The organism is Chryseobacterium vietnamense (genome assembly GCF_031454475.1).
Taxonomy (GTDB): domain Bacteria; phylum Bacteroidota; class Bacteroidia; order Flavobacteriales; family Weeksellaceae; genus Chryseobacterium; species Chryseobacterium vietnamense.
Genome location: NZ_JAVDQX010000007.1, coordinates 57,672 through 115,342, shown reverse-complemented (window position 1 = coordinate 115,342; position 57,671 = coordinate 57,672). Strand labels below are relative to the sequence as shown.

At 35.6% G+C, this 57,671-nt stretch carries 60 protein-coding genes and 1 tRNA gene (1 of these 61 only partly in view); 15 read left to right on the top strand and 46 right to left on the bottom strand.

Annotated elements, in window-relative coordinates:
• Positions 1–60: 60 nt before the first annotated feature.
• The 4 genes from J2786_RS21470 to J2786_RS21455 all read left to right on the top strand — a co-directional run bounded on the left by J2786_RS21470 (position 61) and on the right by J2786_RS21455 (position 7,151).
• Positions 61–1,017, top strand: coding sequence for a DUF3810 domain-containing protein (locus tag J2786_RS21470; RefSeq protein WP_310026713.1), 957 nt, complete (start codon positions 61–63; stop codon positions 1,015–1,017).
• A gap of 764 nt (positions 1,018–1,781) precedes the next feature.
• On the top strand, positions 1,782–3,296 hold the full coding sequence (locus tag J2786_RS21465) for a vitamin K epoxide reductase family protein (protein ID WP_310026711.1): 1,515 nt from the start codon (positions 1,782–1,784) through the stop codon (positions 3,294–3,296).
• A gap of 190 nt (positions 3,297–3,486) precedes the next feature.
• Positions 3,487–5,682 (top strand): peptidase domain-containing ABC transporter, encoded by a 2,196-nt coding sequence (locus J2786_RS21460; RefSeq protein ID WP_047429236.1) that lies wholly within the window; start codon positions 3,487–3,489, stop codon positions 5,680–5,682.
• Positions 5,683–5,852: 170 nt separating this feature from the next.
• Positions 5,853–7,151 carry an HlyD family secretion protein gene (locus tag J2786_RS21455; RefSeq protein WP_185097532.1) on the top strand — a complete coding sequence of 433 codons (1,299 nt, stop codon included), beginning with the start codon at positions 5,853–5,855 and terminating at the stop codon, positions 7,149–7,151.
• 358 nt (positions 7,152–7,509) lie between these two features.
• On the opposite strand, the gene J2786_RS21450 is transcribed toward J2786_RS21455, so the two are convergent.
• Positions 7,510–7,944: a hypothetical protein gene (locus J2786_RS21450; RefSeq protein ID WP_047429235.1), complete on the bottom strand. Its 435-nt coding sequence runs from the start codon at positions 7,942–7,944 to the stop codon at positions 7,510–7,512.
• A gap of 233 nt (positions 7,945–8,177) precedes the next feature.
• Between J2786_RS21450 and J2786_RS21445 the strand changes: the two genes are divergently transcribed.
• Positions 8,178–8,393, top strand: coding sequence for a hypothetical protein (locus J2786_RS21445; protein ID WP_047429233.1), 216 nt, complete (start codon positions 8,178–8,180; stop codon positions 8,391–8,393).
• A gap of 67 nt (positions 8,394–8,460) precedes the next feature.
• Complete coding sequence (locus tag J2786_RS21440) at positions 8,461–9,240, top strand: GLPGLI family protein (RefSeq protein WP_052186904.1); 780 nt, start codon at positions 8,461–8,463, stop codon at positions 9,238–9,240.
• 97 nt (positions 9,241–9,337) lie between these two features.
• Here J2786_RS21440 and J2786_RS21435 read toward each other — a convergent pair.
• The 7 genes from J2786_RS21435 to greA form a co-directional block, all read right to left on the bottom strand.
• Positions 9,338–9,411 (bottom strand) — tRNA-Met (locus tag J2786_RS21435).
• A 44-nt stretch (positions 9,412–9,455) separates the two neighbouring features.
• Positions 9,456–10,748 (bottom strand): TlpA family protein disulfide reductase, encoded by a 1,293-nt coding sequence (locus J2786_RS21430; RefSeq protein WP_047429231.1) that lies wholly within the window; start codon positions 10,746–10,748, stop codon positions 9,456–9,458.
• Positions 10,749–10,809: 61 nt separating this feature from the next.
• Positions 10,810–11,031 (bottom strand): Fjoh_0651 family PID-CTERM protein, encoded by a 222-nt coding sequence (locus tag J2786_RS21425; protein ID WP_082001925.1) that lies wholly within the window; start codon positions 11,029–11,031, stop codon positions 10,810–10,812.
• Positions 11,032–11,036: 5 nt separating this feature from the next.
• Entirely contained in the window at positions 11,037–13,016 is a 1,980-nt protein-coding gene (locus tag J2786_RS21420) for a T9SS type A sorting domain-containing protein (protein ID WP_047429229.1), read from the bottom strand.
• 74 nt (positions 13,017–13,090) lie between these two features.
• Positions 13,091–14,278: an ATP-dependent Clp protease ATP-binding subunit ClpX gene (gene clpX / locus J2786_RS21415; RefSeq protein ID WP_047429227.1), complete on the bottom strand. Its 1,188-nt coding sequence runs from the start codon at positions 14,276–14,278 to the stop codon at positions 13,091–13,093.
• Between the two features lie 66 nt (positions 14,279–14,344).
• Positions 14,345–14,734, bottom strand: a complete 390-nt coding sequence (locus tag J2786_RS21410) for an HIT family protein (protein WP_047429226.1) — start codon at positions 14,732–14,734, stop codon at positions 14,345–14,347.
• Between the two features lie 56 nt (positions 14,735–14,790).
• Complete coding sequence (gene greA, locus J2786_RS21405) at positions 14,791–15,261, bottom strand: transcription elongation factor GreA (protein WP_047429224.1); 471 nt, start codon at positions 15,259–15,261, stop codon at positions 14,791–14,793.
• Positions 15,262–15,370: 109 nt separating this feature from the next.
• Here greA and J2786_RS21400 point away from each other — a divergent pair, with 109 nt between their 5' ends.
• Positions 15,371–15,826, top strand: a complete 456-nt coding sequence (locus J2786_RS21400) for a hypothetical protein (RefSeq protein WP_047429222.1) — start codon at positions 15,371–15,373, stop codon at positions 15,824–15,826.
• A 186-nt stretch (positions 15,827–16,012) separates the two neighbouring features.
• Here J2786_RS21400 and J2786_RS21395 read toward each other — a convergent pair whose 3' ends face one another.
• From J2786_RS21395 to J2786_RS21385, 3 genes are read right to left on the bottom strand one after another with little or no spacing between them, the layout of a single operon-like run.
• Complete coding sequence (locus J2786_RS21395) at positions 16,013–16,408, bottom strand: hypothetical protein (RefSeq protein ID WP_047429220.1); 396 nt, start codon at positions 16,406–16,408, stop codon at positions 16,013–16,015.
• A complete protein-coding gene (locus J2786_RS21390; RefSeq protein WP_047429218.1) occupies positions 16,396–16,593 on the bottom strand; it encodes a hypothetical protein in 198 nt (65 codons plus the stop codon). Before J2786_RS21390 ends, J2786_RS21395 begins: the two co-directional genes overlap by 13 nt.
• Positions 16,594–16,652: 59 nt before the next feature.
• Positions 16,653–18,071 (bottom strand): hypothetical protein, encoded by a 1,419-nt coding sequence (locus J2786_RS21385; protein ID WP_156121386.1) that lies wholly within the window; start codon positions 18,069–18,071, stop codon positions 16,653–16,655.
• A 251-nt stretch (positions 18,072–18,322) separates the two neighbouring features.
• Between J2786_RS21385 and dtd the strand changes: the two genes are divergently transcribed.
• Together dtd and J2786_RS21375 are read left to right on the top strand one after the other, a co-directional pair.
• Entirely contained in the window at positions 18,323–18,772 is a 450-nt protein-coding gene (dtd, locus tag J2786_RS21380) for a D-aminoacyl-tRNA deacylase (protein ID WP_047429215.1), read from the top strand.
• A gap of 268 nt (positions 18,773–19,040) precedes the next feature.
• The gene (locus tag J2786_RS21375) at positions 19,041–20,699 is read left to right on the top strand and encodes a S8 family peptidase (RefSeq protein ID WP_052186902.1); all 1,659 of its coding nucleotides are present in this window, start codon (positions 19,041–19,043) and stop codon (positions 20,697–20,699) included.
• An 87-nt stretch (positions 20,700–20,786) separates the two neighbouring features.
• Here the strand turns inward: J2786_RS21375 and J2786_RS21370 are convergent, their stop codons facing one another.
• The 14 genes from J2786_RS21370 to J2786_RS21305 all read right to left on the bottom strand — a co-directional run bounded on the left by J2786_RS21370 (position 20,787) and on the right by J2786_RS21305 (position 32,953).
• Positions 20,787–21,299: a hypothetical protein gene (locus J2786_RS21370; RefSeq protein WP_142018992.1), complete on the bottom strand. Its 513-nt coding sequence runs from the start codon at positions 21,297–21,299 to the stop codon at positions 20,787–20,789.
• A 60-nt stretch (positions 21,300–21,359) separates the two neighbouring features.
• Complete coding sequence (locus J2786_RS21365; RefSeq protein WP_047429211.1) at positions 21,360–21,899, bottom strand: hypothetical protein; 540 nt, start codon at positions 21,897–21,899, stop codon at positions 21,360–21,362.
• A 54-nt stretch (positions 21,900–21,953) separates the two neighbouring features.
• Positions 21,954–22,658 (bottom strand): DUF1361 domain-containing protein, encoded by a 705-nt coding sequence (locus J2786_RS21360; RefSeq protein WP_047429275.1) that lies wholly within the window; start codon positions 22,656–22,658, stop codon positions 21,954–21,956.
• A 6-nt stretch (positions 22,659–22,664) separates the two neighbouring features.
• Positions 22,665–24,035 (bottom strand): DUF4153 domain-containing protein, encoded by a 1,371-nt coding sequence (locus J2786_RS21355; RefSeq protein ID WP_047429209.1) that lies wholly within the window; start codon positions 24,033–24,035, stop codon positions 22,665–22,667.
• A 42-nt stretch (positions 24,036–24,077) separates the two neighbouring features.
• Positions 24,078–24,374, bottom strand: a complete 297-nt coding sequence (locus tag J2786_RS21350) for a hypothetical protein (RefSeq protein WP_156121384.1) — start codon at positions 24,372–24,374, stop codon at positions 24,078–24,080.
• Positions 24,375–24,383: 9 nt separating this feature from the next.
• Positions 24,384–24,869: a Coq4 family protein gene (locus tag J2786_RS21345; protein WP_047429206.1), complete on the bottom strand. Its 486-nt coding sequence runs from the start codon at positions 24,867–24,869 to the stop codon at positions 24,384–24,386.
• A gap of 50 nt (positions 24,870–24,919) precedes the next feature.
• Entirely contained in the window at positions 24,920–25,192 is a 273-nt protein-coding gene (locus J2786_RS21340) for a hypothetical protein (protein ID WP_052186900.1), read from the bottom strand.
• A 30-nt stretch (positions 25,193–25,222) separates the two neighbouring features.
• Positions 25,223–25,513, bottom strand: a complete 291-nt coding sequence (locus tag J2786_RS21335; RefSeq protein ID WP_082001924.1) for a hypothetical protein — start codon at positions 25,511–25,513, stop codon at positions 25,223–25,225.
• Positions 25,514–25,577: 64 nt separating this feature from the next.
• Complete coding sequence (locus J2786_RS21330; RefSeq protein ID WP_047429204.1) at positions 25,578–25,868, bottom strand: winged helix-turn-helix domain-containing protein; 291 nt, start codon at positions 25,866–25,868, stop codon at positions 25,578–25,580.
• A gap of 6 nt (positions 25,869–25,874) precedes the next feature.
• Positions 25,875–26,489, bottom strand: coding sequence for a hypothetical protein (locus J2786_RS21325; RefSeq protein ID WP_047429201.1), 615 nt, complete (start codon positions 26,487–26,489; stop codon positions 25,875–25,877).
• A gap of 4 nt (positions 26,490–26,493) precedes the next feature.
• Positions 26,494–27,111: a hypothetical protein gene (locus J2786_RS21320; RefSeq protein ID WP_047429199.1), complete on the bottom strand. Its 618-nt coding sequence runs from the start codon at positions 27,109–27,111 to the stop codon at positions 26,494–26,496.
• A 172-nt stretch (positions 27,112–27,283) separates the two neighbouring features.
• Complete coding sequence (locus tag J2786_RS21315; protein ID WP_047429197.1) at positions 27,284–28,789, bottom strand: RagB/SusD family nutrient uptake outer membrane protein; 1,506 nt, start codon at positions 28,787–28,789, stop codon at positions 27,284–27,286.
• Between the two features lie 13 nt (positions 28,790–28,802).
• Positions 28,803–31,748 carry a SusC/RagA family TonB-linked outer membrane protein gene (locus tag J2786_RS21310; RefSeq protein ID WP_310026700.1) on the bottom strand — a complete coding sequence of 982 codons (2,946 nt, stop codon included), beginning with the start codon at positions 31,746–31,748 and terminating at the stop codon, positions 28,803–28,805.
• Between the two features lie 440 nt (positions 31,749–32,188).
• Positions 32,189–32,953 (bottom strand): enoyl-CoA hydratase/isomerase family protein, encoded by a 765-nt coding sequence (locus tag J2786_RS21305; protein WP_047429191.1) that lies wholly within the window; start codon positions 32,951–32,953, stop codon positions 32,189–32,191.
• 257 nt (positions 32,954–33,210) lie between these two features.
• Between J2786_RS21305 and J2786_RS21300 the strand changes: the two genes are divergently transcribed.
• Positions 33,211–33,762 carry a phage tail protein gene (locus tag J2786_RS21300; RefSeq protein ID WP_047429188.1) on the top strand — a complete coding sequence of 184 codons (552 nt, stop codon included), beginning with the start codon at positions 33,211–33,213 and terminating at the stop codon, positions 33,760–33,762.
• 36 nt (positions 33,763–33,798) lie between these two features.
• Entirely contained in the window at positions 33,799–34,620 is an 822-nt protein-coding gene (locus tag J2786_RS21295) for a T9SS type A sorting domain-containing protein (RefSeq protein WP_052186898.1), read from the top strand.
• A gap of 81 nt (positions 34,621–34,701) precedes the next feature.
• Here the strand turns inward: J2786_RS21295 and J2786_RS21290 are convergent, their stop codons facing one another.
• Positions 34,702–35,388 carry an SMUG2 DNA glycosylase family protein gene (locus tag J2786_RS21290; protein WP_047429186.1) on the bottom strand — a complete coding sequence of 229 codons (687 nt, stop codon included), beginning with the start codon at positions 35,386–35,388 and terminating at the stop codon, positions 34,702–34,704.
• Positions 35,389–35,390: 2 nt separating this feature from the next.
• On the bottom strand, positions 35,391–36,161 hold the full coding sequence (locus J2786_RS21285; RefSeq protein ID WP_052186896.1) for a DUF4241 domain-containing protein: 771 nt from the start codon (positions 36,159–36,161) through the stop codon (positions 35,391–35,393).
• A gap of 233 nt (positions 36,162–36,394) precedes the next feature.
• Here J2786_RS21285 and J2786_RS21280 point away from each other — a divergent pair, with 233 nt between their 5' ends.
• Complete coding sequence (locus tag J2786_RS21280) at positions 36,395–37,072, top strand: CPBP family intramembrane glutamic endopeptidase (RefSeq protein WP_047429184.1); 678 nt, start codon at positions 36,395–36,397, stop codon at positions 37,070–37,072.
• A gap of 59 nt (positions 37,073–37,131) precedes the next feature.
• On the opposite strand, the gene J2786_RS21275 is transcribed toward J2786_RS21280, so the two are convergent.
• The 19 genes from J2786_RS21275 to J2786_RS21185 form a co-directional block, all read right to left on the bottom strand.
• Entirely contained in the window at positions 37,132–37,293 is a 162-nt protein-coding gene (locus J2786_RS21275) for a bacteriocin-like protein (RefSeq protein ID WP_310026691.1), read from the bottom strand.
• Between the two features lie 134 nt (positions 37,294–37,427).
• Positions 37,428–39,923, bottom strand: a complete 2,496-nt coding sequence (paaZ, locus tag J2786_RS21270; protein WP_047429182.1) for a phenylacetic acid degradation bifunctional protein PaaZ — start codon at positions 39,921–39,923, stop codon at positions 37,428–37,430.
• Positions 39,924–40,217: 294 nt separating this feature from the next.
• The gene (locus J2786_RS21265; RefSeq protein WP_047429180.1) at positions 40,218–41,045 is read right to left on the bottom strand and encodes an alpha/beta hydrolase; all 828 of its coding nucleotides are present in this window, start codon (positions 41,043–41,045) and stop codon (positions 40,218–40,220) included.
• A gap of 58 nt (positions 41,046–41,103) precedes the next feature.
• Positions 41,104–41,682 (bottom strand): hypothetical protein, encoded by a 579-nt coding sequence (locus J2786_RS21260; protein WP_047429177.1) that lies wholly within the window; start codon positions 41,680–41,682, stop codon positions 41,104–41,106.
• Between the two features lie 96 nt (positions 41,683–41,778).
• Positions 41,779–42,372, bottom strand: a complete 594-nt coding sequence (locus J2786_RS21255) for an acyltransferase (protein WP_047429267.1) — start codon at positions 42,370–42,372, stop codon at positions 41,779–41,781.
• Between the two features lie 95 nt (positions 42,373–42,467).
• The gene (gene pcaF, locus J2786_RS21250) at positions 42,468–43,673 is read right to left on the bottom strand and encodes a 3-oxoadipyl-CoA thiolase (protein WP_047429175.1); all 1,206 of its coding nucleotides are present in this window, start codon (positions 43,671–43,673) and stop codon (positions 42,468–42,470) included.
• A gap of 45 nt (positions 43,674–43,718) precedes the next feature.
• Positions 43,719–44,132 (bottom strand): PaaI family thioesterase, encoded by a 414-nt coding sequence (locus J2786_RS21245; RefSeq protein ID WP_047429174.1) that lies wholly within the window; start codon positions 44,130–44,132, stop codon positions 43,719–43,721.
• Between the two features lie 9 nt (positions 44,133–44,141).
• Positions 44,142–44,450, bottom strand: a complete 309-nt coding sequence (locus J2786_RS21240) for a hypothetical protein (protein WP_047429172.1) — start codon at positions 44,448–44,450, stop codon at positions 44,142–44,144.
• 12 nt (positions 44,451–44,462) lie between these two features.
• Entirely contained in the window at positions 44,463–44,930 is a 468-nt protein-coding gene (locus J2786_RS21235; protein WP_047429170.1) for a hypothetical protein, read from the bottom strand.
• A 1-nt stretch (position 44,931) separates the two neighbouring features.
• The gene (locus tag J2786_RS21230) at positions 44,932–46,062 is read right to left on the bottom strand and encodes a 3-hydroxyacyl-CoA dehydrogenase NAD-binding domain-containing protein (protein WP_047429168.1); all 1,131 of its coding nucleotides are present in this window, start codon (positions 46,060–46,062) and stop codon (positions 44,932–44,934) included.
• Positions 46,063–46,155: 93 nt separating this feature from the next.
• The gene (locus tag J2786_RS21225; RefSeq protein WP_047429165.1) at positions 46,156–46,956 is read right to left on the bottom strand and encodes an enoyl-CoA hydratase/isomerase family protein; all 801 of its coding nucleotides are present in this window, start codon (positions 46,954–46,956) and stop codon (positions 46,156–46,158) included.
• Between the two features lie 142 nt (positions 46,957–47,098).
• Positions 47,099–47,563, bottom strand: coding sequence for a 1,2-phenylacetyl-CoA epoxidase subunit PaaD (paaD, locus tag J2786_RS21220; protein WP_047429163.1), 465 nt, complete (start codon positions 47,561–47,563; stop codon positions 47,099–47,101).
• Positions 47,564–47,566: 3 nt separating this feature from the next.
• Complete coding sequence (locus J2786_RS21215; protein WP_047429160.1) at positions 47,567–48,376, bottom strand: alpha/beta hydrolase; 810 nt, start codon at positions 48,374–48,376, stop codon at positions 47,567–47,569.
• A gap of 6 nt (positions 48,377–48,382) precedes the next feature.
• Positions 48,383–49,132, bottom strand: coding sequence for a 1,2-phenylacetyl-CoA epoxidase subunit PaaC (paaC, locus tag J2786_RS21210; RefSeq protein ID WP_047429158.1), 750 nt, complete (start codon positions 49,130–49,132; stop codon positions 48,383–48,385).
• A gap of 101 nt (positions 49,133–49,233) precedes the next feature.
• Positions 49,234–49,515: a 1,2-phenylacetyl-CoA epoxidase subunit PaaB gene (gene paaB / locus J2786_RS21205; RefSeq protein WP_034695796.1), complete on the bottom strand. Its 282-nt coding sequence runs from the start codon at positions 49,513–49,515 to the stop codon at positions 49,234–49,236.
• Positions 49,516–49,626: 111 nt separating this feature from the next.
• Positions 49,627–50,565 (bottom strand): 1,2-phenylacetyl-CoA epoxidase subunit PaaA, encoded by a 939-nt coding sequence (paaA, locus tag J2786_RS21200; protein WP_034695794.1) that lies wholly within the window; start codon positions 50,563–50,565, stop codon positions 49,627–49,629.
• A gap of 113 nt (positions 50,566–50,678) precedes the next feature.
• Positions 50,679–51,764, bottom strand: a complete 1,086-nt coding sequence (locus J2786_RS21195) for a 2Fe-2S iron-sulfur cluster-binding protein (RefSeq protein WP_047429156.1) — start codon at positions 51,762–51,764, stop codon at positions 50,679–50,681.
• Complete coding sequence (locus J2786_RS21190; RefSeq protein ID WP_047429154.1) at positions 51,764–53,080, bottom strand: phenylacetate--CoA ligase family protein; 1,317 nt, start codon at positions 53,078–53,080, stop codon at positions 51,764–51,766. Before J2786_RS21190 ends, J2786_RS21195 begins: the two co-directional genes overlap by 1 nt.
• Positions 53,081–53,316: 236 nt before the next feature.
• The gene (locus tag J2786_RS21185; RefSeq protein ID WP_047429151.1) at positions 53,317–53,895 is read right to left on the bottom strand and encodes a TetR/AcrR family transcriptional regulator; all 579 of its coding nucleotides are present in this window, start codon (positions 53,893–53,895) and stop codon (positions 53,317–53,319) included.
• 372 nt (positions 53,896–54,267) lie between these two features.
• Between J2786_RS21185 and clpB the strand changes: the two genes are divergently transcribed.
• The 3 genes from clpB to J2786_RS21170 form a co-directional block, all read left to right on the top strand.
• Complete coding sequence (gene clpB / locus J2786_RS21180) at positions 54,268–56,862, top strand: ATP-dependent chaperone ClpB (protein ID WP_047429150.1); 2,595 nt, start codon at positions 54,268–54,270, stop codon at positions 56,860–56,862.
• A 138-nt stretch (positions 56,863–57,000) separates the two neighbouring features.
• Positions 57,001–57,153, top strand: coding sequence for a hypothetical protein (locus J2786_RS21175; RefSeq protein ID WP_156121378.1), 153 nt, complete (start codon positions 57,001–57,003; stop codon positions 57,151–57,153).
• A gap of 200 nt (positions 57,154–57,353) precedes the next feature.
• Positions 57,354–57,671, top strand: partial view of a hypothetical protein gene (locus J2786_RS21170; RefSeq protein WP_047429148.1) — the 5' portion only. The gene runs 225 nt beyond the window's last position; 318 of the gene's 543 nt are visible here — the first part of the coding sequence; it begins with the start codon at positions 57,354–57,356; the stop codon falls past the right edge of the window.

Sequence of the window (57,671 nt, the reverse complement as noted above, 5' to 3'; positions counted from 1 at the left end):
TGGGCAGGTGTTTTACTTGCCCAATTTCTTTTGTTTTATGGATTCTCAAAATCCAAAGGGATGATTTCTTTTTTTGAAAGCTTTTTTGAAATTCAGAAAGAGGCTCATCAGATACTGTTCAGCTGGATTCCCTTTTCTGTTGGGGATTTGATTTATATTATTTCAGGTGGCTTCCTTTTATATTATTTTATTACTCTATTCAGGAAAGAAAGAAGAAATACCGCCTTGGTAAGAATTCTGATGATCGTGAATATCTTTTATCTCATTTATCAGATCTTTTGGGGTATGCTTTATTTCCAGACTCCTATTATTAAAAAACTTTCAAGGCAGGAAGAACCTAATCTGGACAAGGCAAAAAAACTTGCTATTATCTATCTTGAAAAATGTAAGACAACACGGCAGGCTGTACAGGAAGATGGTAACGGAGTTTTTATCATTACAAATCTCTCCTCAATACAAAAGGAGATTCTGTATCAGCAGACCCAACTCCCTTCTTATATTTCGGATAAAAGAGCTCCTCAGATCCTGGACATTAAACCAAGTTTATTCAAAAATGTGATGAGTTTTACAGGAATCCTGGGATATTATAATCCTTTTACAGCTGAAGCTCAGTATAATTCTGAACTGCCTCATAGTTTCATTCCTTTCACGACCGCCCATGAAAGCTCTCATCAATTGGGTTTTGCCAGAGAGCAGGAGGCTAATTTTGTAGGATATTTATTAGGTATTCATTCCAGTAATATGGAGTTGAGATACAGTACTGAATTTTTTACTTTAAAAAGTCTTTTAAGATTTATTGTGGAGGAAGATCCTCAGTTTGTAAGGAATATTCTTAATCAATATTCTCCTGCTATGAAAAGAGACCGTGCTTATGAAAAAAGTTTTGTTCTTCAGCATCAGGGGTGGTTGGATGAATTCTTTGGATTTACTAACAACCTGTTTCTGAAAAGCAACCAGCAGGAAGGTTCCGTTACCTATTCTTACTTTATTGATCTGCTCTTAAATTACGAATCATAAATAAAAAAAGAATCGTATCAGGCGATACGATTCTAAAAACACAAATGATGAAAAAAAATTTATTACCTTGACTTGTTCCCTCATTCAAGGCGATGTAAAAGTACGACATATTTTATAAATACAAAAACATTTCTATCCTTTTTTAAAACTTTATGAAAACTTTATGATTTTTTAAGTTTTTTTGAGTTCATTTTCTTTTGTCACAAATCATACAGAATAGCGACAACACTCATCCAAAACATGGGTAAAAGCCTTATAAGCTATAAAAAATTAAAAAAATAAGACATTTGCTTAGGCAAAAAATATTTCGATTTTATCTTGTTTTTACTATTTTAAAAATTAGAGTTATCTCTTTTATTATATAAGATATTTCTAACATTTTATATTCAAAAAATTAAAATATCTTCCTCATTCTTTTAGCTATTATTACATCTCTCTTCTATTCAAAAATAAGGGTATTTTATCCACACAAGAAAGCTAAATCCACACTTCATCCGGAAACTTTTAAAAACAGACTCTTGAAATCAAGCTTCTTTCTTTAAAATTGTTCAGATCGTAATAATACAAATAAACTCATACCTGAGAGATGAAATAACAGTGCTTTATTAATATCAATACATACGACACCATAAAACTCCAAATCCTATGTAATAAAATACTGAGGATCAAATAAAATCTACCAACACCCGTTTATATCTCACTAATAAAGGAAAATTTTTTTTGTATATTTAAAACATCTGTGTATTTTAGATAAAAATATTAATATGATTTTTGACAAACTAATTAACCACCTAAAACTCGATAAACAGGAATTTATTTTCCAGTTCAATTCCCATCCCAATTACCCATCTGCACTGGCATTTAGTGACACTCTGAACTTTATGGGCGTAAAAAATGACGCTTACGAGCTTGACAAAGAATATTGGGACGAACTTCCGGAAGAATTTATTGCCATTGTTGAGAACTCATTCTCCCTCGTAAAAAAGTCAGGAAGCAATTATTCAGTATATTCGGAAAAAGCAAAGACTTTCGGTAAAGAAGAACTTTATAATAAGTCAACAGATTTTGTACTTCTGTTTGAGAAAACAGAAAATGCAGAAAGCAAGCTCGCTTTCAATTTCAAACCGGTTCTTTATATCATTTTTGCAGCTGTTCTTGCTTATTCTTTTATTAGCCAAACCATTTACGAAGCTATATTCAATATTCTTTCATTAGCAGGAGTTTATATTTCCCTGGAAATTTTCAACCAGAAATTCGGAAATACCTCTACTGTCATTGGAAGTATTTGTGGCGGTGGAGGTGCCGCTGCAAGCCAGACCGTCAATTCATGTGATAAGATTATAAAACAGGATAAAACCAGTATTCTAGGATTAAAATTTGCAGACTTTTCTCTGATCTATTTTGCAGGACTAGCGGTATTGGGTCTTTTCTTACCTGCGACAGCGTATATCGTAAAAGGCTTTACATTTGTTTCTGTACTTGCCATCGGGTATTCTCTATACATTCAGGCATTTGTAGAAAAAACATTTTGCAGGGTATGTCTTTTAATTATTTCAATCCTTGCGGGACAAATTGTAATAAGCAGTTTATTTTTTGAGAATCTGTCTTTCAGTGCGGGAACTCTTTTATTGACTGTCATTCTATGGGTTCTTGTATTTTCTGCAGTTATTTATTTCAACACTCTTCTTGAACAAAAAGAAGCGCTTCAAAAGTCGAATGCAAAAAACCTCAGATTCAAGAGAAACTATGAACTTTTCAAAAACCAGATGGAGCAAAACCCAAAAATAGAATTCCAGGATACAGAAACTTTTGCAGTTGGAAAAAGAGATGCCAAGCTGCGTATTTCTATCGTTTCCAATCCATATTGCGGTTTCTGTAAAGATGCCCATAAACTGGTAGAAGGTCTTTTGGAGAAATACCCTGACGATATTTCACTTCAGATGAGATTCAATTACAGCCCGAACAGAGCTCCCGAAAAATACACACAGCTTATTTCAGATTTAACTCATATTTACCATCACAAGCCTGAAAAAGAATTTTTACATGCTGTAGAAGAGTGGTTTGAAACTAAGGATGAAAGCAAAATCAATGCACTTTCAGGAGGAAACGTAACGTCGGAAAATCTGAATCCGTTAGTAGAGATGTCCATAGAAAACAGCAATGCGGGATTAAGCTTTACCCCAATCTTTATTATCAATGGATATCAGTTTCCTGACAAATATGATCGTGAAGATATTTTATTCTTTATTGATGAATTAATAGAAGATGATGAGATTTAGTAAATAAATCTTCTTCATTTGAAAATTTCACTATCTTAGGAAAAACAAAATAACCATCTGAAAAGATGTAAAAGCGTAGAAAAACGGTGACCAATGGGACTATTTCCAGTTTACCATTTCATTGAATTATAATTGAATTAAAGCAAAAATGTCGTCATTTATTGACGGCATTTTATAATGAGTAGTAGTTTTGAAAAAAAAGTTTCCTTTTTATAAGCAACCAGATACCAAAGACTGTGGCCCTACATGCCTTAGAATTGTCAGTAAGTATTATGGTAAAAGTATATCCCTGCAACAGATTCGTAACCTTTCCGAAACAACACGTGAAGGAAGCAGCCTTCTGGGGCTGAGTGATGCCGCAGAAAATCTTGGCTTCCGGTCAATGGGAGTTCAAATCGATTTCAATACCCTCACGGAAGAAGTTCCTTTCCCATGTGTAGCACACTGGAATAAAAATCATTTTGTTGTTGTATACAAAATCGACAAAAACAACAAAGTATATATTTCAGATCCCAGCTATGGACTGATCACTTATACCCGAGAGGAATTCATCAAGTCCTGGATCGGGGAAAATGCCAACGAGAATACAGAAGAAGGAATTGTCCTGATTCTTGAAACAACTCCCGCATTTTTCCAGACAGAGTTTGATGCTGAAGAAAGTAAGGCAAGCTTTACATTTTTATCCAAATATCTTCTGAAGTATAAAACACTTGTTATCCAATTGGCCATCGGGCTTTTAGGAGGAAGCTTACTTTCCCTGATATTCCCGTTCCTTACCCAAAGTATTGTAGACGTCGGGATTCAGAATCAGGATATTAATTTTATCTATGTCGTTTTACTTGCACAAATCATGTTATTTCTGGGAAGAATGGGAATTGAGACGATTCGAAGCTGGATTCTTCTTCACCTTTCGGCAAGAATCAATATTTCGATTATCTCCGATTTCTTTATCAAATTGATGAAACTTCCGATAAGTTTCTTTGATACCAGGATGACAGGGGATATTATGCAAAGAATTAATGACCACCACAGAATTGAACAGCTTCTCACAAGCTCTTCACTGAATACATTATTCTCGCTGGTCAATCTTATTATTTTCAGTATTGTATTATTATTCTATGATTACAGACTTTTCATTGTTTATCTTGTAGGAGCCGTATTATATATCGGCTGGATCAGTTTTTTCCTGAAAAAGAGAAAAGAGCTTGATTATAAAAGATTTTCTCAGGTATCTCAGGAACAGAGTAAAGTAATTGAGCTGATCAACGGTATGCAGGAAATTAAAATGCATAACGCCGAAAAACAAAAACGATGGGACTGGGAATTTCTACAGGTAAAACTTTTTAAAATCCGGATAAAATCTCTTTCATTAGAACAATGGCAATCTGTCGGAGGAAACTTTATCAATCAGATGAAAGATATTCTGGTAAGTTTCCTTTCCGCAAAACTTGTTTTAAGTGGAAACCTTACTTTGGGGATGATGCTTTCTGTTCAGTACATTATTGGGCAGCTGAACAGTCCGCTTCTTCAGCTTATCGATTTTATCAAGCAGACACAGGATGCCAAAATTTCCCTTGAAAGATTAGGAGAAATCCATGATAAGGATGATGAGGAAGATAAAAATGAGCAGTACGTAGCAGATGTTCCCAAACAAGATATCGAAATCAAAGATATGTCGTTCAGATATATTGGTTCTGATGTTCCGGTTTTTGAAAACTTAAGCCTTACGATTCCTTATCAGCAGACCACAGCCATTGTTGGAGCCAGCGGAAGTGGAAAAACAACTTTATTGAAACTGTTGATGAAATTTTATGATCCTGACCAGGGTGAAATCAGAATCGGAAATACCAATATGAAAAATATTTCACCGAGATACTGGAGAGATCATTGCGGGGTGGTAATGCAGGAAGGATATGTATTTAATGATACCATTGCCAATAATATTGCTGTAGGCGAAGATCATATTGACAAACAAAAACTGAGACGTGCTGTAGAGATAGCCAATATCAAGGATTTTATTGAAAGTCTTCCATTAAGTTACAATACGAAGATCGGAAATGAAGGAGTTGGAGTAAGTGGAGGTCAGAAGCAAAGACTTTTTATTGCAAGAGCTGTTTACAAATCTCCTGAATATATTTTATTTGATGAAGCCACTTCCGCACTGGATGCCAATAATGAGAAAGTAATTATGGAAAATCTTGAACAGTTCTTTAAAGGCAAAACAGCAGTGGTCATAGCCCACAGACTTTCAACAGTAAGACATGCCGATAAGATCATTGTACTGGATCAGGGAAAAGTGGTAGAAGAAGGAAGCCATGCGGACCTGGTAGATTTAAGGGGAGAATATTACAGACTTGTAAGAAATCAGCTTGAATTAGGCAGCTAAAGGTATAGGCAAAATTCGAAAGTTTAGATTAAAAATTAATATTAATAATGAGAAATCCAAAATACCTCCTGATGCAAATACTCCAGCACCGGAATTGGTATGATGGCCACTTTTCAATTATTTAAATGATGTTCTCTCTGAAATACGGGAGGAAATTTTACTACATAACAATGAAAGAAGACGTTTTAGACAATATTGAACTCCGCTCAGAGAGTGTACAGGATATTCTTACCCAGCCACCCCATTGGATGATCCGCTGGGGAAATACAGTGATATTTATTATCCTCCTGCTGATTCTTGTCATGAGCTACATTATAAAATATCCGGAATTTGTACCGGCTCCTATTATTGTGACCTCCCAGAATCCTCCTGAGAAAATAGAAGCACGAACCAGCTCTAAAATTGAAAAAATATTCATAAAAGACCACCAGGAAGTTAAAAAAAATGATGTTCTGATGGTGATGCAGTCTGCAGCTAATTATAAGGATATTTTAGAGCTTAAAAAAATGGTAGACTCCATCACTCCTGATAAATTATACGCCTTCCCTATTGCTCAGGCTTCAAGATTTAAACTGGGTGAATTGCAGGGTGAATATAACAGTTTTGCAAAAGCATTTCAGGATGAAGCTCTTTTTACAAGACTGCAGCCTTATGCTCCTGAAAATCTTGCCGCCAACCAGAGTATTTCAGAATACAGAATACGAATTGCTACTTTGAAACAGCAAAAAAACCTGGAATCTATAAAATATGACCTGACAAAGAAAAACTTCAACAGATCTCAGGAACTATTCAACCAGGGGGTTATTTCAGCTATGGAACTTGAAAACGAAAAGATCAAGTACCTTCAGGCCCAACAAAATCTAGAAAATATTAAAATCTCCATATCACAAATGGATGAAGGAATTTCCAACCTGAATAAAACCAAAAGCGGAACTGCCATTAATACAGAAAAAGACAGAATTACCTACTCTTCACAAACCTTACAACTTCTTGAACAGCTGCGAAAATCTCTAAAACAGTGGGAACTGAACTATCTCGTTATCTCATCCACTGATGGTGTTGCCAGCTTCCAGCAGTTCTTTGGTGAGAATCAGTTTGTAAAGGTAGGTGAACCCATCCTTTCCATTCTTCCTAAAAATAAAGAACAATTAGTGGGCAGAATGTCTGTTCCTACAACAAATTCAGGAAAAATAACACCAGGTGAAAAAGTATTGATTAAATTGGACAACTACCGATTCCAGGAATACGGTATCATCGAAGGAAAAGTGCAGAACATCTCTCTCATTCCTGATGAAAAAGGAAATTACTATGTAGATGTAATTTTACCAAAAGGATTAAAAACCAGCTATAACAAAACGCTGACATTCGATAAAGAACTTAGAGGGAGCGCAGAAATTGTAACACAGGATCTGCGACTGATTGAAAGATTCTTCTATCAGATCAGAAAGCTGCTTGGATATCAGGTTTAATCAATTTTTATGAAAAACCAAAACCGTTTTACAGATTTGTAAGACGGTTTTTTTTATTGTTTATTTTTAAGATGATAACTGCCGCTAATAATCCGATTGTTTAAAAAGCTTATTTAAGCTGAAACTAGTTCCACAAAGGTTTTTTTCATCATTTATCGAGTACCATAGTGACCTAAAACGGTTTGTTTTTATTCATTCAAAATCATGGTAAATCATTATTTTCGGGGTACTTCATTTAACGGACTGTAATTTTTTTCTCATTTGTTATTTTTTACAAGTTGCATAAAAGCCATTATCCAAATTACGAGTTTCCATAATTATAGGTAATCACCAGACATTCAATATTAAAATACAATATTTATCTTTGAGATTGTCTCCAATGAATAAACTTACTTGTTGATTGAGGATCGCTTTTAAACCATAAGTCCATATCTTTTAAAAGTTCTGCATTTTGTTTAGACATGATCACACTATTTTTAGATAGTTGATTTTTATATTCCTTTATGGACTTTGTTTTTGTTTCTTCTAATTTGGAAAAGACAAAGAAGAAAACCACAAAACTAAAAATAAGCATTGCAAAAGAGGATATCCATATATAAAGGCTCAACTTTGGTATTTTAATGCGAGAATTAAGCCGATTAATATTTTCTTCTGTTCTTTCCTTGTAAAAAGAATTTAGATAGCTTAAATCAGGTTCTATTTGCATTGTTTTGAGTTCTACAATTCTATATTCAAGTTGTGTGATAGCCTTCTCAATTTCTACAGATAGTTTCTTATTTATAAAATCTTCCATACTAATTTCATTTATACAATCAAATTTATAATTTATTACTTTACATTAATTTTTTTTATATTTATTTAACCATTATAGATTCCCATAATTGTCATACAATTATTTTAGCACCTATGTAATTGTAAGAAACAAAGCTATTTAACATAAAAAAATAATTCTCCTATAGTTAGATTTATTTTCTATATTTGGATTGGATTGAATTAAATATATATTAATCATCAAAACAAAAAATTATGAAAAAAACATTATTAGTAGCTGGTTTATTAGTTGCAGGTGTAGTTAGTGCCTTTCCATTCAGAACATCTTGCGGAAAGGTTCTTCAGGTTAGCCAAACAATAGCAAATAACATGTCAGACAATCAATTATCTAATTATCTTACTGATCTTAATGGTGAAACATGTCCACAGCATGCAGGGTCTACAGTTGTAACTGTAATTTATAGCCACTAAAAAAGTTAAAAAATTCACTATTATGACCGTCATAACTTTGACGGTCTTTTTTTTAATAAGGAACTATATGAAAAAAATTATCCTTCTAATCAATTTATTAATAGTCACATCTTTTTTTAGTCAGAAAAAGTTTGATGTAGTTTATGAAGCTGATTATAAGTTAAACTATAAACTATCAAAATCAAGCACTTACAAGAAAACAACGACTTTTGCTTTACTTATCAATCAGGATGCTTCTTTTTTCAAGAACATGAATAAATATATTGCGGATTCATTAGAATTTGAAAAGGTACATTTGCCTCTTAATGAATCGATGAAATACGTGACTGATTTTAGAGAAACCATTGGAACAACATCTGCAAAACTTTATGTGACTACTGAAGTGAATTATGCAGATTATTCATACGATGAGCCCAATAGTATTGTTTGGAAAACTAAAAACGAATTTAAAACTGTTCTTGGTTTTAAATGCCAAAAAGCAGAAACAACCAAATATGGAAGAACTTGGACCGCTTGGTTTACAACTGATATTCCTTTTCAATATGGACCATATAAATTCAATGGATTACCAGGACTAATTACAGAAATATATGATTCTAAAGATGAGTATCATTATACTTTGTACTCCTTCAGAAAAAGGAAATACACCTGTAAATCTGCGAATGTTGCTACAAATGCCAAGCACACCACAAAAGAGAAGATCTGGGAACTTTTAAAAAATAAGGTTGCTGGAAGAATGCAGGTTCATGAACAGTTTATCGAAAACAAGGAAGATCTTGAAATGATAAGAAGAAATGCAGAAACTGCTGCAAAAGATTACAATCCTATAGAATTAAGTATTTACTAAGAATACCTTTTATTAGGTGTTTTTCATTCTTAAAAATATTATGGGGGATGTTTTCGGGGATTAAATAAAGAAACCGCCCTTTATAAGGGGCGGTTTGTAGCGAAGACGGGAATTGAACCCGTGACCTCAGGGTTATGAATCCTGCGCTCTAACCAACTGAGCTACCTCGCCGTTTTGGTGGTGCAAATATAGAAAATATTTCTTTACCTCCAAAATTATTTTACCTTAAAATATTCTAAAACATCACCAACATGATCTGGTTTGCTGATTATCTTATTGTTAGCGTCTAAAATAAAATACGTTGGTGTTGCATGAATATTATACAAATCTGTGTAACTACTGTTCCATCCTCTTAATTCGGAATCATTCACCCAAGGAAATGCGGCAATTTTTTGGGTATATGAATTCTTATCCACATCTAAAGACAGCCCTACAATCTGAATATTTTTTGATTTCAGATCGTTATATTTTTCCAGAAGTTTTGGAAGTTCACTTTCGCAGTGCGAGCATGTAGATGACCAGAATACAACTACCTTTTTATCTGCTTTAATATCGTGTAATGATTTTGCAGTAGTATTAACAGGTGACTGGAACTTATAATTAGGGAAAACAGCCCCCATTTCAATGTTCGCATTGGATTTCAATGTGGAAGCGAGCCTATCAGTAATGGTACATTTAAGATTTTTGGCAAGAGACAGATATTTGCTCTTATATTCATCCATCTGATAAACATCAAAAATATCAATCAATTCAGACAATACCGTCTGTCCTCTTGGAGTCTCAACTTTTAAACGATCCAGTAACTTATCAACAGAAGCCGTAACATTTGTATTCCCTCCGGAATTCAGATAAGCTACCAGTACAGGCCTCAATAATGATGAGCTTTCAAGCATATCATTTGATTTGTCCAGAAAGTTGATTATTTCTTCCTGATCTGCTTTCTTTGTTGAATCGGGTGAGTTGGAAAGAAACTTGCTGTAATTCGTATTATAATAAGCTATAAACGGATGCTGCGCCGCATCAATAGAACTTGAAGCACCAGAAAGTCTGTCAATTTCTGTTTTCAGAGCTTTTCCAAAATCCGTATTGTCTTTGTAATATTCTTTGATCTGGGCTAAAGCCGGTAAAATAAGCTCTTTTTTCTGTGAGCCTTCCTGTTGTTTACTCATCAGATTATTGGCTTCATCCAGATAAGTAACATCCTTTACTTTACTATTCTGGATATCCAGTTTAAAGCTGACATTTTTATTTTCAGAAATGAAACTTACGGTATTATTAGAACCAGGAAAATAAACTTTCATCATCCCCATATAATGGCTGGGATATTTAAAAGTCCATGTACTATTCTTACTCTGTTCTTTAGTAACAATAATATCTTTTGATCCGTTTAATGTATATAGAATAGCATCCTGATCTTTAAAGTCTGCCGGAGCCTGAATGGTAACTGTAAATTGAGCCTGCAAAGCAAATGCAGCCAAAACCGCTGATAGCGTATAAATCTTTTTCATAAAGTAAAAATAAAAAAACTCCCTGACTAATCAGAGAGTTTAATATTATTTTAATAAAATTTTATGCTTTTACGCTCTTGTACTTTTTTGTAAAGTACACAATAAATCCTATTGCTACGATACCAAGTACATATACATACATATCAATGGGTGAGGCAGGTGACCCGGTACCATTTCCTCCATTTCCTCCTCCTCCTGGGATCGCTGGTTGTGGTGGAGCAGCATTTGCTAGAGATATAGCAAATAGGAAAAATGCCAAGACTAGTTTATTAATAGTTTTCATGTGGTTTATTTTAAGATTTTAGTGTTAACAGTTTCTCCCTTATCAGAAACGATTTTTACAACATATGAATTTTTAACTGAGCCATCAAGCTCGATTACAAAATCTCTGGATGTTTCAACCGCTTTTTTAGAGATTACCAGTTTACCGCTCATATCATAAACTTGAATGTCCGCTTTTTTCCATTTTGGATCGAATCTAACAATGTAATTTGTAATAGATGGATCATAAACAACAAGTGTTCTGGAAATACCAGGAGCTGTTTTATCCACACCTAAAGTAATATTACTTGGTTCACCATAATACAAGTTAGCCTCTTCATTTGTAACAGCTACAACATCTCCCTGTTTAGCCTGTACTAAATTTCCATTTTCTGCTTTATAATAGAAACCAATTCCTGAAGATAACTGGTGTGTCCCAGCAGGAATAAGTTCTGCATTTTCTCTGATCTCGAATTTATAAGATTTAACCTGATCAAGCTTGTAGTTAACTAACTTAACATTTTTACCTTGGAAGTTACTCTCATTAGCTTCGTTAATATATAACCAATAGTTAGTATAATTATTATCATACCCACCATTCAATGCTTCTTCGTAAGTACCAATGATTCTTGTACCTGCTGAACTTTGAACTGTTGTGGCTGTAGAAACCTGGTGTCCCGTTGTAAATGATGGAGAAACCACGTAATACGTTCTGGAAATCTCATTACCATTAGCATCAAGACCAATTACCCCAAGCTGTTTCACTGTATTGGCTGTATTCTTACCAGCCATTCTAGCTGCATTTACACCATTAGGAGTACCTGCTGTTCTTGCTGTTGATTTGAATCTTCTCAGTGGATTAAAGTCTAAAGTCTGAGCTGTATTGTCTCTTAACTTTATTTTAAATGACTGCATAGGTTTGATAACCATTTTATCCAGGTTCACATCTCCAACTGCCGGAGCAACTCCGTCACCTGTATTTACATAAGTAACTACCTGAGCTCCTGTAGCGTAAGTAGAACCTCCAGGAAGTGTAACAACAGTACCCGGATTATATTCAATACCCCAGATATTTTTCACTGCATTTCCGTCTGATCCTGTAACGCTTTCAGTATATCCAATATTAGATAGATCTATATTGGTAAGGAAAGGGTTTCCGAATTGATAGAAGTTTTGACCAAATGTTCCAGCCCAAGGGCTTAGAGTAAATTCAAAGGAATCATCAAGATAAGTATTGTACTTTTCATTGTAAGAATTCACAGCGTTACCACCATTTCCGAATACTACATTGGAAGCTCCCACATTAGATTTCCCTGCATTCTGCAATGATATAGCTCCAGCTAACGGAGCATATGGTTTTCCATTAACATTGTAAACCGTTGCTGCCCCTGCAGGAGCACTCGGATTCCAGTCATTATTGGAAACCTTCAGCATATAATACCCTGAACCATCAGCTGTAGTAGATGCTAAATTGGTAAAATGTGCAGAAACTGCATTAGCGTTATCCCACTTTAGGATTGGGTTACTATATCTACCTGTATTGAAAGTCTTACCAACTTCAGTAGATAATGAACTTAATGCTTTACCAAAGAAAGGTAAAGCGACTTGCTGGAAATAATTACCACTACCATTACTTGTAGTTCGGTATTCTTTGGTTACAATACCTGTAATGTTGGACTGGGATAGTCCATCGATGTACAGCTGGCCATACGTGGAAGTAGCAAAAGAAGCAGGGGTATTAAGTCTTAAGATGATATTTCCGCCGTCAGTCTTATCAGCACCACCGGCATCAATTGTTTTTAAGAGATCCGTACCAGATCCTACAACCATGATATTTCCATGCACGTCCAAAAGGCCATTACCTTTTGTTTGTACACCTCCACCGCTATAAACTAGGGTGCCTTCGCTCACATACATATTAGCATTAGTGTCAACATGACATAGTATCTGCGCCTGAACAGAGTAACTAATTGCTAAAAGACCTATAGCAAATAAACTTTTTCTCATTGTATAAATTATTTGTGTGTTAATACAATCTTCACCCGCAAAGGTATTATTATTTTTCTTAAAAAAAAAATATTTTATCTATTAATCAAAACATTATCTTCAGTTAAGATGATATCTTTCTCCTCTCCTATTGAAAACATATAGTCTTCTAGAACTTTTTCGGTAGTACCTCTGAGGCCTCTTGCACCTAGTCCTTTTTCAATAGTTTCCTCTACGATTTTTTCAATTGCTCCGTCTGTAATAACCAAATTTGTGCCATCCATTTTAAAAAGTTCCACAAATTGATTTACGATAGAGTTTTTAGGTTCTTTCATGATTCTTACCAACGTCTCTTTTGTGAGTTTATCGAGATAAGTAATGATTGGAAATCTCCCTAAAAGTTCCGGAATTAATCCGAAAGTACGAAGATCGATTGCATTAATATTTGTTAATATATATTCGTCTTCGTCGGTTTTATTGATTTTTTCAGAGCTGAAACCAATTGCCTGTTTGTTCATTCTTCTTTCGATGATTTCTTTGATCCCATCAAAAGCTCCTCCTGCAATAAATAAAATATTCTGAGTATTTACCTGGATATATTTCTGATCCGGGTGTTTTCTTCCTCCTTGTGGCGGAACATTCACAATACTTCCTTCCAGCAGTTTTAGTAATCCCTGCTGTACTCCTTCTCCTGAAACATCTCTTGTAATGCTTGGATTGTCTGATTTTCTGGCAATCTTATCAATCTCGTCAATGAAAACAATTCCTTTTTCAGCTTTTTCCACATCATAATCGGCTACCATCAGAAGTCTTGAAAGGATACTTTCAACATCTTCTCCTACATATCCTGCTTCAGTTAAAATGGTGGCATCTACAATACAGAAAGGAACATTAAGTTCTCTTGCGATCGTTTTTGCCAGAAGCGTTTTACCGGTTCCTGTCTCACCAATCATGATAATGTTCGACTTTTCCAGCTCTACTTCTCTGTTTTCGTCCTGGGCGTGCAGCAATCTTTTATAATGATTATATACAGCAATTGAAAGTTGCTTTTTTGCCTGATCCTGTCCGATCACGTACTGATCGAGGAATTCTTTGATCTCTTTCGGCTTTTTAAGGTCTTCCATGCTGTCTGCAGGTGAATATCCTGTTTTTGATGCACCATCTTTTACAATTGCATGGGCCTGCTCTATACAATTTTCACAAATAAAACCATTCTGGCCAGAAATCAGCATCTGTACTTCATTTCTTTTTCTGCCACAGAAAGAACATTGGTTGGAATTCATATGATATAATATATGTATATGTTAAAGAAAATCGTAAAAAATTACTTTTTTACGATTTTCTGGTTGTTAAGAATTAATAATTGAGTGTTGAATCTCTGTATATTCTTCGTTCGTTAATTTTAATCTTTCATTTCTGAAATTCATATCTTCCATCTTATTTAAAGGAATCAGATGGATGTGTGCATGAGGAACTTCAAGTCCTACCACTGCTACTCCTACTCTTACACATGGAACTGCAGTTTTGATCTTCTTGGCTACCTCTTGGGCAAATCCCCAAAGGTTTTTATATTCTTCACTTTCAAGATCAAAAATCAAATCCACTTCTTTTTTAGGTACTACTAAAGTATGACCCTTCACTAAAGGCATTGCGTCTAAGAATGCAATAAAGTTTTCATTTTCTGCAATCTTATAAGAGGGAATTTCGCCATTAATGATTTTTGTGAATATTGTGCTCATTTATCAGAAGTTTGGGTTAGATGTATAGAAATTTAGAAATAGAAATGAATATCAGACTATAAAGAGATGTCTAATACTTCAAAAGACAGTTTGTTTCCGTTGGGTAAAGTAATTTCAGCAATTTCGCCAATAGCTTTTCCTAACAGACCTTTTGCGATAGGTGTGTTCACAGAAATCCTTCCTGTCTTCAGGTCGCTTTCGTTATCCGGTACCAATGTAAATACCTGCTCTTGCTTGGTAGCATTATTTTTAAGTTTCACTGTTGTTAAGATTGAAACTTTTGAAGTATCTAATTGGCTTTCATCTATAATTTTAGAAGTAGAGATAACGTCTTTCAGCTTGGAAATTCTCATTTCAAGCATCCCCTGAGCCTCTTTAGCCGCATCGTATTCTGCATTTTCCGATAAATCTCCTTTATCTCTTGCTTCTGCGATCTGCTGAGTAATTTTTGGTCTCTCCACAGTTTCCAACTGTTCCAGCTCAGCTTTCATTTTCTCTAGGCCCTCCTTAGTTACATAGCTTGCCATAATTTTCAAAATTTAGTTTTAGTATAAAAAAATAATCCGACATTTGCCGGACAATGTTTTCGTGTTGTAATCGTTTAATTTTTACAAATATATAAAAATTTAAATTGAAATGAAAAAAACTTTTTCAATCTTATCCATTTTCATTCTGTTGATTTTCAGCAATTTAACCATAAACTCTTGTGGAAGCAGAGAAGATACTGTGAACTGCTTCCCGAATGTCCCTATCAATGTATCGCTTAACCTAAACCTTCCTGCTTATTACGTTTTGAACAATATTAATGGCTGGATTTATGTAAATGAACAACAGTCCGGAACCAGAGGATTGATTATTGTACGAACAGCAAACGGATTTAAAGTCTACGACAGGAATGCCCCACATATATGTCCTGATAACAATACAACACTTGAGGTAAAAGACAATATTGCCATTATATGTCCACAGGATAATACAAGATGGATCTTAAGTACGGGACAGCCGGAGTCCGGAGCTAAAACTTCTCTGCCGCCTAAAACTTATCCTTACAGTTATGATGCTGCAAGTAAAACTTTAAATGTTTATTATTAGAAAATAGAAACCGCAGAGATTTTCTGCGGTTTATTTTATTTTTCTTTCTTATAAATTGTATACAAAAAAGCAAACTATGACAAGAAAACTAATGCTATAATCTGTAAGAAAAATAAATCAAAACTGAAATCAGTTATTGTTTTCATATTTTCTAATTCCCACAATTAATATTGTGTTTTTAAGTGTTTATTCAAATGTTTTTATATGCTTGTAAAATTTATTGTCAATTTGAAATAATATTTCTTTTGACAAACATTTTTTTTCAAAACTTTTTTCGATACTGTAAATACTATCTTTTCTAGTTATCTTTTTTTTTATTGGTTGCAGTAAAAAATAAGCAACTTCCTCTTTACAAACATCACAAAATCTCACACCATGAACAAAATTATTATAATTTAAGCCTTTCGATTTATTATATTCTATATTTTTTTTATTAAAAAAAGAAAGCCTGTATTCATTTCTTTGCAGTTTTTCTAAATTGATAGAATCTTGTTCATTAATTTTAATAATACATGCTTGAGAAAAAACTAGTTTTATTTGCAATATAAATATTAAAAATATTAATTTAATTAAAGTTCCCATAACCAATAATTTGTATTAAAAGTGTTCATATATAAGTCCTTTTCAGATTGAGGTAACAAGTTCCATGCCTTTGTTCCCTTAAGACTACTCATCCAAACTACTGTTTTATATTCAACATCTGTATACTTATTTCCATAAACTTGTTTTAAAAACGCTGCAATTGTTGTAACATATTTCTGAGCCATATATTGATGTTGAAAGTCTGAATCATTTGTTTTAGCTTTTACATAAGCATTGAAAAGTTCTATATGTTTACATAGTCTAGTAGAGTTGCTTCATTAATACTACCATTAGTGTTAGCAACGACTAATAGTTGTCTTAAAATTTCCGCATGTATTAATTCATGCATAAATGTTCCTGAAATTACAACTTTTGGAATATTCGCCCAATCTTTATTTTTATTAAATGTAATTTTTATCCAATAATTAACCGGTTCTGAAGTCTCTGCTTGCGAATCAGGCTTTACAACTGAATCAATATCAAAGATTAAATGAGTCACAGCCCCTTCTGGCATAAAATTTTTTAAAATCTGATTAAAATTTGATGCAGTTTTAATTTTATTATAAATGCCATTAAGTTTTGAATGGTTTTTAAATTTAGTTGTTGGTTTTACTCTTGTAGGATCTGCCCAATCTTCAAAAAGCTCATTCTGTAAACTCCCACTTATTGGTTCTTCTAAAAACCAATTCTGAAATTGCTTATAAGCTGCATTAGGTGATATATTGGGATCAGCATAATTTTTAAAATAATTAATGCTCCAATGTAAAAACTGTGAATTATTTTGATTTAAATTATTATAAAAATACGAGAGCAGTTGTCCTCCAATATATTGATTATTCTGGATATATGTATATTCATCAGCTGTAAGTTCTGGAAGACCTGCTTCACTTAACATATAATTGAAACTGTCCTGAATTGACATTTCATTGGTAGTGCCACCTCCTGTACTACTTCCTCCCCCGTCATATGTTCCCATATTGGGAAATCCTTTAGGAGGCTGCCCTCCTCCTGAGCATACTTCTGTAATTTCTACAATATAATAAGGTTTCTGACTTGCTGTACATTGGGCTATTTGGCTGGGACTGTGATGTTCACCATTACATTCTACCTCAATAAGTCTGATGCTAAAGGAGCAGCCCGCTTTATTCATAGAATTCTTTGACATTGCAACCTTATCAGCAAGCGGTGCCCCATTAGAGAATTCTTTAACTCCCATAGGCCTCCCATCCATTGATGTAAATTCTACTGTTCCTGTAAAATTATCAATCTGATAGTTTTTAGTTCTGTCTTCAGGAGTATATTTTGCAGTAAATCCTATACTTTTATTTTCATTATCAATACTATACACCAAAACATCTGAAGATCGGTCCAAATGTTTGATTACAGTACTGTAAGAGGTGACATTATTCTGTACAATAACAGTTACTGTACTTTCATCAGATAAGGCAGAAAAGGAATCTACATTTTTACTGTAAACCTGTGAGGGATTGCTTTTAGCTTCTGTAAGATAGTTTTTGAAAGCTAAAGCTTCTTTAAGCTTGACTGTTTTTCTGTAATCAGATTGGGAAATATTGGTTTCAGAATTATCTGAGAGTTCTGTTCTACACCCAAACAGAAAGAGTGCTAATGCCATGAGCATTAATAATTTAATTTTTTTCATCATGTGTTGATTTAATTTAACGTTTCAAATATAAAATTTATTCCAGTACTTTACTGCTCTATTTTCGGGAATCTGCTCCCTTTTTTCGGGAGAAAGAATTTTTGTGAATTGGAAAGAGAGTTTTTGTTACTTTTGTTATAAATAAATATAATCAACCGACTCTCTGAAAAAGTAATTGAATTATATGAAGAACGCATCAGAGAGCTAAAAGGACAGTTAGAATTCTGGAAAACCAAAAACAGCTAAAATTTGTAATGAAGGTAGTTATACAAAGAGTCTCCGAAGCCAGTGTAAAAGTAGATGGAAAAACGGTTGGCGAAATCGGGAAAGGATTAATGTTGCTGGTAGGCATAGATGAAAATGATGAAAAGACAGATGCTGACTGGCTTGTAAAAAAGGTTTTAAACCTGAGAATCTTTGGTGATGAAGATGACAAGCTTAATCTTTCCGTGAAAGACATTTCGGGAGAAATCCTTTGTATTAGTCAGTTTACATTGATTGCAGATTACAAAAAAGGAAACAGACCTTCTTTCATAAAGGCAGCAAAACCGGATAAAGCAGTACCCCTTTTTGATTATTTTAAGGAAGAAATAGCCCAATCTGGATTAAGAACCGAAAGTGGAATCTTCGGAGCTGACATGAAGGTTTCTCTGGTCAATGACGGACCAGTTACCATTGTCATGGATTCTATTACCAAAAGCTAAACAGAGAAAGGCAAATGTATAAAATACACCGATACGCTTCAATTTATGAAGCGTATTTTTTTGATGGGTAAGTATAAAATTTGCGCTCTTAAACCTCACGGGTTTTTGAGAACCTGCAAGGTTATCATTCAAAAACAAAAAAAATCCTTTATACAAAAGAAAAGAGTAAAAAATTTAAAATTAAATTCACAAAAACGTGATTTGTTTTCATTTTATTATTATTTTTGGTGTAAATAAAAACTGATTTACAACCATTTAACAAAATTATATGAAATCAAGGATCAACCTTTTCGCATTATTTGCGTTCTGTTCTACTTTGTCTTTCGGACAGGACAGCCAGCCCAAAATGGCTAATGATCAAAATTCAATTATTTACGTATGCTTTTCAAAAGGCATCAATTCAGAAAAAACAGCTTTCAGCAGAAATGCAGACCTGGAAAGATTTTCACGGGAAAATCACATCTCATTCAAGTATGACCTGGATTTCACAGACAACAAACTTGACGAAATGGCCAGAAGCAGCAAAGCCATCGGTAATTCCGGAGAATCTGTGGAAAAACTGAAAAGAATTTATAAGGCTGATATTCCTCTTCAAAACAAAGAAGCCTCAGAAAAAATCATCCATATTCTTGAGAGATTTCCTGAAATAGAATACGTTTCTGTCATGAGCGCCGAACCTATTGAACCGCCATTAGTAAATGCTTTTGTAGTGACTCCTGATCTGGAAAGCCTGCAGACCTACCTGAATGACAATCCGGGAATCAATGCGAAATATGCATGGTCAAGAGGTATCACAGGACAGAATATCCGTGTGCGTGATGTAGAATATGGTTTCTATAAAACTCATGAGATGCTGTCTAACCAAAATTCAATACAACTTGAGCCCGGCTATTCTCCTAATGCCGGATTAGCCAATAACAATTACCGTGACCACGGAACTGCTGTGGTAAGTATTTTAGGTTCAATAAAAGATAATACAGGACTTACCGGAGCTGCTTACAGTGCTTCTGAAATAAAGGGTTATATGGAATGGACTACTGTGGGATACAACCGGGCTTCTGCAGTGAGCAGATCTATTAATGCATCTCAGGCAGGAGATATTATTTTATATGAAATGCAGACTGGTGGAAAAGACGGCCAGTATTGCCCTGCGGAATATGATAAAGTAATCTGGGATCTTACAAAAGCTGCTACCGATTCAGGAATTATCATCATTGCAGCAGCAGGGAATGGAAACCAGAACCTGGATGATCCGTTTTATGCAACCTATCTTGCAAGAGGAAACAGCGGGGCTATTATTGTAGGGGCGGGATCTCCTAATACAACCCATTCGAAATTAAGCTTCAGTACTTTTGGAAACAGAGTGGATGTTCAGGGCTGGGGAAGCAGTGTGATGGCAGCGGGTTATGGATCTTATGCGAAATATGACAATGACAACAACAGAACTTATAATTATTTCAGCGGTACAAGTTCTGCAACACCGGTAGTTTCTTCTGCGGCTATTTTGATCCAGTCTTTCTATCGTCAAACTACAGGTCAATATTTAACGCCTTCTGCAATGAAAAACCTTTTAATTTCAACTGGAATTCCTCAGGGAGGAACGGTAACTGGCCAAAAGATCGGGCCTCTTCCTAATGTGAAGAATGCTATTCTTCAGCTGGAAAGCAAATTTGCAACACCTGTTAAAACTTTATCTGCCTTAGAGGTTAAGATTTATCCTAATCCTTCCAGCAGTTCCATTGCTATTCAAAGCAGTGAAAATAAAAAACTGGATGTAGAGATTATTAATCTCCAGGGACGTACTGTTATCAAAAGTTCGGTTTTACCGAATGAGAAAATTGACATTTCACACCTACCAACTGGTCAATACATGATCAACATCAATGAAGGCCAGAGAAGAGTGGTTGAGAAACTGACAAAACTCTAAAAACAAAAGATTTTTATACATTTTATTTCACATTAAACCCTCTTTCAGAAGGCTGAAAGAGGGTTTTTTATAGTATTTTTTATATAATTATTTCGCAGGAACGCTGCTGAAATTAAGCGCTACCTTGATATTCATGTCTGAAGTGGTCTGATTCTTCAGTTCATAAACTGTTCTTACGGTTAATCCTGAACTTTTTACAATTTCATCCAGAAATCCGGTATCATTAAGATCAAGGTTCAAGCTGGAAGAATTGGTGGAGATATTGGAACGTGATGCAACCAATCTTTCTCCTGTTCCGTTAGATGAAACGTAGATCTTTACAGTTTTGAATGCACTCAGATTTCCTCCGGAAGGAGATGCCACAGAGATTTTCGCATCTGAAATTCTTACGTCTTTAATTTTTGCATTGTTATTTCCTCCGAACCAGGTCTGCACATTGGTAGCTGTTGCAGTGGAAGACACTTCCTTATCTGCAGGAACTCCCGTAGAAATCAGAACATTCGTTGTGTATGGAAATGTATTCTGAACCAGCGACTGTACGGTTCCGCAACTTACAAGTACGGCTGAGGCGGCCATTGCTGTTAGAACTATATTTTTCATAATGTTAAATTTTAAACTTCAGTGTTTAGTTTGCAGAAATTGTACCAAATTGATTGATTATTATTCCACAGTTACCGTGAAACTTCCTTTTGTATTTCCCGACGCCATGTTACTTTTTCCTATAATCAGCCACACTTCCCCATTTCCGGGAGTATCATAAGTGATTTCTCTTCCGAAAGGTCCGTCGTAGTTTCCATTGGGAAGCCTGATTTGATTGAAACGAATATTAAAGTCTTTCTCTTTTGTTGAAATTTTCGCTTTGATATTGGGACGGTCATAACGGGTCAGTTTTAAAATCAAATCCTGATCATCTTTTGTAAATTCTTCTCCGATTGTAAAAGGCAGCTGGTTAGCGTCTGCAGTTCTTATGATCTGACCATCTTTTTCATCTCTCATTACCCCTTTGCGTAATACTTCCTTCGTGGCCGGAGCATTGTTAATAATTGAATCTTTTTTTCTCAGTGCTACAGAATCTGTTTTCACCACAGAGTCCGGCATTTCTGTTACTACTGTAGAATCTTTCTCCGGAACGTTTGTCACCGCAGGTTCTTTTTTACAGGCAACAATAATCAAAGGAATTAACAATAAGCTTTTTTTCATAATAATTAATTTAAAAAATGGATCAGCATTTATTATGCTGAGCTCATTTAAATGCTAAAATTGTTCCAATTCGTTTAATGATTTATTTTCTGCCTGCAATTCTTTTTCATCATTTGTTCCCGCCCATTTAAATGTAAAGTACATAAAGTTGAGCATAATTCCCATCAAAAGCGTAACACCCCATGTTTTGGTATATTCCATAGGATAGATGAATCTTACCACAATATCTGAGAACAGACCGAAAGGATTATTGAGTACATCCCAGCTGTTCCATCTCAAAAACCGGCCAAGATAAACTCCAAAGCTGCTCATGAACAGGAAAAATACAATCACTCCATTGATGATATTTCTTTTTCCATAGTCAGAAAGCCGTCTTTCAATATCATTAAGACTTATGAAACCACAGATCAGCCCTGTCCAGGCATAGGAAAGAATAACAATAAGGTCATACCAGACCGGTATATCATTTCTTGCTCTGAGGTGAAAAAGATCCGTAAGAATGTAGGGAGAATTGGGGAAGAACAATATCCAGACTACGATAATAAAGATGAGTGAAATTTTACTTCTGATACGAAAGGCAAAAATAAAAGAACTTAGTAATAAGGGAATCCATGCCAGAAAAAGATTCCAGTTGAGAAACAAAAAAACTTTTGTATCGCTGATATAGTATCTGAAAGCAGAAAGGCTGAAGCAGAATATGGTCATCATTATCAACAATACATTAATTTTAAATCTTGAGGATTCTAGAAAGTTTTTCATGATCATTTATTTTATAGTCTGATAATACAAAATCTTTGAAAGGAAAGTTTTAGAAGTTTCGTTTTTCACCTTATTCTGTAAGGTATTTCTAAGTTTCTGATCATTTTTTTCATCTGCATATTTCAGGAGTGCCTTTTCGCTGAAGTTGATGGAAGTTAAATGATAATTGACTGCAAAATCTTTTCGTTTCATATTCTGGGAAGTAATAAAACCACCCCAGTTGAAGTAACTGCATACGAGAACTGTTCCATAAAAAAACCAAATCATTGTATTGACAAGGAAAATGTTTCTTTTCTGTTTTTGGATTTTAATATAAGTAAGGACCAGGCCAACAAGCGATAACAAAAGAAAAGCAAAAACTCCTAACCTTTTATAGGTAAATGCATAATTAACAATATACTCGTAGTTTTTAAGTGCTGCAGAAACTACAAGAATAGCATTGAGGAATATCCAGATTTTGGCTAAGATTTTCAATAAACCTGCTTTTGGATCAAAATTAAATCCGGATTTAAAATAAAACATGATCACCAGAATTGCCATAACAATAGACATAATCACAGCATTTACTCTTTCATGGGTTTCTTCTGAAAGCTGAACCGGTGTTTTTACTGCTTCATAAAACTGTTCATAATTATAAGTAATAATAAAGAACACCAATAAAACATTCAACAGGACAAAAGAGATTACTCCACTCATTCTTTCTGCATCTAGGTCAAGAAAAGAATAAGTAGCCTTTGGAACCCGGGAATCTTTGCTGAAATCGTTATCCAAAACATGATTATTTTTATAGATGAGTTTTTCCACCGCATAATTCCAGTAATTAAAAGCAATAAAAAATCCTAAAACCGAGAGACAGAATATCTGCCAAATGTTAAGATCCCACTCATAATCTGTGAAAAGGGCTGCAAAATGATTACTTCCTGCAGAATAAATTCCAAAGAAAACAGAAACAAGTACCAGCGGAATCAAAATGAAAGCCAATGTCTTTTGCCATAACCCGGGAACATTCTTTTTAGGAAGCCATTCGTCAAAGCTAAAAAAACGGCAGAATGATGTGCAGCAATTCACAATAAAAACAGGAATTAAAAAGAGAACCTTCAACCTTCTGTTCTTTGATTTATATCCCATTAAAAGGAGTGAGCTCACCACCGCTATGAAGGATGGAAAATCTCCAAACCATGCAAATGCAATGCTTGATAGAATGCTTGTTGCAAAAAGAGCGTACAATGTTCTTGTTTTATTTTTTTCAGGTGTTCTAAACAACGTTAATACAGCGTAGGAAATTCCCAGAATCCCAAGGTTCAATCCTACCTCCTGATCATAAAAAACGATGACAAAGAGAATAGCTGTAAGAAATATATAATGATGTGTTTTCATGATGTTTATTATTTAAAAGATGAAAGATGAACTGTTTAAGGCTTAGCTAAAATTGAAAAACATGGTAAGGTAGAGTAAGGTAACAGGAATGTTGAGCAACAGAAGAAGAACAGAATTTCCATTACTCTTCTTTCCGGAAACATCACTCAGATATTCCATCAGTTCATATAAGGTGATCAACAGGTTGGTTACAGCAGCAATCACTACGTAATAAAATCCGAATATGATCAGAAATTCTGCCTCCGTAATCCAAAATAAGATCAATAAGAATGTGCCCAGCAAAAAGGAAATTAAAAATGTTTTTTCTCCCAACGGGCTGAATTTTATTTTTCTCATCATCTTTAGTTTTTAATGAAGAACTACCGTTTCTTTTTGTTGAATAAAATCCATTACATGCTCATAATTCTGCCACAGCAGTTCTTCAAAATCCCAATGGTGAAAGGCTCTCATATTTTGGCCCTTTTTATAGGCTTTGATATAAATTTTCACATATTCCGGGAGAATAATTGTTCCCAATACGATTGCTGCCAGAAGGTGTGCATTGAGTTTGCCGTTTCCAAGGAGCAGATACTGCATGGCTATTTCATCTTCGAAGTGGGTTCCACAACCAGTAATCAGATGGTGTACATCATGATTTTCCATTTTGGGAATCATAGAAAAACCGTGTTTCCTGTAAAACTCTCCCAATTTTCGGCCTAAAGAATCTTCCTGAAATTCCAACAGTTGTTTTTCATTGAACTGCCACTGTCTTTTTTTCTTTTTGAAATATTTTCTGTATAATTTTTGAGTTTTATCATACACAAAAAGCAGAAACTGAACACGTATTTTTTTCATGCCGTATTATTTAAAAATTAGATATTTATGAATATTAATTATTGAAAAAGCTAAGACCTATCACGGCGTACAGAAATGCAATGGGAATATTGGCCTATGGCTATCATACATTCTTTAAATTTTGATGTATTTATAACACCATATGTCAAAAATCCCAGTATACATAATAAATTGACTGGTACTCCGAAAACGATTAGCAGATAACCTGCTCCGGCAAACCCGTTATTTTTTGTAATAAGAGCTCCTAAAAGACAAAGAGTTCCAATTGAAAAAAACACTCCGAATACTGCCTTACCCAGATCTATTATTTCTGAATCTTTCATTATTATTCAGGATTAATCACAAATCAAATTTTAGCTTCCGGCAAACGGACTTCCGAAAATTCCTACTGCCAGTTCGATCCAGATCAATGCAAGAACAGCCAGAATAAAAAACGAGATGAGAACTTTCTGACTTTGTTTCTTTATTCTGCTTCTAACGAGGTTGATCAGAAAAGCGGTTGTAAAAAGCAAAGCTCCTGCAATCAGGAAATCTGAAACTGACCAGTTAACTTCTTTAGACACTAGATTTCCAACCAATGGAATACTGAGTAAAGCCAACGGAAGGGCATAAATTGCAATTGTTGTTTGTTTGTGTGTCATCATTTTATTTAATTTTTAATTATAAAGTACTTTGTAATTCAAAGTTAATTTTCAAAAAAATATAGGACTATCGTCCCAGTAATTTCTCAAGAGCATCTAAATGCTCATTAAATGCCTGTCTTCCACGTTGTGTAACGCGATAAGATGTTTTGGGTTTCTTCCCTACAAATTCTTTTTTCACTTCGATATATTCTGCTTTTTCCAGGGCATTGCTGTGACTCGCCAGATTTCCGTCTGTAATTTCGAGCAGGTTTTTCATTTCAGAAAAGTCAACCCAGTCGTTGACCATAAGAACAGACATAATGCCCAATCTCACACGGCTTTCGAATTCTTTATTGAGCTGACTTATTTTGATCATAATTTCTTAATTCTTATTAGGAAAACACTGATTTCCGATTGCTCCTCCTCCGTATTGAAAAGCTAAATTTCTGTTTACCAATATATATTCACAACCGTCATTATATTTACTTCGGTCAGTATTTATTTCTTGAAAAACATTAAAAGAAAACATTCCCAAACCACTTCTTTTAAAGCCTATTTTCAAAGGTTCTCCATCTTCTATAGAAATACAGTTTGCTTTATCTAATTTATTTTTTAAAACGGCAGTCTGTTCTTCGTTCCATCCTGCTATATCTTTAAGCTTTTCTGTAAATAGAACATTAGAACTTACATTCCAGTCTTGATAAACCACATTGGATGAACCTTTATATGTTATTCTTAATCTTTCAAGTATTTTATCATTTTTAAATTCTATATCTACAGAATAATTTTCAGGCTTAATTGTATTATAATATTTAATTAAATCTGCGATTTCAACTTCTCTCAAGTAATACTCTTCTTTCAGTTCAGAAACTGAATAACTTTTATCAAAGCTTCCAAAAGCATAACCAATGATTAAAATCACTGCAATAAAACCTACTAAGAACAAACCACCAATGGCAGAAAGTATTATAATGAAATATTTGAATACTTTATTCATTTTACTATTTATACTTCTTATGCATGATCAATCCGTACACAATATGTAAAACACCGAAACCAATTGCCCAAAACAGCAATCCCCATCCTAAAAAGAACAAAGAAATAAGCCCTAAAATAATCTCCAGATATCCTAAATACTTTACATCCGTTAATGTATATCGTTCTGCTGCTACCAGAGCCAATCCATAAAAAATAAGAGTAGCTGGAGCAATGAAAACAAAAAGATGATGATAAAGCAGAGCGAGACAAAAGACACCGCCTGCTACCAAAGGCACTGCAAAGGTAATCAAAAGTCGCTTTGTAGTGGCATCCCAGATCTTCAAACCTTTCTTTTTGCTTTTATGGGCTGTAAAAATATAACCGCTAAGGACTGCAACAACCAAAATAACAATTCCGATCAGGACAAGTTCTTTTACCAAGGCTGGGCCTAAAATATTTCTGTCCCCATCAAAATAACTGATTCCTTCCCGCTGAAAAACGAAATACACATATACAGCTCCAATAATGGCCGTTAATCCCGCAACAACTCCTGATAATCCACTTAGAGAAATAAATCTGGAAGAACGTTCCATCATGGAACGGATATGGGATAAGTCTTCGTGATAGTTTTTTGAATCCATAAAAAGAACTTTGAATTACAAAGTTAAAATTAATTTTTAATCTGCCAACGCCTTATTTTAAATTTTAAAATATTTTTTTCTGAAGACCTCATCATTTATTTACTCCCAGTAATAAAAAAAAGAGAACCCCGCTAAAGCAGGATTCTCAATCATATATTAAAATCTGTACGTGTTATAATGGATTCTGAACAATCAATGGGTTGGCATTGATTTCAGCTCTTGGAATCAGGAATTCCCAACGTAAGTCCGTATTAGCTACGGTCATTAAGTTATTGGTAACTACCGAGGAATGATTAGCGCCTGTTCTGTCTAACCCTTGGTTTAGTCTCTTCAAATCTAAGAATCTGAAACCTTCACCCCAGAACTCCAGCCTTCTGCTGTTAAGGATTTCAGTGATATAGGCGGTTCCTGTTGTTGTAGCCCCAGTATAAGAAGGGTTTCTGTTTTTTGCAAACACATCAAAAACAGCTTTCGATCCTGCTTCGTTTCCTGATCTGGCTAAAGCTTCCGCTTCAATAAGATACATTTCTGCGGATCGCATATAAGGAACATCTACTCTACTGTCTCCCTGACTTGCAGCAAGAAACTTCTGGCTTGTATATGGGAATTTAGAATATGTTGAAGGTAAAGCAAGTGCTGTATGTGCACCCGTTGGATCAAAATTCTTAGTTCTTACATCTGTAGACGGGAATGATAAAAATAATTTACTGTTGATTGCTTTAGGGGCCTGACGAATATTTGTAGAGTTAAAGTTCCTTGACATATAAGCACCAAAATTTGAGAATGAATCACCTTGGTCTGCTATGATTATAGCACCCCACATCCATTCACCATTAGCAGCTAAATTATTGAATCCTGCCGTATAAGCTGTATTATCCATCAAAGCAAATCCTACACGTGCTGATTGAGCTGCCGTTACTGCCGCCGCATAATTACCTTGTGTTAATGCAATTCTGGCTCTTAGTCCTAAAATCACCTTATCATTAAAATGTGATTTTGTAGCTCTGGTAACCCCTGCTAATCTGCTAGCAGCCTCATCAAGGTCTTTATTAATCTGAGTATATACTTCTTCTACTGTATTTCTTGCCAAAGGAATTTCATTCGCTACCAATCTGATAGGAACTCCCAGCTGGGTATTGTTTGCACCTGGCACATATCTTTTACCATAGATTTGAACTAACATGTAATAACAGAAAGCTCTGAATGCATAAGCCTCACCAATAGCCGTTTTAATAGTAGCAGCATCAGCTGCATTGGGTGCAGGTACTGAGGGACCATTAGCAATTACAAGATTTGCATTTCTGATTAATGCATAATAAAACTGATAAGGGTAGAACGCATTAGACGCACTATCGTTTACCTGATCCTGCCATCTGACAGTTGAAACATACCACCCGTTTCCCGTAGAAGGAAATACAAGATCATCTGCTAAAGCATCCATCATGATCATAATCCCTCCCTGACCATTCTGACCCTGGCTATCATTCTGTCTGTAATACATATCTCTATGCATTCCGTTAATGATTGCCATTAGATTGGCAGCACTTGAGTAAGCCGCTTCTTCCGAAGCTGCAGTGGTAGGATCTGTTTCAAGATAATCACTCTCACATGAAACCGTTCCCGTAAAGACTGAAAGAACAACAGCCCACTTTATATATTGTTTTGCGATATTTTTCATTACTTATTTTTTTTTAAAAAGATACATTAAATCCTATTGTTACCACTCTCGCCGGAGTATATCTGTTTGATGCAGTACCGTTAAATGCCTGAGATGGCTCCAACCCTTTTCTTGCTGTTTTGCTCCATAAATTTTCACCGGAAACAAGGATTCTTAATCCTAAAACTCCAAGCTGTGATAAAGTTTCTGGGCTGAAATTATAACTTAAAGTAGCCTGTCTAAATGTAATAAAATTCGAACTTACCAGCCATCTTGAATTGTTACCAATATTTGAGCTTGTATATGTTATAGAGTTCAATGCTGGAACATCTGTGATCTGCCCCGGAGTTGTCCATCTGTCCAAAATATCCGGACTTAATGCTCCACCTTGTGAGTAACTAGACATCAGGGCAGCATAGTTGGAATCATATGTTTTTCCTCCTAACTGATAAGTAAATAATGCTGATAATGACCATTGTTTATAGGTAATAGATGTTCCAAAGCTACCAAATAAATCTGGAATTGCCGTTCCCGAGTAATCGAATTTGGCTTTACTGGAATTGGTTGTCACTTTTGTACCATTCACTGTTCTGATATCAGCAGCTGTTGTATTAGCATATGCATCAGCTACCAGGAATAAAGGAGAACCGTCAGCCGGATCTACCCCATACCATTGTCTTAACCAATAATCATATACTGAGTGTCCTACAGAAATTCTCTTGGTTCCATTGATAATTTCAGTAATACCGTTAGATAGTTCTGTTATCTGATTTTTAAGCGTAGATGCATTGGCATTAATATTCCATGTAAAATTTTGATTTTTAATCACGTCTGCATTAATACTGAATTCGAATCCGCGGTTATACATAGTTCCTACATTTCTGCTAATTGTATTATCCGGAACTCCAGCAGAAACCGGAAGAGGAACCGGGAAGATCAGATCTTCAGTAACCCTGTTATAGTACTCTACTGAACCTGTAATTCTATTATTTAAAAAACCAAAATCAATTCCTACATCGGTTTGTTTGTTAGCTTCCCAGGTAATAGAAGGATCTGCCAAGAAACCAAATAGAATTCCTGGCTCCTGAGCATTATTATACCCTAAGGTATAAGTACTCTTGTACATATAATAACTATTTGTTCCGTCGTTCCCAACTTCACCATATGATCCTCTCAATTTCAATTCGCTGATAAGATTAGAATTACTTAAGAACTCTTCTCCTTTCAGCCTCCATCCTGCACCTATAGACCAGAATGAATCCCATCTTACATCTTTGGCAAATCTGGACGAACCATCCCAACGGATAGATCCTGAAAGTAAATATTTAGATTTATAATCATAGTTCAATCTTGAAAACACTCCTTCTTTTCTATAATTGTCGGAACGGGAAGTAAGAGATGCTGGAGTAACAAAGTTGACCAATTCATCATTATCATCTACAATCTGTCCTTTTTTATATCCATACAGATACTCATAAGTGTATTTATAATTTTCATGTCCCAAAAGAAATTCAAAATTATGATCTCCGAATTTTCTTTTGTAATTTAAGAGTTGGTTCCAGGTGAAAGTCTGTTCTGTAAAGCTAAATTTTTCTGCCGAACCTAACGGAGCTGCATCCCCTATAAGTTTGTTTCCGTAGGTACTTCTTCTGTTATTTCTGATATCATATCCGGCATTAGTGGAAAGTGTAAGATACGGATTCACTTTAAGTTCAGCGTAGGCTCTGGATATGATATAATAGTTCTTAGAAAGATCTTTATTTAAAAGCGTCTCCTGAATTACGTTTCTTCCTGCAGCAGCATCAACTCCTCTTGCGTTTCCTGCATCATAAACTACGTTTCCGGCATTGTCATAAAGGGTAGCAAATGTAGTAGGATCATGAGCATAGGGGCTGTAAATAGGTCCCATTGTTCTTGTCCATCTGTATGGGTTGATATAAGCTGAATTATTATCAGCACCATCTATAGAATTATTTCCGTTAGAAGACACTCCACTGATACTTGTTCCTAATTTTAACCAGCTTTTAACCTGGGAATCTACTTTTAATCTTGCCGTAAACCTTTCAAAATCTGATTTAATAAGATATCCTGTTTCATTGGTGTATCCTACTGAAGAAAAGTAAGTAGTTGTGTTGCTTCCTCCACTGTAATTTAATTCATAATTCTGTCTGAAACCCGTATTCATTAAAGGTTTCTGCCAGTCTAAATCGGTATATTTAAATTTAGCATCGGAATTTAAAACACCATTTACCACCAATTGATTATCTGGCACATTAAAAACATTGGTTTTCAGAACACCTGAAATCAATTGTGCCGTGGCATAAGCATTGGCATCTGCTACAGTAGTACCTGGTATAGAGGTCATTCTACCATTTCTTATTGCCTCCCAAACAAGAGGATAATATTGATAAGCATTCACCCTGTCATATTCCGGGATTGATCTTCCAACTGCTCCGGTACTCATACTAAAGTTGAAGGCATCTTTTCCTTTTCTACCTGATTTTGTAGTGATCAAAACAACACCATTAGCTGCAGCAGAACCATACAAAGAAGTAGAAGCAGCATCTTTCAGAATATTGAATGATGCAATATCATTAGGGTTGATAGCTGCAAGGGAACCGGTATATATAGCACCGTCTACAACGTATAGGGGCGATGTTGAAATTCCATAAGAACCTATCCCACGGATCTGGATACTCGGTGAGCTTCCTGGCTGTCCTGTACCGGTACTTACTTTTACACCGGCACTGGCTCCATCCAAAGCCTGTCCGATGCTTGTAATCGGTCGATCAGCAAACTGCTTCGCCTTTACTTCAGTATTGGAGCCAACCATCGTTTCTCTTTTCTGACTTCCGTAAGCTACTACAACGATTTCATCAATCTTAGTATCCTGTGGTATTGTATCCCGTTTTGTCTTCTGGGCCTCTACCACATGTCCTCCCACAAAGAACAGTACAGCAGTACTTAATATTAATTTCATTTTCATATTTAACACATTTTAACAGTATGAACGCAAATATATGTAATAAAAAATAATAAAAAGCTAATAAAAAAGAACTTTAATTGAAACAAACATAATTAGTTAATATTTTTAACTAATTAGAATGTATTAATTAAAAAAATAAGTTAAAATTTAAATAAAATAGTGCACCAAAAATCAAACACTTATTTAAAATTAGTTAAAATACTATCAATAACTCATAAAAAACATTATTTATTTAAATAAAAAATCACATTAAGTGAAATAAAGTAATGATAACACAATACAAAGACATAAGTATAATATACTATAGTTTCCGCTTATTAAAAAAAATCAAACTATCATCATACAGCCACAGTAAAGCATAAAAAAATCCGCAGAATTTCTACGGATAATATTTTGGATCGGAATCCAATTATTTTCGAATCATTAAAAGCAAGTTACTTTGCCCTTAACTTTTCTTTGATGGATTCAATATTTTTCTTGGCTGAATCCTCCAGAATAAGACTTGCACTCATATGAATCCTTGCTGGCATTAGCTCATTGAAGTGATCTGTTCCTTCCCATGAAACTTTTTTAATTAATGCCAAAGCATCGCTGCTTCTTGATGCTAAAGTCTGTAAAAACTTCTCCAGCTTTTCATCCATTTCCTCAATAGTACCTGAAACAGAATGATAAATATTATGCTGTTCAGCCCATTCAGAAGATCTGAAGTCTGCATCAATTGCCATCGCAGAGAATTGTGATTTACCGATTTTTCTTTCAACATAAGGACCAATTACAAAAGGCCCGATTCCAAGATTAATTTCTGTAAGCGCCAGAGCTGAATCCTTAGTAGCAAAACAATAATCTGCTCCGCAAGCAATTCCGACTCCTCCTCCGGTAGTTTTCCCCTGAACTCTTACGACTACAATTTTCCCACAGTTTCTCATTGCATTTAAAACTTTAGCAAAACCTCCGAAAAATTTCGTGGAAGCTTCCAGTTCCTCAATGGCTAAAAGCTCATCAAAACTTGCTCCTGCACAAAAAGCTTTCTCACCTGCACTTTTTACTAAAATAGCTTTTACCTCTTCTTTTGCTCCTTCTTCAAGAATCGTTTCTGCCAGTTTTTCTAAAATTGCTCCCGGAAGTGAATTACTTTTTGGTGTACCGAAAGTGATTTCGGCAATATTATTTTTAATTTCTGATGCTACAAATTCGCTCATTTTTATTTTTATTGGATTCTTACAAAAATACGAAATACAGCTCGTTCAGAGAAACTTAAAGCATAAATTTTCTTTTTACATCCGCACACTTCAGGACATTACTACGTAGAAATACGGAGTTTTTAATTTGGTATTTTCTACTCTAGTACCTGCCTGATATTAATTGTTCCTTTGAACTGAGAATTAATAACCAAAAGGCGGAGTCTGAAAAGCCTGTAAAAAGAGTAAGAAATCTAAAAACTAAAAAACATATTACCATGGACGAGTACATTGGAATTGTAAAATTATTTGCAGGAAATTTTGCACCCAGAGGCTGGATGTTTTGCGACGGAAGTCTAATAAGCATTTCAAGAAATTCTGCCCTATTCTCTATTTTAGGAACAACTTATGGCGGAGACGGCATTACTACTTTTGCCCTGCCTAATTTAAAAGGGCGTATGGCTTTGGGAGCAGGAAACGTAAATGCCAACCAATTTTATCCCTTAGGAGTAGTATCAGGGACTACACAGAACACCCTTTTAACTTCAAACCTTCCAAGCATCGGAGGTGGTTTTCAATTGAAAGTAGCTAATAAAAATGCCAACTCATCAACCCCTACCGCCACATCATCTATTGCTATTTCAGGAACGCAGGTAGGGAGAGATTTCAACGTGGTGTCAAGCTTTATAAATGATTCTAATCCTGACACCGTGATTAACGGACAAAGCATTTCTTTTGTAGGACAAAATTTACCAGTGAATAATATGCCTCCTTATCTGGGTTTAAATTATATCATTTGTGTTGAAGGTATTTACCCACCAAGGGACTAATATCATATAAATAACCTAACATTTAAAACAAACATCATGAAAAGCACTACTTTTTTAACAATCTGTAGTCTGCTCATTTCAATTTTTTCATTCGGGCAGACCAGTACAGAACAATTTGAAACGGAATCACACGGGAGTACAAGCTTCACTGACAATGGAGTCATTTTCAACATCATTTCACATGTAAGTGTTTTTGACATTCAGGGGAATTTCCCGGGAACAGGCTGGAGCGGAACAGCGAATGATAACAGATACATTGACAATTCCAACGACACACAGTCTCCGCCATCATTCAGTATTAAAACAACTTCAAATTTATTTAAAGTAAACAGATTCTGGATGTACCTTTCCGCATTGAATCTTGACCTTAATGTTTCAGGAACTCTGACGGTAACAGGAAAACTAAGCGGTGTAACAAAATTTACCCAAACAAAAACGACCGGATTTGCTACAAGCTTAGGTAGTACGAACGGATATACTTTGATTGATCTTACCAACTTAAACGGCCAAAACTACTCAAATATCGTGATTGATGAACTGCAGGTTACTGCAAACGGAGCTTTCCGATATGTAGGTTTGGATGCTTTTACCTGGGTAAAAGACAGCAATCTGGTATTGGCCACTTCTGAAACTAAAAGCATTAAAAAAGACCTGACTGTTTACCCTAATCCAACCCATGGGCCAATTTCTATCACTACAGAAAAAGCCAGTGAAGCTAAAATCTATAGCCTGGATGGTAAAATGATGAAAACTGTACAAACTCAAAAGGGGAATAATGAAATCAATATTTCAGAGCTTCCAAAAGGAGTTTATATTATTAAAACAGCAACAGAATCTACCAAGGTCATTAAAAACTAATATCAAGAGTTTTCACAAATTTCATATTCCATAAAGATTCTAATTCATGAATGACAAATCCCTTTCGACGAAGGGATTTTGTCACTTTTTTAAAGCTAAAATATACTTGTCTATATAAAGCTGTTTTTCTTTCAATTTGTACTGTTGGATATATCTTGGATGCTCCAGAACAGTCATTCTATCGAACAGTTTTGCTTCGTTATTTAATTTTGAAATAAAATCAGCATTCTTTTTACCCAGAATAAAAACTTCTGAGGTATCCAGATTCAGGCTGATATGTTTCTTCAGGGATTCAATCATAAAGTCTTTTACCGCTTCAAAAAGCCTTTTGTCATCGTAGTAATTGGCATTAAGCCATCCGTTTTTTGTTTTCTTTACGATAGCTAACGGAAATGGAGAATTGATATAGATATCTTTATAAAAAAGATCAGCTCCCCCATAATCTTCAATCATATCATACATGAATACCGAAGAAATTTCATGGGTATGGGCAGATTCCATTTTGATCCCGCAGACACTTTCCAGTCTTTTTGTATCGGTAAACGGAACTCCGGTTACTCCAGCTCCATGACGGCTCGGATTGATTCCAATGATAAATTTTCTTCTGGACGAATCATTATAATATTTATGATAAAACTTCTGCATTACCGTTAATGTTTCGGGATTATCCAGATAGGGATTCAAAACATCAAAACCTTCAGGTAAATTTCCTGTATAGCTCAGGTTTTCATTGAACGCAATAACATGGTCTGCGAAAGTTCTGTTCATATTTAGTTTTTAGAAAAAATAAAATGTTCAGGTTGGTCGTCTTCACTGTCGTCCTCTTCATCTTCTTCACTTAAAGCCAATTCAATATCAATAAATTGAATGTATAAACCGCAAATTTCTTCGTTAGCATCATAAGCAAAGTATACAGGGTAAGTACCGTCGCCAAAGCCGCTAGCAAACATCGGAATGTGATAGCTGGTATCAGGAATCATCCAGTTGATCCAGTCTCCCGCTTCTCTCTGATTGGTAGGGTTATCTTTGTAGCTTTGTGAAAAAAGCCCGGCGAAATAATCATCATAGACATTGTTGACATCTATTTTATCTATAAATTGATCCACAAAAGGAAGAACCTCTTTATCCGTAATACATCCTAAGCCAGCATCCACGGCGAAACCAAAATAATCATCTTCAGCTACGTCCTCCAATTCTTCAATTCCTACTAAAGCTTCTCTGTAAACAACAGGTTTTTCTTTAGTAAATTCAACTTTTACAACAGCATATCTTTCTCCCCAATCTTCAGATTTTACCACGGCAATGGTCACAGGAAAATCTCCTTTCGGAGCCTGAATAAAATAAGGAGATTGATTGGCATTCAGAGAAACCAACGGATCTCTTACCACCACTTTTCCTGAAGGAAGAGAAACATTTCCGATTTCCATCGTCTCCATTTTCTGTCCAAGAATTTCATCAGAAGTAAAATACGTTTCGAGATCTGTAGGACAAATCAAAATATTTTTCACTTCTTCCCACTTTTGCATCCAGTTTTGGTTCATTGCTCTTGATTTTATGATTGAATTTTAAAATTAGTACTTTTTTATAAGAGAAAGACGCCGCCGCCCATAAGAATCTATTATAAATTATCATGCACTTCGATAATTTATTGATAAAAAAGATACTGAATCATCATATTTTATAATCCTATTCTTAAGTTTTAATTCATATTTATTTTTTTATTATATTCGTTTTCAATGAAATAGAAATTTCATCCAACTAAAACTTTTAACCCATGATTGGAATTATCATTGAGCTTATCAGTTCCTGGCTTCTCCTGAAGTTTATAGCAAAAAAGGATCTTTCTGTTTTAGGATTTAAACCTAACCCAACTAGATTGATTCATTGGAGTATTGGTTTTCTTTTGGCTGCAGCGATTTGCAGTCTTTACCACATTATGACAACGGCATTTATCAATAACAGCTGGATTCTGAATAAGCACTTCACATTTTCTGCAGCGTTAATGAGCTCATGGTGGGTTGTAAAGTCTGTATTGTTTGAAGAATTACTTTTCAGAGGTGCTTTACTGTATCTTGCTATTGAAAAATGGGGAACGACAAAAGCCTGTGTTTTATCTGCAGCCTGCTTTGGAATTTACCACTGGTTTTCTTATAATGCATTAGGAAATCCTTTTCAGATGGGAATTATTCTTGTGATGACAGCCATCTTTGGGTGGATGCTTGCAGTTTCTTTTGCTAAAACCAAATCTCTGTACCTTCCTATAGGTCTCCATCTGGGCTGGAATTTGTTTAATATTGTCATATTCTCAAATGGACCGCTAGGCAAACAGTTCTTTATGAAAGCTAATGAGAACCACCTTGAAGGAATTCCGTCACTTCTTGTTTTTTTGTTTCAGATATTGGCTTTGCCTCTTTTAGTGTATGGATATTTTAAGCTTAAAAAGACATTATAAAAAAAGCTACAAATCACAGAGAATTGCAGCTTTATGTATTGTTTTAAGTTAAAAAAAATCTAAGAATCGGCACATATATAACATGCCCTTGCAATATCAGGCCATCTTCCAGGAAGACAACAGCTTCCGGGAGGACAAGGATTAAGGGTACAAGACCAGTTTGGTCCGGAGCCTTTAAGAGATCTCAACTCATGTCTTGAAAGTTTTTTTAAGTTTTTCATAGTGGTTTGTTTTGATGTTCTCTCCTACTCTATATGCTTTTCGGATTTCGCCTACTAAAGTTAATCATTTTTAATTATAATAAAAAAATCCCTTCCAATTACTGAAAGGGATTTTAGATTTATATTTTTTTGAATTAAATTAATCCAAACTGCTGGAAATGGTGCGTAAAATGCTTTTTGTGCATCAGTTCCCACATTTCTTTATTTAGTTTTCCGAATACATAATTCATGTGTTCTGCCTGTGGATTTTCTTTGTAATAGATCACAAATTTCTTCAGGTTATCCATGAATGACTGTTTTGCGGCTTCCAGATTCTTGTGTGTTGGTTCCGGAAGTGAGCCATCTTTCGGAAGAAACGGAGCTGTAAATTCTTTTGGCATTGCTCTGTGGTTGTAAAGGGAATCCTGCCATTTTTCAAGATTTTCCTCCGGGGTGAAGCATTTATCTGCTTCCGGCTCTCCAAAACTTACGAGAACTGCCTGTTCCAAATGTTCAATCATCTGCTGTGGTGACATTTTCCCCCAAAGCGCAGGAGTACTTTCTGTTAATCCATTCAACATTTTCTGAATATTTTTTACATTCAGATCAATGAAAGGGGATTGCTTTGCAACTAATGTTAAGATTGTTGCTACGCAAACTACCTCATCTCTTTGGTTTACAACTTCAACCAGCCATTTTACAACACCTGAAGGAATGTTTCTTCCTTTTACTCCTCTGTTGATTTTTTCTTTTGCTGTCAGATAAACAGTGATCGTATCTCCAGCATATACAGGTTTGAAGAAGCTGCAGTCTTCCAATCCGTAATTGGCAATTACAGGTCCTTTTTTGCCTGAAACAAACAATCCCGCTGCCGCTGAAAGAATGAAATATCCATGAGCAACAGTTTTATCAAAGATTGTACCTGTTAAACTTGTAGCATCTGTATGGGCATAGAAATGATCCCATGAAACATTGGAAAAGTTAACGATATCTGCATCTGTAACCGTTCTTCCTGCCGTTTCTAAAGAGTCTCCTACTTCCACTTCCTCAAAATATTTCTGGAAAGGATGCTTGTCTGAGAATTTTTTCTCTGCGCCCTGCTGATATATTTTGGTAATTGCTTTCAATACATCCGGTGATCCCTGAATAGCTGTTTTCTGTAAGAAGAAATGAAGACCGCTCAGTCCGCCCATTTCTTCTCCACCACCTGCTCTACCAGGACCTCCGTGCATCAATGTAGGAAGTGGTGAACCATGACCTGTACTTTCCTTGGCGTTATCTCTGTTTAATACAAAGATTCTTCCGTGTTGGGAAGCCATTTTCCAGGAAGTTTCCGCGATAAAGTTCTCGTCATGAGAAATAATAGACCCTACCAAACTTCCTTTTCCTCTTTTTGCCAGTGCAGCTGCTTCTTCAGCATCTTTATACGGCATCAATGTAGATACCGGCCCGAAAGCTTCTACATCGTGAGATATATTTTTTTCGAAAGGCTTGTCGTTCAGGAATAATTTCGGACTCATAAATGCACCATTTTCATAGTTGGCATCTACAAGTTCGTGTTTTCCGTCATAAACAAGTTCTGTTTCTGATTTTAACAGGTTTACTTTTCTCAGAACTTCCTCATACTGCTGTCTTCCCACTAAAGATCCCATTTTAGTTTCTCTGCTTAATGGGTTTCCGATTTTAGTCTGATCCAAAGCTTTAGACAGAGCATTCTGGACGTCACCGATCAAATGTTCAGGAACGATAATTCTTCTGATCGCTGTACATTTCTGTCCTGCTTTTGTCGTCATTTCGTTACGAACTTCTTTGATGAATAAATCAAATTCAGGAGTTCCCGGTTTTGCTTCCAATCCAAGGATAGAACAGTTCAGGGAATCTGCTTCCATATTGAAACGAACGGCATTTCCGGCAACCGAAGGAAGAGATTTCAACTTTCTACCTGTGTGAGCAGAGCCAGTAAACAATACAGAGTCTCCATCCTGTACATAATCTAAAATATTTCCAGGCTCTCCACATACTAACTGCACAGCACCTTCAGGTAAAACTCCACTTTCAATCATATCCTGAAATACCGCATTGGTAAGGTAAGATCCGAAAGGAGATGGTTTTACAATAGAAGGAACTCCAGCCAATAAGGAAGTAGATAGTTTTTCCAACATTCCCCACACCGGAAAGTTATAAGCATTGATCTGTACAGAAACTCCTTCACTAGGTGTTAAAATATGGGTTCCTAAGAAAGTTCCGTTAGCAGAAATCTTCTGAGTATCTCCATCTACCCAAAATGAAGTATTGGGAAGCATTCTTTTTGCCAATCCGGAATAGGTAAAGAAAGTTCCAAAACCTCCTTCGATATCCACCCAAGAATCAACGTGCGTAGCTCCCGTTTTGTATGATAAGTCATAGTATTTCTTCTTTCTTTCCAACAGGTAAAGGGCTACTTTTTTCAACATTTCCCCACGGTCGTAGAAAGTCATTGAAGAAAGGTTTTTGTATCCTACAGTTCTTCCGTAGTCAAGTGCCTGTTCAAAATTAAGCCCTTCTGTATCAGAAACAGCCACCTGCTCTCCTGTAACGGCATTATACAAAGGAACTCCGTTTCCGGTACCTTCTACCCATTGTCCGTAGATATAGTTTTTTAACTTTTCCATATAGTTTTTTTACTTTTTGCTTAGATTAATCTTTTTGATAAAGTTTCTAATAATCAAATAAGGGATAAAAAGTGCCAGCCAGCCATTTAAAATGATGACAATTTCAACAAATAACTCATAGAAATAATTTTTACGCTCTAGCTTAGCAATTACCTCATCTGATTCAACATGTTCCAAAGCATCTGAAATTCCTATTGATTCTTCTAACAGATAGCCTTAGAACATTCATAATGATTATAAATATCAATATTACAATCCAGTATTTTTTCAGAATATTCATCATTTGGAAGTAATTTATTTCGGTTCCTGATAGGGAAACATTTTCACCAATCCTTCATATAAACTTCTGTGAAGAATGGTTGCATGATTGTCTGTTTCCATCATTTTATATTCTAATGTCCAGTTTTTCTTTCCTGCTTTTTTCAAAACATCATAGAAAGCTTCGGCATCTTTTACCATCACCGGATGTTCTCCTTTCCCTACAGAAACATAGACAAACTTTTTAGTATCCGAAGATTTTGAAAGTAATTGAGGAGCCTGCTTTAAAAGGCTTTCATCATCCCACCATAAGCTTGGACTGATAATAAAATAGTTGTTGAACATTTCCGGCTTTTTCAGGAGTATTTCTGCTGCCAGAAGACCTCCCAAAGATTGCCCGAGCAAATATTTGTCAGTGGTTTTAAACTGACTTTCAACATAAGGTTTTAATTCTTTTTCAAGGAAAGCAATAAACTTATCAGAATGTCCTGTGGTAGGATAATCTTTCTGTAAGTCTTTTAAATCCGTATGAAAAGTAAAATCCCTTTTCCTGTCTACATTAGCAACTCCCACTACAATGGTTTCCGGCATGGAATACATTTGATTAAAGAATTGTACTAATCCTGTAACGTGAATAAAATCTTCATTTATGCTTCCGTCCAACAGATAGATCACCGGGTATGATTTTGTTTTATCATAGCCCTGTGGAAGATAAATATTCAACGTTCTGTCTTCATTTAACGTTTTGGACTTAATAGTCCTCACTTCTCCTATTGTAAGCGGTTTTGTTGTAACAGTTTGTGCTGATAGCGTACAGCCCACCGCAAACATTATGCTGCATGCAAGTGCAATTTTTTTAATCATATTTAATTTTATTAAACCTAACGGGTTTTAAAAACCCGTTAGGTTTGATTATTAGCAATTATTCAAAATTTAAAAAATCATATTCAATAGTAGATTGATGATAATTTCTAAAAACTTCTAACGAATCAAAATACCGCATAATCCCCTTTCTATCCAATTTACTTTCTTTTTCAGAATTTAAATATGAATTATAAGAAGAATGCTTCCATTGGTCAATTTTATTTACAAATCCGTGATTAATCGGATTATTATGAATATAATGTAAAACTTTCAATAAATATTTTTCATCTGATATTTTCCTTCGTTTTACCGCATTCAGAAAAAGAGCTCCATTTCTATTATATTTTTTGTTGTAAGCTTTAGCATAAGCATTCAATAAATTACCAAAGTGCTTCATTAAAAACTGATGCTCATTTTCACTATTCACATCATCAAAATTCTTAAATCTTAACAACAAATGAAAATGATTAGGTAACAGACAATAAGCATAAATATCAGCAACCGGAAGAATATATTTTTCAATCTTTTCCAGAAAAAACTGATAATTTGATGGTTCACGAAAAATAACTTCAGTCCCATTTACATGAGAAAAAATGTGATATGTACCTTCAAATTCAAAATTTTCTGTATTAATCATTCTTTTTAAATCTGGTATTTAATTTTGTTAAACGCAACGGGTTTTAAAAACCCGTTGCGTTTAATTATCTGCAATTATTCAAAATAAGTTATACTTTTATTTTATATCATCCCAGATGCTGTAATCCACAATTTTTGTTGGGATCTGCTGAACATATTCTGTAAAAGGCTCACAAGGCAGAATAGCTTCTTTTCCTTCTCTTGCCAGTTCCTGATAGAGTTTTGTTCCTTCTGTTTTCCAGTGAATCATTTCATCAGAAACATCACGGATAATTTTCGCAGGGCTTCCTACAACCAGCTTTCTTGGTTCACATCTGAAATTAGCCGGTACAAAAGCCAATGCTCCTACAATACTTTCGTCACCGATATATGCTTTGTCCATCACAACGGAATTCATTCCGATCAGACAGTTTTTTCCGATGTGTCCTGAGTGGATGATTGCGCCATGTCCGATGTGTGCGGATTCTTCCAGTATGGTTTCTATATTCGGGAAAACGTGAAGGGTACAGTTTTCCTGTACATTAGCTCCGTCTTTAATGATAATTTTCCCCCAGTCTCCACGAATTACCGCATTGGGACCGATATATACTTCCTCCCCTATTTCTACATTCCCGATAATGACTGCCTGCGGATGAATATAGGCAGAGGGCTTTATAATGGGACGAATCCCATGGTATGAGTAGATGTTCATAATTTTAATTTGAAAATCTGAGAATGAATTAATTTGAAAATTGCTAATGTCTTTAAACATTTTCAAATTCTCCAATCAACTCACTTTCAAATTAATTATACTTTTTCGATTACCATTGCATATCCTTGTCCTACGCCGATACAAAGGGTGCACAATGCATATTTCTTATCCTGTTTCTGAAGTTCCATTGCGGCAGAACCTACGATTCTTGCTCCGGAAACTCCCAGTGGGTGGCCAATTGCAATAGCTCCACCATTAGGATTTATTCTTGAGTCATCATCTTTTAATCCTAAACTTCTTGTCACAGCAAGTGCCTGTGCTGCGAATGCTTCGTTTAGTTCAATGATGTCCATATCTTCAAGAGAAAGATTTAGTCTCTTCAATAGCTTTTGAGTGGCTTCTACCGGACCGATTCCCATAATTCTTGGCTCTACTCCGGCTACGGAAGATCCCAGAATTTTCGCTTTTGGTTTTAAACCGTATTTTTTCACCGCTTCTTCGCTTGCTAAAATCAAAGCTGCGGCACCGTCATTCATTCCAGAAGCATTTCCTGCAGTTACCGTTCCTTCTTTTCTGAAAGCAGGACGAAGTTTTGCCAACCCTTCCATAGAGGAAGCTGGTTTAATGAATTCATCTTTTTCAAAAACAATCGGATCGCCTTTTCTCTGAGGAATCTCCACTTTTACAATTTCTTCTGCCAGTCTTCCGCTTTCCTGAGCTTTTGTAGCTTTCTGCTGAGACCAAAGGGCAAATTTATCCTGATCTTCTCTGTTGATCTGGTGGATATCTGCTAAATTTTCTGCAGTTTCTCCCATTCCATCAACCCCGTATAATTCTTTCATTTTAGGGTTGATGAAACGCCATCCGAAAGTAGTATCAAACATCTGGCTGTCTCTTCCGAAAGCAGCGCTAGGTTTTGACATTACATAAGGAGAACGCGTCATATGCTCAACGCCTCCTGCAATATAAATTTCGCCTTCACCTGCAGCAATAGAACGGAATGCATTGGCTACCGCAGACATTCCTGAAGCACATAGCCTGTTGACAGTCTCTCCACCAATTTTGTAAGGAAGACCAGCCAATAAAAGCCCCATTCTGGCAACGTTTCTGTTATCTTCACCTGCCTGATTGGCACATCCGAAAATAACGTCTTCAATTTCCTCCACAGGAACTTCAGGATTTCTTGCAACCACTTCTTTGATTACAATAGCAGCTAAATCATCTGCTCTTACTTCTGATAATCCTCCCTGTAATTTTGAGATGGGAGTTCTGACATAGTCTATGATGTATACGTTGTTCATAATTTTAATTTGAAAATGAGTCAAATTTGAGAATTTGAAAACTCTTTATAATTCTGTTACTTTTTTTCCGATTTTGTAAACTGTTCCTACAAACTTTGCAATCAACTCCTGATTTTGATTGGTAATCTGAATGTCATAAACCGCAGTTTTTCTGGTATCATTCACCAAAATACTTTCGGCTCTGAAAATATCTCCTTCCTTTCCGGCTTTGGTAAAATTGATAATACAGTTCAGCGCGACAGCAGCATCACCTGTATTGTTGGAAGAAAATGCCAGCGCAGAGTCTGCAAAAGCAAAGGTAACTCCACCATGAACTGTTTTAAGCCCGTTAATCATATCTTTCTTAATGGGCATTTCTATTAAACAGTAATTTTCTTTTACTTCAATCATTTTGATATTCATCCACTGGGAAAAATAATCCTGATTGAACATATAATCTGCTACTTGTCTTGGATTCATTTCTATTAATTATATGTTTGTTATTTCTTCATACAGCTCATCGGATAATCTGTCGTAAACACTCATTGTTTTACCCAGAATAATTTGTTCGTATGAAAGATTTTCAGAGTCTGATGAGTTTTCAGAGGGATAGGATTCATTTAAATCAACTCCATTTTCGTTAGCTAATCTTTTGATCACTTCTTTATATTTCTCATTAAACTTTCCTAACAACTCAAGCCTTTCCTCAGCATTGACAGAGGAAGCTTCCTGCAATAAATACTGTTTCTCAATTAAAAGCCTGGTTTCCAGCTCAGCCCTGAATTCATCTATATTCATGATAATTAAATTTTATTTATTAATAATCCTATTCAAATCTTTAATTCCATTTTCATAAGATTTTTTGAAATAAAATTTAATTACGAAATAGATTATTGTATAAAACATAGCAATTGGTAATAATAATGCTAATGCTGTCGCTCCAGTTTGAAAGCAATTAATAATTATCGCAAAAACCGGAAGAATGCCCCAAACAAATAAAATTATTCTAAAAGTTCTATGAAATTTTGAATTCAACTTTATTATTGTCTCATGTTCCTTTTGAAACAATTGACCTTCAAAAACACATAAAGCTCCCAATGGTACCTCGGCACTTATTACTTTAAAAAAATTTTTCTCTGTATATCCTCTTAAAAATTTATTAGTGCGATTCATTGTTAGAGAATAACTTTTCTCACTATTACTATTTATATTTGATAAAATCTTTTCAACAGAGTTTAAAGATTTTATTTCATCATATCTTTCAGGAAAATATTTCATATTACATTTTGTTCAACAAAGGGCTTTGTCTATACCTTTCTTCCTGATATTCTTCGTAAAGGTTTTGCAAGGTTTCGGAGATTTTTGCATATCCGATTTCTTTCCCCCAGCTTAATAATCCTTTCGGATAATTCACTCCTTTCTGCATAGCCAGCTCAATATCTTCGTCATTGGCAACACCCAATCTTTTAGCTTCAACAGCTTCGTTGATCAGCATTGAAATGATTCTTAAAAAGATCTGCTGGTATAAAGCATCGTCTTTCTGAGCTACAGGATTTTCTGCTCCTTCGCTGTAATCGTAGAAGCCTTTTCCTGTTTTTCTGCCGTGAAGTTTGGCTTCAGACATTCTTTGCTGCAATAGAGACGGTTTATATTTCGGATCGTAGAAATAATCTTTGTAAACTGTTGTTGTTACGGCAAAGTTGACATCAACCCCGATAAGATCCATCAATTCGAAAGGGCCCATTTTGAAATTCCCCAGGGTTTTCATGGCGTCATCCACCTGTTCAGGGGTAGCAATATTTTCTTCAACAAGTCTAAGTCCTTCCCCATAGTAAGGTCTGGCAATTCTGTTGACGATAAATCCAGGAATATCTTTAGCAATAACAGGAGTTTTCCCCCATTCTTTCATGAGGTTGTAGATTTTTTCTGGTAATGTTTTTTCTGTTAATAAGGATGGAATAACTTCCACTAAAGGCATCAATGGAGCGGGATTGAAAAAGTGAATTCCGATGAAACGCTCCGGCTTCTTTAGTTCTGCACCAAGAGAGGTGATAGAGATAGATGAGGTATTGGAACTGATGATACAGCTTTCTGAAACATAATTTTCAAGTTCTGTAAACACCTTGGTTTTAATGTCTTTGTTTTCAACAATTGCTTCAATGATCAATTCACAATCCTTGAAATCTTTCAATTCTGTAGCAATGGAAATATTAGCTAAAATTTCAGTCATTTTTTCTGCCGAAATTTTTTGTTTATCCACCAATCTGGTGAGCGTTTTTTCCAAACCTACCGTTGCCGTTTCTACTTGTTTTGCGTTGGCATCATATACCCATACTTTGCATCCGTTCGTTGCGGCTACTTGTGCAATGCCGATTCCCATTGTTCCGGCACCGATAATTCCAATATTCATTTTTATTTGTACAATGTATTAATGTAAAATGTATTCATGTAAATCGTTTTAAAAATCATTAATACATTTTACATGAATACATTAATACGAAATTTATCTTCCTTTATAATTAGGTTTTCTTTTCTGTAAAAAGGCATTTACTCCTTCAATGAAGTCTTCTGTACCTGCAGCTTCCTGTTGAAGATCTCCTTCCAGCTCAAGCTGTTCTTTCAATGTGTTGTTATAAGAATTGGCGAATGCTTTTTTCGTAAGCTTAATTGCTGCTGTTGGCATGTTTGCCATTCTTTCAAGAATTTCCATAGATTTTGGAACGAATTCTTCTTCACTGAAAACTTCAGCTACAAGACCATAAGATTTAGATTCTTCTGCGGATAATTTTTTACCGGTGAATGCTAAATAATTGGCTAATTGTCTACCTAAAAGTTTCGGTAAGAAGTAAGTACCTCCAGTATCAGGAATCAAACCGATATTTGAAAATGCTTGGGCAAAATATGCTTTCTCGTTTGCTAAAACGAAGTCAGAGATTAAAGCCAGCATAGCTCCGGCTCCTACTGCAGGACCGTTTACTAAAGCAATAACAGGTTTTTTGCAACGGGTAACCTCTAACACTAAAGGGTTATAATAATCTACCACAATTTTTCTGATAATGTCGTGATCATGGTGTTCTTTGCCTACCACGAAAGCTTCATCCAGATTCTGACCTGAGCAAAATGCTCTCCCTCTTCCGGAAATAGCCACACATCTTACGGTTTCATCTTCGCTGCATTCTTTAACAAAATCCCTAAGATCTGCTAAAGCCGGCTTGGTAAGAGCATTCATTGTTTCCGGTTGATTAAGATATGCAATTTTAAGCTTCCCGTCAAAATGCGTTTCAATATCAAGTTGTGTATACATAGTTTTTATTAATTTATTATTTAACAACGCACTAATTTAACAATATAAATTAATGTAACCGTCTAATAATTTAACAATCTAACAATTCCTTCGTTATGCTTTGCATAGCCGTAAAATTTATTGCAGATTGCCAGATCACTCATCAATGACATTTAAAATAATCAAAGGGCTCCAGGCAGTCTAAACACTGATAAGAGGCCTTACACAGCGTAGACCCAAATCTACTGATCTGCTTGGTATGCTCAGAACCACAGCGCGGACATTTTTTCGGTTTACCGATATGATGTTCGTCTGCTCCTTTTTCGGGAGGAGTGATTCCGTAAACACGAAGTTTTTCTCTCGCTTCATCAGTCAGCCAGTCAGTTGTCCAGATCGGAAACATCTTGGTTACCACTTTTGCTTCCCATCCGTTTTCCTTCATCATTTTAATAATATCCTCCTCAATGGTAAACATGGCAGGACAGGCAGAATAAGTAGGCGTAATGATCACTTCACAAGTATTTTCACCTGTGACCTGTGCATCTCTTACGATTCCTAATTCCACAATATCAATCACGGGAATTTCCGGATCGGGAATTGTTTTTAATAAATCTAAAAGCTGATTCATATTTTATTTTTTATCAGAATCAAGAATTGCTTTCATTGCATTCTGATAATCCAAATTATCTGTTATTCCGTTGTGATACTGATCTTTTAATATAATCAGACGATCACCTTTTTTAAAGTTATTTTTAAGCTTTAAAGAGGCTTTATAGTTAATAACCTCATCTTTATCACCGTGAAAAATAACGACTGGTGACTGAACGGTTTTTAAATACTCACCAGTCTCAAAATTATATTTCAGTAAAAACTTCGGAAGGAACGAAAATTTCTGATTCATTTCATCTTCGATACTGTAATAGGGAGCCTGTAAAATCAATAATCTGGCATTATGCTCTGATGCTAATTTTGCGGCCAGTCCTGTTCCTACAGAATATCCTAAAATAATAATTTTGTTTTCCGGATATCTTTTTAAAAGTTCTTCATAAGCGCTCTCAACATCCGAAAAAAGCTGGTCTTTGCTATTAACTTTATCTTCACTCTTTCCGTAGCCCCGGTAGTCTAGTATCAAAGTATCATAATTCATACTGCGATACAATTGAGCTACTTCTCCCCAGCCTTTTATTGATCCTCCGTTTCCATGAAGATAAAAGATGACTCCTTTCGGGTTTGGGGCTTTAAATAAAACAGAGTTCAGATGCTTTCCATCCTTTGTTGTTATAGATACTTCTTCAAAATCACCCTCAAATTTAAATTTGTAATTGTCCGGTAACTTTTCAGGGTAAAAAATAATTTTCTCCTGATAGAAGTAGATTCCCACACATAGCATTATATATGCTGTAAGAAAAAAAGCAATTATTCCCAGAAGCAGCTTTTTCATAGCTTATTACCACGTACACCCCGGATACGCTCTCTGCATATACTGAAGTTCACAAAGAATAAATCCAAAGTATTCTGTATGATATCCTGTTCTTGATTTGGGCTGCATAAAAGCATTTTCCGGATATTCTAAACCGAAGTCTGCAAAATCTTTCTTTGTAATGGCAAGAAATTCTTCATAAAGAACGTCTGTATTCGGAGCAATATTCAAGGCAACAAGATCATCTTCACCTTCTGTTTTTGCAAAAAGACCTTTTGTATATTCCCAGATATTTTCGATTGCTTTTACCAAACGGGACTTACTTTCTTCTGTTCCCTGAGCAAAGATTTTCATCCATGATGCAGCATGAGTATAGTGATATCTTACTTCTTTCAATGATTTTTGAGCAATGGCAGCCAGTTCTTCATTAGCAGAATTTGATAAAGCCTCATACATCAGTTTCTGATAAACAGACAATACATATACTTTAAGAATAGTCTGCGCATAATCTTCGTTAGGAAGTTCTACCCAATGGGCGTTGACGTATTCGTGCTCGTATCTTAAAAATGCGATATCATCTTCACTTTTTCCGTTGTCAATCACTCTTGAAGCGTAAACGTAAAAGTTATTAGCCTGACCGAGTTCATCCAACGCAATATTCGTTAATGCAATATCTTCCTCCAGGTAAGGACCTTCACCGCACCACGCAGACAAACGCTGCCCCATAATGAAACTGTCGTCTGCTAGTTTTAATAAATAATTATATAATGGATTCATTGTTTAATCAATTTAAAGACGGATAGATGATAGATGGATAGAAAACAGACAAGTAAACCTTAAGGTCTTTTATCTATCTGTCTATTATCTCAAAAGTCTTATTACATATTTTTTACGTCGTTTGGAATCTCGTAGAAAGTTGGGTGACGGTATAATTTATCATCAGCCGGATCGAAGAAAGCTTCTTTGTCAATTCCTTCTGAAGTCACAATATATTTACTTGGAACTACCCAAACAGAAGTTCCTTCTTTTCTTCTTGTATAAACGTCTCTTGCATTCTGCAAGGCCATTTCTGCTGTTGGTGCCTGTACAATTCCAACGTGTTTGTGAGATAATCCCGGTTTAGTTTGAATAAACACTTCCCACATATCTAAATTTGCCATAGTCAAATTAATTTAACAATGCATCAATGTACCAGTTTAATAATGAGATGCTTCGACAAGCTCAGCATGACAATGATTGTTACATTTCTACATTGGTATATTGTTACATTATTATATTACTTCTTTTTGTTGTTTTTCTGCAAAAGCTGCTGCAGCTTCTTTTACCCATGAATTTTCTCTTTGCGCCTTACGTTTCGTTTCGATACGCTTTTTGTTGCAAGGTCCGTTTCCTTTTAAGATTTCCATGAATTCATCCCAGGGAAGTTCTCCGAAATCGTAATGTTGTCTCTCCTCGTTCCATTTCAGATCTTTATCAGGAATGGTTAATCCTAAGAATTCAGCCTGAGAAACGGTAACGTCAATAAATCTCTGACGAAGACTGTCATTACTTTCTCTTTTTACTCTGTAGTTCATAGAGATTTTAGAGTTTGGTGAACTGTCATCATTAGGCCCGAACATCATCAGAGCTGGCCACCAGAAGCGGTTTAACGAAGCCTGAGCCATTTCTTTCTGTTGTTTTGTTCCACGGCATAATGCCATCAAAATTTCATACCCTTGTCTTTGGTGGAAAGATTCTTCTTTACAGATTTTCACCATCGCTCTTGAATAAGGACCGTAAGAGTTCCCCATCAGCATTACCTGATTCATAATAGCAGCGCCGTCTACCAACCAGCCAATGGCACCGATATCTGCCCAGCTTAAGGTAGGATAGTTGAAAATACTTGAATATTTTGCTTTTCCTTCCAGCATATCATCATAGGTAGCATCTCTGTCTGCTCTGATGCTTCCGTCTCCTAATGTTTCAGTGGCAGAGTAAAGGTATAAGCCGTGACCAGCTTCATCCTGAACTTTTGCTAAAAGAGCCATTTTTCTTCTCAATGAAGGCGCTCTGGAAATCCAGTTGGCTTCCGGCAGCATTCCTACAATTTCGGAATGCGCGTGCTGTGAAATCTGACGAACCAACAGTTTTCTGTAATCATCCGGCATTACATCTTTAGGTTCTACTTTATTTTCTTCGTGAACGTATTGAACAAATTTTTCTAAGTCCATCTTTTTTGAATTTGAAAATTAAATAATTTGAGAATTGAGAATTTGAGAATTTGGAAATTAATCTGCTATAGTTACATTTTCAAATCAGCATATTTTCTCATTTTCAAATTGTCTTAAACATCATAATTTAGCATCACCACATTCGTTGTCGGGTGACATTGGCAGGTAAGAACGAAGCCTCTGGCTACCTCTTCTTCGGTAAGTGCATAGTTTTTCTCCATGAAAACCTCTCCTTCCAGAACCTGCGCCTTACACGTACAGCAAACGCCTCCCTTACATGCGAAAGGAACCGGAAGCTGATCTTTCAATGCTTTATCTAAGATACTCTCTTTTTTAGAATTAAGGTGGAACGAATATTCATCATCATCAATGATTACTGTTACCATACTTTCTATATTGGCAATTGCCTTGAATTCATCACTCATTTCCTCCGTATTTTCTTCATCCGGAGCAGTGAAATATTCAAATAATACCTGAATAGCAGGTACTTTTTTATCTTTTTTCAGATAATCTGCGATCCCTTTGATCATTTCTGATGGACCACATATAAAATAAGTAGCTTCTTTTACATCAATATCTGTATATCTTTCAAACAGCTGCTCTAATTTTTCTGATGAAATTCTTCCTTCAAAAACAGGATCTTCATGCTTCTCACGGCTTACTAAATAAACCACTTTAAGTCTTCCGTTGAACTGCTCAACCAGTTTATCGATCTCTGCTTTTCTTAAAACATGATTCATGCTTCTGTTGCTGTAGAACAGATAAGCATTTGAATTCGGCTCCTGATAAAGGCTTTCTTTGATATTGGATAATACAGGAGTAATTCCGCTTCCTGCCGCCAGACCTACATAAGTTTTTACGTTTGTCGGGTGATAAGAAGTATTGAAACCACCCATTGGAGGCATTACTTCCAGCACTTCATCCATATGAAGGTGTTCGTTGAAATACCCTGAAACTTTTCCGCCTTCAAGCAACTTCACCAATACTTCCAGTGTATTTCCTTTTTCACTGGGAGCATTACAGATAGAGTAAGAACGTCTTTCTTCATTTCCGTTGATTGTCATTCGGAAATTAAGATACTGCCCTTGTTTGAACCTGAACTTGTCTTTCAGTTCTTCAGGGATTTCTACCGCCACATTTACTGCTTCGGAAGTATCTTTCTGAACCTTAACTGTTTTAAGTTTATAAAATGAATTCATTATTTTTTTAGTATTCTATTAATTTTTCCACCCTCACACTTCGGCAGGCTGTCCTGGGCATGAACTTTCACTTTCGTTGTAATTCCTACCCTCTTTTTTATTTCGTTTTCTATGTTTTTTCCAAAGTTTCCGACAAAATTAAAATAATCATCGGTATTGGCTTCCATTTTCTGAGACTTTACCAATTCATCATCTATTTCAACATCAATATCCAAAGCGATGCACATATGTTCTTTCTCAACAGGGGTTAAATAGTAGTTAGGAACCACACCCTTTACATAAGAAAAAGCATCTTCAATCTGGCTTGGGTAAACATTGACCCCTCTTACGATCAGCATATCATCTGCTCTCCCTACGATTGGTTTCATTTTCACCATTGTTCTTCTGGCATTTTCATCGTAATAAAGACTGGTGATATCATTCGTCCAGTAACGTAAAAGCGGCATTGCTTTTTTGGTTAAAGTAGTAATTACCAAAACCCCTTCTTCTCCAAAAGGAACCGGCTGTTTGGTAACCGGATCTAAAATCTCAGGATAAAAATGATCTTCCCAGATATAAGCTCCTCCCTTCTCCTCGAAATCCTCCATAGAAACTCCAGGACCGATAATTTCACTTAATCCATAGATATTGGTTGCATGAACGCCTAATCTTTCTTCAATATGACCTCTGATAATCTCCGTCCACGGCTCTGAACCTAACACAGCATACTTTAAACTGATCTCCTCTGCAGTAATTCCTCTCCTGGCAAATTCATCCGCAATGGTAAGCGCATATGAAGGAGAACAGCAGATCACTTCCGGCTTAAAATCCACAATCAGATCTACCTGTCTTGCCGTCATTCCTCCCGAAATAGGAAGAACGCTCATCCCCAGTTTTTCTGCTCCGTAATGAAGTCCTAATCCTCCGGTAAAAATCCCATATCCATACGCGTTATGCAGCTGCATTCCCGGTCTTGCACCAGCAGCATGTAAAGATCTTGCCACCACTTCACTGAAAAGATCCACATCTTCTTTGGTATATCCTACCACAGTTGGTTTTCCTGTAGTTCCGCTTGAGCAGTGAATACGCTGAAGTTCACTTTTAGGAACCGTAAATAATCCGAACGGATAGTTATCTCTTAAATCCTGTTTGTAAGTAATAGGAAGTTTAGCGATATCTTCAATCGACCTTATATCCTCTGGAGATATTTGCAATGCATCAAATTTTTTTTTATAAAATTCCGACTTCTCCCCCAAATAGCTGATCAGGCTGATCAACCGGTCGGATTGAAGCTGTCTCAACTGACCCAGCTCCAGATATTCAACTGAAAAATCCATAAAACTAACTAACATTTGTTAGGTGTAAATTTAAAAAGATTTTAGAAGCTGGCAAAATTTTTATGACTTTTGTCATATTTTGAATGATTCTAAATAAGAAATATAGTTAAAATCAGGTCAAATGTCATTCTGATCGGAACAAAGTGTAGAGAGGAATCTTTTATCTGACCATCTGTTAGAAATTCTTCCTTCGTCAGAAATCGAAGATTCGATGTAGTCAATGACAAGCAATGTGGTTACTTTCTTTGGTTCCCAAGCAGGCCAAAAAGAATTTTCTCTCTTATTTCTTCGGTAATCTCATCAGTAGAATCGCTGCTTCTTTTGAACCAGAAATAAGAATTGTTTAAAGTATGCAGGATAAATCTTGTGGTAAATGATGGTGATTTCAGCTCCCAGTTTTCAGCTTCGTAGATCTCGGAAATGAGTTTTTCAACTTCCTGCTGATAGTTTTTTCTTAATTCTACAAATTCGGGAAGCCTTTCTTCAAGGTGTCTCCATTCATTGGAATAAATGTGGGTTACATCACGGTTTTTAAGAACAACTGAAAGATGTTTATCCAACAGGAGATTCAGCTTTTCTTTTGGGACAATAGCTGTATTTTTTACTTCCTGAAGTTCATCGAAAAACTCCTGAGCAATGCCAAAGCAAATCCATTCCAGAATTTCTTCCTTTGAGCGGATGTGTGCGTACAGTGATGCGGCCTTGATATTGAGTTTCGTAGCCAGGTCTCTTACTGAGCTCCCCATATAGCCTTTCTCTTTGAAAAGTTCTACTGCTACGTCTAATATTTTTCTCTGTTTTTCTTTTAGTTCCATCTGGTAAAATGCAAAAGTAATTATTCTAAAATAAAAAGCTGAATTTTAACACTTACATCAAGTAAATTCTCCTATTTTCATATTGCCCCGTAGAAGTTTCTTCTCACAGTATGACTATTTGGTCATGGATTTCAAAGAAATAATTACGAAATCGGAAATTTTGTCAAGTTAAATTTCCGTTAAAAATACAATATCCGGAAAATTTGTCCTATTTTTTTGTAAATTTAATAATTGAACAGTTTTTGCGATACAGTCATCGAATAAATGATTAAATAATTGATGGCATTAAGAAACTAAGCCTCAGAATTTGGTTTCTTGATGTTTTTAAAAAACTAAACTTTAAACAAACCATTACCAAAAATATATATAAATATGAACTTAAACCAATATACTGTAAAATCACAGGAAGCCATCCAGGCAGCACAACAGATTGCTATGGAACTGGGCAACCAAAGTATTGAACCTCAACATCTCCTGGAAGGAATCTTCCAGGTGGATGAAAATATATCGCCTTTCTTACTGAAAAAATCTGAAGCAGATTCTAATTTAGTAAGAGAGCGCAACCGTGAAAATTTAGAAAAACTTCCAAAAGTACAGGGAGGAAACATTTATCTTTCACAATCTGCCAACAAAGTCTTGCTGGACGCTCCTAATATCGCTAAGAAAATGGGTGACGAATATGTAACGATTGAGCACTTATGGTTATCTCTGTTGGAAACTTCTTCAGAAGTATCGAAGATGCTGAAAGATATGGGAGTAACCAAAAATCTTTTGGAAGGTGCTATTAAAGAATTAAGAAAAGGAAGCAAAGCCACTTCTGCGAGTTCGGAAGAGACGTATCAGTCCTTAAATAAATATGCTAAAAACTTCAACGAGTTGGCAGCAGAAGGTAAACTGGATCCCGTAATCGGGCGTGATGAAGAAATCAGAAGGGTTTTACAGATCCTTTCCAGAAGAACTAAAAACAATCCTATTCTAATCGGGGAACCGGGTGTAGGTAAAACAGCCATTGCAGAGGGAATTGCTCATAGAATTATCAGTGGCGACGTTCCCGAAAACCTGATGGATAAAACATTATTCTCATTGGATATGGGAGCTTTGATTGCCGGAGCCAAATATAAAGGTGAATTTGAAGAGCGTTTAAAATCTGTAGTGAATGAAGTCATCAAATCAGACGGGCAGATTATTCTTTTCATTGACGAAATTCACACTCTGGTTGGTGCCGGAGGAGGTGAAGGAGCAATGGATGCAGCCAACATCTTAAAACCTGCTTTGGCAAGGGGAGAATTAAGAGCCATTGGTGCAACTACGCTGAACGAATATCAAAAATATTTTGAAAAAGATAAAGCATTGGAAAGACGTTTCCAGAAAGTGATGGTGGAAGAACCGGATACTGAATCTGCAATTTCTATCCTTCGTGGTATTAAAGATAAATATGAAGCTCACCACAAAGTAAGAATCAAAGATGAAGCAATTATTGCTGCTGTGGAAATGTCTCAAAGATATATTTCAGACCGTTTTTTACCGGATAAAGCCATTGACCTTATTGATGAAGCTTCTGCAAAACTGAGAATGGAAATCAATTCCAAGCCGGAAGAACTGGATGTTCTGGACAGAAAACTGATGCAGATGGAAATTGAGCTGGCAGCTATCTCAAGAGAAGGCAACCAGACCAAAATTGATCATCTGAAGGAAGATATTGCTAAAATTTCCGAACAGAGAAATGAGATCAATGCCAAATGGCTGAAAGAAAAACAGAAAAGTGAAGATCTTACCCAGATCAAAAAAGATATAGAATCTCTGAAACATGAAGCAGAAAGAGCTTCCAGAGCTGGAGATTATGCAAAAGTAGCGGAAATCCAATACGGAAAACTTCGTGAAAAGGAAGAAGAGCTTGCCAAGGTTGAACTTGAAATGCAGAATCATCAGAATGAACTGATCAAAGAAGAGGTAACTGCTGAAAACATTTCCGAAGTAATTGCTAAATGGACAGGTATTCCTGTTACAAAATTACTTCAATCTGAAAGAGAAAAGTTATTGAATCTTGAGTCTGAACTGCATCACCGAGTGGTTGGGCAGGACGAAGCGATTCAGGCAGTTGCGGATGCGATCCGTAGAAACAGAGCCGGATTGAGTGATGATAAAAAACCTATCGGATCTTTCTTATTCCTGGGAACAACCGGAGTGGGTAAAACCGAGCTGGCAAAAGCACTGGCAGAATTCTTATTCGATGATGAAAACAATATGACGAGAATTGATATGAGTGAATATCAGGAACGTCACAGTGTTTCAAGATTGGTAGGTGCGCCTCCGGGATATGTAGGATATGATGAAGGTGGACAATTGACTGAAGCGGTTAGAAGAAGACCTTACTCCGTGGTACTTTTAGACGAGATTGAAAAAGCACACCCGGATGTTTTCAACACATTGCTTCAGGTGCTGGATGACGGACGTCTGACAGATAATAAGGGAAGGGTGGTGAATTTCAAAAATTCTATCATCATCATGACCTCGAATTTAGGATCACACCTGATTCAGGAGAATTTTGAAAATCTCACCGAGGAAAACCAGGATGAAATTGTGGACAAAACCAAAGACGAAGTTTTTGATCTTTTAAAACAAACGCTGCGTCCGGAATTCCTGAACAGAATTGATGAAATTGTCCTTTTCCAGCCTTTAAAGAAAAAAGAAATCGGAAAAATCGTACAGTATCAGCTGAGAGGGTTCAATGAAATGTTATCCAAACGAAACATCATTATGACTTTCACGCAGGATGCAGTAGATTATCTGATGGACAAAGGATATGATCCTGCCTTCGGAGCAAGACCGTTGAAAAGAGTAATTCAACAGGAAGTATTAAACAAGCTGTCTAAAGAAATTCTTGCCGGAAATGTAAATGACGGAGACAGAATTACATTAGATTATTTCGTAGAAACTGGTTTGGTCTTCAGACCTACCGAACAATAAAATAGTTTTTTTCATATACATTATTTTTGTGAATAAGTGCTGCAGGATAACCTGCAGCACTTATTTTTTTTCATTTTTTATCCTGATTAAGTGAAATAAACTTATCTTTACTATGCTAATAACTAAAACAGAATCAGTATGAAAAAGCTAAAAAGAAACGATTTAAAGAAAATCGATGGCGGTCTTATTGCTCCTATCATTATGTGTGATGAAAATATGAACTGCCCCACCAATTTATGCTGCACATCAGGATACATTTGCAGGGACTGGAGAAAGTATCCATGTATTTAAAAGAAAAACGGGGAAATCTATTTTCTCCGTTTTTTATAGAACAATGTGAGTTTACATGGTCTTAATTTGTTATTTTTTACATACAATCCGTAAAAACACGGTAAAAATAACAGTGTAATTCCCAATTCGTGAATACATTTTCTAGGATATTTTTCACGAGATTTGCATATTAATTGAGTTTTACCGTAAAACACTAAGCTATGAATACAGAATCAAACAATCCATTACAGCCTGGGACCATGTCAAACAGTCTTATCCAGGCTCTGATCGACAATTATCGTCAAAATCATTTAAGTGCTATCAATACTGCTTTAGGAATACAAGACGCTCATTCCATTTGGTTTGACCTTCCGAAGTTAAAAAATTTCATTGCCAAGATTGAAGAAGAAGCGGCGAAAGTAAATCCTTCTGCTTCTGATGAAGATCTGGGAATCAGATTTTATTACGCTTCCTATCCGAAACAGGAAAACTGGTCTATTATGGACTCTCACCCTGTTCCGACAGAATATGCAGAAAAA

Coding starts and splice junctions, on each gene's coding strand:
- J2786_RS21340 (WP_052186900.1), bottom strand. CDS start 25,192: ATGAAAGATTCAGAAATAATAGATCTGGGTAAGGCAGTATTCGGAGTG.
- J2786_RS21225 (WP_047429165.1), bottom strand. CDS start 46,956: ATGTATACACAACTTGATATTGAAACGCATTTTGACGGGAAGCTTAAA.
- J2786_RS21355 (WP_047429209.1), bottom strand. CDS start 24,035: ATGAAAACACATCATTATATATTTCTTACAGCTATTCTCTTTGTCATC.
- J2786_RS21300 (WP_047429188.1), top strand. CDS start 33,211: ATGGACGAGTACATTGGAATTGTAAAATTATTTGCAGGAAATTTTGCA.
- J2786_RS21365 (WP_047429211.1), bottom strand. CDS start 21,899: ATGAAAAAAAGCTTATTGTTAATTCCTTTGATTATTGTTGCCTGTAAA.
- paaZ (WP_047429182.1), bottom strand. CDS start 39,923: ATGGAAAAGTTAAAAAACTATATCTACGGACAATGGGTAGAAGGTACC.
- J2786_RS21245 (WP_047429174.1), bottom strand. CDS start 44,132: ATGAATCCAAGACAAGTAGCAGATTATATGTTCAATCAGGATTATTTT.
- clpB (WP_047429150.1), top strand. CDS start 54,268: ATGAACTTAAACCAATATACTGTAAAATCACAGGAAGCCATCCAGGCA.
- J2786_RS21470 (WP_310026713.1), top strand. CDS start 61: ATGATTTCTTTTTTTGAAAGCTTTTTTGAAATTCAGAAAGAGGCTCAT.
- J2786_RS21440 (WP_052186904.1), top strand. CDS start 8,461: ATGAAAAAAATTATCCTTCTAATCAATTTATTAATAGTCACATCTTTT.
- J2786_RS21430 (WP_047429231.1), bottom strand. CDS start 10,748: ATGAAAAAGATTTATACGCTATCAGCGGTTTTGGCTGCATTTGCTTTG.
- clpX (WP_047429227.1), bottom strand. CDS start 14,278: ATGAATTCCAACCAATGTTCTTTCTGTGGCAGAAAAAGAAATGAAGTA.
- paaC (WP_047429158.1), bottom strand. CDS start 49,132: ATGAATCCATTATATAATTATTTATTAAAACTAGCAGACGACAGTTTC.
- J2786_RS21410 (WP_047429226.1), bottom strand. CDS start 14,734: ATGAGCACAATATTCACAAAAATCATTAATGGCGAAATTCCCTCTTAT.
- J2786_RS21240 (WP_047429172.1), bottom strand. CDS start 44,450: ATGAATATAGATGAATTCAGGGCTGAGCTGGAAACCAGGCTTTTAATT.
- J2786_RS21390 (WP_047429218.1), bottom strand. CDS start 16,593: ATGGCTCAGAAATATGTTACAACAATTGCAGCGTTTTTAAAACAAGTT.
- J2786_RS21305 (WP_047429191.1), bottom strand. CDS start 32,953: ATGAGCGAATTTGTAGCATCAGAAATTAAAAATAATATTGCCGAAATC.
- pcaF (WP_047429175.1), bottom strand. CDS start 43,673: ATGAACAACGTATACATCATAGACTATGTCAGAACTCCCATCTCAAAA.
- J2786_RS21375 (WP_052186902.1), top strand. CDS start 19,041: ATGAAATCAAGGATCAACCTTTTCGCATTATTTGCGTTCTGTTCTACT.
- J2786_RS21260 (WP_047429177.1), bottom strand. CDS start 41,682: ATGATTAATACAGAAAATTTTGAATTTGAAGGTACATATCACATTTTT.
- J2786_RS21465 (WP_310026711.1), top strand. CDS start 1,782: ATGATTTTTGACAAACTAATTAACCACCTAAAACTCGATAAACAGGAA.
- J2786_RS21350 (WP_156121384.1), bottom strand. CDS start 24,374: ATGATGAGAAAAATAAAATTCAGCCCGTTGGGAGAAAAAACATTTTTA.
- dtd (WP_047429215.1), top strand. CDS start 18,323: ATGAAGGTAGTTATACAAAGAGTCTCCGAAGCCAGTGTAAAAGTAGAT.
- J2786_RS21175 (WP_156121378.1), top strand. CDS start 57,001: ATGAAAAAGCTAAAAAGAAACGATTTAAAGAAAATCGATGGCGGTCTT.
- J2786_RS21315 (WP_047429197.1), bottom strand. CDS start 28,789: ATGAAAAATATCGCAAAACAATATATAAAGTGGGCTGTTGTTCTTTCA.
- J2786_RS21385 (WP_156121386.1), bottom strand. CDS start 18,071: ATGATGAAAAAAATTAAATTATTAATGCTCATGGCATTAGCACTCTTT.
- paaA (WP_034695794.1), bottom strand. CDS start 50,565: ATGGACTTAGAAAAATTTGTTCAATACGTTCACGAAGAAAATAAAGTA.
- J2786_RS21400 (WP_047429222.1), top strand. CDS start 15,371: ATGAAAAAAACTTTTTCAATCTTATCCATTTTCATTCTGTTGATTTTC.
- J2786_RS21330 (WP_047429204.1), bottom strand. CDS start 25,868: ATGATCAAAATAAGTCAGCTCAATAAAGAATTCGAAAGCCGTGTGAGA.
- J2786_RS21290 (WP_047429186.1), bottom strand. CDS start 35,388: ATGAACAGAACTTTCGCAGACCATGTTATTGCGTTCAATGAAAACCTG.
- J2786_RS21445 (WP_047429233.1), top strand. CDS start 8,178: ATGAAAAAAACATTATTAGTAGCTGGTTTATTAGTTGCAGGTGTAGTT.
- J2786_RS21190 (WP_047429154.1), bottom strand. CDS start 53,080: ATGGATTTTTCAGTTGAATATCTGGAGCTGGGTCAGTTGAGACAGCTT.
- J2786_RS21320 (WP_047429199.1), bottom strand. CDS start 27,111: ATGGATTCAAAAAACTATCACGAAGACTTATCCCATATCCGTTCCATG.
- paaB (WP_034695796.1), bottom strand. CDS start 49,515: ATGGCAAATTTAGATATGTGGGAAGTGTTTATTCAAACTAAACCGGGA.
- J2786_RS21295 (WP_052186898.1), top strand. CDS start 33,799: ATGAAAAGCACTACTTTTTTAACAATCTGTAGTCTGCTCATTTCAATT.
- J2786_RS21345 (WP_047429206.1), bottom strand. CDS start 24,869: ATGAAAAAAATACGTGTTCAGTTTCTGCTTTTTGTGTATGATAAAACT.
- greA (WP_047429224.1), bottom strand. CDS start 15,261: ATGGCAAGCTATGTAACTAAGGAGGGCCTAGAGAAAATGAAAGCTGAG.
- J2786_RS21285 (WP_052186896.1), bottom strand. CDS start 36,161: ATGAACCAAAACTGGATGCAAAAGTGGGAAGAAGTGAAAAATATTTTG.
- J2786_RS21395 (WP_047429220.1), bottom strand. CDS start 16,408: ATGGGAACTTTAATTAAATTAATATTTTTAATATTTATATTGCAAATA.
- J2786_RS21360 (WP_047429275.1), bottom strand. CDS start 22,658: ATGAAAAACTTTCTAGAATCCTCAAGATTTAAAATTAATGTATTGTTG.
- J2786_RS21195 (WP_047429156.1), bottom strand. CDS start 51,764: ATGAATTCATTTTATAAACTTAAAACAGTTAAGGTTCAGAAAGATACT.
- J2786_RS21425 (WP_082001925.1), bottom strand. CDS start 11,031: ATGAAAACTATTAATAAACTAGTCTTGGCATTTTTCCTATTTGCTATA.
- J2786_RS21275 (WP_310026691.1), bottom strand. CDS start 37,293: ATGAAAAACTTAAAAAAACTTTCAAGACATGAGTTGAGATCTCTTAAA.
- J2786_RS21185 (WP_047429151.1), bottom strand. CDS start 53,895: ATGGAACTAAAAGAAAAACAGAGAAAAATATTAGACGTAGCAGTAGAA.
- J2786_RS21310 (WP_310026700.1), bottom strand. CDS start 31,748: ATGAAATTAATATTAAGTACTGCTGTACTGTTCTTTGTGGGAGGACAT.
- J2786_RS21420 (WP_047429229.1), bottom strand. CDS start 13,016: ATGAGAAAAAGTTTATTTGCTATAGGTCTTTTAGCAATTAGTTACTCT.
- J2786_RS21370 (WP_142018992.1), bottom strand. CDS start 21,299: ATGAAAAATATAGTTCTAACAGCAATGGCCGCCTCAGCCGTACTTGTA.
- J2786_RS21215 (WP_047429160.1), bottom strand. CDS start 48,376: ATGAAAAAGCTGCTTCTGGGAATAATTGCTTTTTTTCTTACAGCATAT.
- J2786_RS21255 (WP_047429267.1), bottom strand. CDS start 42,372: ATGAACATCTACTCATACCATGGGATTCGTCCCATTATAAAGCCCTCT.
- J2786_RS21265 (WP_047429180.1), bottom strand. CDS start 41,045: ATGATTAAAAAAATTGCACTTGCATGCAGCATAATGTTTGCGGTGGGC.
- J2786_RS21280 (WP_047429184.1), top strand. CDS start 36,395: ATGATTGGAATTATCATTGAGCTTATCAGTTCCTGGCTTCTCCTGAAG.
- paaD (WP_047429163.1), bottom strand. CDS start 47,563: ATGAATCAGCTTTTAGATTTATTAAAAACAATTCCCGATCCGGAAATT.
- J2786_RS21235 (WP_047429170.1), bottom strand. CDS start 44,930: ATGAAATATTTTCCTGAAAGATATGATGAAATAAAATCTTTAAACTCT.
- J2786_RS21455 (WP_185097532.1), top strand. CDS start 5,853: ATGAAAGAAGACGTTTTAGACAATATTGAACTCCGCTCAGAGAGTGTA.
- J2786_RS21335 (WP_082001924.1), bottom strand. CDS start 25,513: ATGATGACACACAAACAAACAACAATTGCAATTTATGCCCTTCCGTTG.
- J2786_RS21325 (WP_047429201.1), bottom strand. CDS start 26,489: ATGAATAAAGTATTCAAATATTTCATTATAATACTTTCTGCCATTGGT.
- J2786_RS21450 (WP_047429235.1), bottom strand. CDS start 7,944: ATGGAAGATTTTATAAATAAGAAACTATCTGTAGAAATTGAGAAGGCT.
- J2786_RS21230 (WP_047429168.1), bottom strand. CDS start 46,062: ATGAATATTGGAATTATCGGTGCCGGAACAATGGGAATCGGCATTGCA.